Source organism: Streptomyces sp. AC627_RSS907 (genome assembly GCF_019049165.1).
In genome coordinates this window covers 1-57,671 of record NZ_JAGMUE010000013.1, presented here as the reverse complement: position 1 = coordinate 57,671, position 57,671 = coordinate 1, and the positions used below count along the sequence as shown (strand labels likewise).

The window sequence follows — 57,671 nt, the reverse complement described above, 5'->3', positions numbered from 1 at the left end:
CCGCGGGCACTCCCGTTCAGCTGGAGCTCACCGGCATCTCCGCCGGCAGCACCGTGGTCCATGCCCGTCCCGTGGCTGCTGTCCCCCCTTCGGGGCCTCCGGCGATGGAAGCTCCCGTCACCTCCGCCACGAGCACGGGCATGCGTACGCTCACCCACCTGCTCGCCGCGCTGGAGGCAGAAGGGGATGTCCGCGAGTGGTCGCGCCTCTTCGACGCGGTGGACACCCTGGCCCGGGCACTGGGCAAGTACGAGCTCGACCTGGGAGTGACCTGGTACGGCGCCGACGGGGACATGCGCAGGGCCCGTCTCACCGAGCGTGGCAGGCGCTATGTGGAACGGCTTCGCGTACCGTCACGGCCCCGTGACCAGGAGATGGTCATCTCCGGTCGCATCACGGAACTCCGCGAAAGCGGCTGGGTGAAGGTCAAGACGGGCACCTCCAGGAACGCGCCGGCCTACGACGTCCACTTCGAGGAGCCCGAGGCACTGCTCCGCATGCGCCCCGGCCTCGGGGACAACATCCACTTCCGGGTCCGCTTCCGCCAGTGCCTGGACTCGGTGGGGATCGCCCGGTCCACGGAGTACACGTACCTGGGACCGGCGGCGGAACAGCCCTCGCTTCCGCTCGGGTCCTGACCGGTACATCCGCCCTACTCCGGCCGCACCACGAACGCCGACACCCCCCGCATCCGCACGCCCGTCCCCCGCGGCTCCAGGTCTCCCGTCACCGTCACCTCCCACCCGTGGCGCCAGGCGTCCGTGGCCCGGTCGATGTCCTCGGCGCGCAGCTCCACCCGGACGCGCCGCTGCCGCTGGGTGTCCTCCTGCGGGAGGGAACCGAAGATCGTCGCCTCGCGCGGAGTCACGTCCCGGTGGAGCTTGGTCACCACACCGTGCAGAACCGCGCCCTCCTCACGTCCCAGCCGCTCGCGCAGGTCCTGCGCCACGGCCTCCAGCGCCACCGTGTGACGCCGGCTGATCGAGACCGGCGGTGAGGGCTGCTCCATCGGCGTCTCGGACGACCACGCGAAGGAGAGCGAGAAATCGCGGTGCTCCTCACCGGCGATCTTCACCAGGGCCTCGCACAGGTTCGCCGACAGGCCGGCGTCCGCCATGTGCTCGACCTGGGGAACGGAGTCCTCGCCGAGGGTCATCTCCGCCGCCGCGTGGGCGCAGGCCACACCCGCGTACAGCATCCGCGAGACCCTCCGGGCGAAGGGCTCGGTCCGCTGCGCGGCCAGCGCGCTGTGCCGGGACAGCTCGGTCTCGTCGAAGAGGGAACCCTGCCCCCTCCGGTCATGGCCTCCGTAGGGGCCCTCCGGCAGGGGTACGTGGGCGGCCACGACGTAACTGCCGACGCGTGTCTGGTCCAGCCGTACCGCCGCCACATGGTCCTTCACGCGCTGCGGCTTCTGCGCGGGCTGCACGGGCCGGGGACCGAGCGCCGAGGACGCCGCCGCCGTGTGCAACTCCTTCAGCCCGGTCAGCGCCGAAACCAGGTCGAGGAGGGGAGCCGTGCCCGACGGGCCGGGTGGAACGAGGCGGAGGAACTGCCAGTCCACCGGCGGCAACCGCATCTCCCGCAGGATGTCGCCCGCGGGCCTCGCCTCGACCACGGCCAGCGTCTCCAGGATGTCGGCGACCCGGCCGGAGTAGTCGCGACGGCGCCGCACCGGCACCAGGAGCTCGTACGGCGGCCCCGGCTCCTCCCGCGGCTTCCACTCCCACAGCTCGGCACCGGACAGATCCCGTTCCGCGCTCCACCCCTTGGTGCTCAGATACCGTCGTACGACCTCGGGGGCGAGGGTCGCGGCCTCCTCGAACTCCGCGTCGGTGATCACCGTCATGACGCTCCCACCAGCTCCCGGTAGTCCTCGGCGAACAGGTCGTGCAAGGAGTCGACGGTCAGCAGGTTGGCACGCGGGACGTAGACCGTACGCGTACCCGAACCCGATCTGCCGTCCAGGTCGACGGGGTCCTGATCGTGCAGGCACAGCCAGTACGCGGCGTGGCTCAGGCGCAGGCGTTCCTCGGTGGCGTGCGACCACGCGAAAGGGTCTGCGGGGGCCAGGACGAGAAACAGGAAACGGGGCATCTCGTAGTCCGGACCGGCCAGCTGGTTGTAGTTCTTCACCTTGAGCGGGTAACGGATGTGGTCCTCGTGGATGTCCGGGGACGACGTGCACTTGACCTGCGCCTCAATGGCCGGAAATCTGCGGGTCCCCCGTCGGCCCGTGTACCCCAGCTGCCAGTCGACGCCGACCCGGTCACGCTCTTTACGGGTCACGTCGAGGTTGGCCGCCGTGGCCAGCATGCGGATGAACTCCTCGCCGAACGCGCCGCGGTGGCCGTTGTCGCCGAACCCCGACGATCCCTGCGCCCAGCCCGGTGCAGGCTGAGGGCAGCTCGCTGCGACACCCTGGGGACTGAACAGACGTTTCAGAAGCTCGTCCGACGGCTGGTGCGGGATGCCACCGGTTGCACTGTCTGTCATCTGCCCCCGCTCACCCTGAAACCCGTGCGCGCAGCGCGCCCGCGGTCCTTGTGCGCGTGCGTTACCCCATGTGCGACGCACGGTAACGAAGGTCACACCCTTGGCCAACATCCATGATCGAAATCCGGCCGCACGCGGTCCCTCTCGGACCACGTGGAGCAGCGGACCGCTGATGTGGGTGATCGGGTTCCGTATGGAAGCCCGTTCACGATGTCAGTGCGCACGCCTAATCTGACCCCGTGACCCAGCAGCCTCTCGCCAGCCCAGATCCCGAGCCGGCCCCCGCCCCCGGCGGAGCGGTGCTGTCCGCACCCACCGCGCAGCAACTCCGCGACAAACTCGCCGAGCTGGTCGTACACGACCTCCTGGGACCCACCGGAGACGAGCCGGAGGAGCTGCAGGAGGGCAACCCCCTCGATCACTACATCATCGGACGGCTGGCCCCCGGCGGCGTACGGGACGAGGACGGTGCCGACCTGCGGACCGTCGGCAAGGTGGTCGAGCCCGAGACGCTCGAAGAGCCGGGCATGGCACCCGAGCAGGAACCGGAGGCCGGGGACCCCGACCCCTCCGCGCCCTCCATGCCGAGCCTCCACCCGTCCACGCTGGGGCTGACCCTGCGGGTCGAGCGCGAGACGCAGGAACTGAAGGTCGACTGCGCCTGGGCGCGGTACGAGCGCGGGGAATCGGAGATCGAGGGCAACCAGAGGCGGGTGTGGCGTCGGGTGCCCTGCTCGGGCACGGTCACCGTGAAACTGGTGGAGGGGAGACTGACCGCCCAGCCGGTGCACTCCCGGGACTTCCCGCACATCGTGGTGCGCGGCCGGGCCCGTCTGCACGAGGGTTCCTGGCTGGTCTCCCTGTTCCTCGTCAACGGCCAGGAGAACAAGTCGGGTTGCACCCACTGGATGTTCCAGGCGTCGATGACCGTGGCGGGCGCCCCCGGCACGGCTCCCTTCCTGCCACGCCGGACCGTGGAACTGCCCGGCGACGACCACGACGAGCGGCGCTCGCTCGCCATGACCTACCGCTTCCACCCCGAGTTCGCCGTGGGCCACGGCACCGGGGTGCACGCCGAGGCCGACCCGGCCGCCCCCCGGCGGGCCGTGCGCCTGTCCACGACGGCCACACCGTCCTACGAGGTTCCGCACACCGACGTCCCCGACCCCCGCCGTGACCGGCGCGACGAGGACCTGCCGGAACTCAGGGACCTCGTGCTCGACATGAGCGAGCTGAGCCGCCTGGAGGCCGCCCCCCTCCGAGCCGCCCTGCTGCCGCTCGTCGACGGGTACCGCGCCTGGATCGACCGTCAGCGGCAGTCGATCGACGACCCGGCCGTCGGCCTCGACGCCTACCGGGCCGAAGCCCGGGAGAACATGCGGCTCGCCGACGTGGCGGCCGACCGCATCCAGGCGGGCATCGACGTGCTCCGGGACGACCCCGACGCCCTCGACGCCTTCCGGTTCGCCAACCGCGCCATGTGGCACCAGCGCGTGCACACCATCGCCGCGAGCAGCAGGCGCCGTACTCCCACGCTGTCGCTGGAGGAAGCGGTCCAGGCCGCCGACCTGCCGGAGAACCGCAGCTGGCGTCCCTTCCAGCTGGCCTTCCTGCTGCTCAATCTCCCGTCGCTCGCGGACCCCGCCCATCCCGAGCGTGCCGACGACCGCGGTGCGCTGGCCGACCTGCTGTGGTTCCCCACCGGTGGTGGCAAGACGGAGGCCTACCTCGGTCTGACCGCGTTCACCCTCGCCATCCGCCGGCGCAAGCCGCACCTCGGCGGCCTCGACGCCGAGCACGGCGTCGCCGTGATCATGCGGTACACACTGCGTCTGCTCACCATCCAGCAGTTCCAACGGGCCGCCGCGCTGATCTGCGCCTGCGAGGTGATCCGACGCGAGGAGCCCGCCCGCTGGGGGGACAATCCGTTCCGCATCGGGCTGTGGGTGGGCGGCCGGGTCACCCCCAACACCACGGAGCAGGCGGCCGAGTGGGTCAAGGAGCGCAAGAAGGACAAGGGATACAGCAGCTTCGGCCGCATGGGCTCGCCCCATCAGCTCACCAGCTGCCCCTGGTGCGGCGCCAAGATGGAGGCGGGCCGCGACATCACCGTCGAGTCCACCCTGCGCCGGACCCTCATCTCCTGCCCTGACGCCTACGAGTGCCCCTTCGGCGCCGCCGCCTTCGGGCTGCCCGCCGAGGAGCGGGGACTGCCGATCCTCGTCGTCGACGAGGAGATCTACCGGCTGCCACCCAGCCTGGTCATCGCCACCGTCGACAAGTTCGCACAACTGCCCTGGCGAGGCGAGACCCAGGCGCTGTTCGGCCAGGTTTCCCGCCGGTGCACGCGGCACGGGTACGTCACACCGTCCGCCGTCGACGCCGAATGGGAGTCCGCGAGCCACCCCCCGAGCAACGGTCACTCGGCCGCCTCCACGGTCGACGCGACACGCGTGCGCCCGCCGGACCTGATCGTCCAGGACGAGCTGCATCTCATCTCCGGCCCTCTCGGTTCCCTCACCGGGCTGTACGAGACCGCGGTGGACCGGCTCTCCACCTGGGAACCCGAGCCGGGACACACCGTGCGGCCCAAGGTCATCGCCTCCACGGCCACCGTGCGCCGCGCGGACCGGCAGATCCACGACCTCTTCGCCCGCCGGACAGCCGTCTTCCCACCGTCCGGGCTGAACGCCGACGACACGTTCTTCGCGCGACGACGGAACCCCGAGGAGACGCCCGGACGCCGGTACGTGGGCATCTGCGCGCAGGGCGTGCGCACCAAGTCCGTGGCGATCAGGGTGTTCGTCGCCCAGCTCGCCGCCGCCCAGCACCTCTACGAGACGTACGGGCCGAGCGAGCTGACCGACCCGTACATGACGCTCGTCGGATACTTCAACAGCCTGCGCGACCTCGGCGGTATGCGACGGCTCGTCGAGGACGACGTGTCCGCGAGGCTGCTCAGGGCGGACCGCCGCGGGCTCGCCGCCCGCCGCATCGGCGAACCGGCCGAGCTCACCAGCCGGATGGCTTCGGACGCCATCCCGGACATCCTGGAGAAGCTCGACCTCTCCTTCGGCCGACGGCCCAAGGGATCACCCCGGCCCATCGATGTCCTGCTCGCCACCAACATGATCGCCGTCGGCGTGGACGTCGCCCGGCTCGGCGTCATGGTCGTCAACAACCAGCCCAAGTCGACCGCCGAGTACATCCAGGCCACGAGCCGCGTCGGCCGCCGGGCGCCGGGCCTCGTCTTCACCGTTCTCAACTGGGCCAGGCCCCGCGACCTCTCTCACTACGAGACCTTCGAGTCGTTCCACGCCACCATCTACCAGCACGTCGAAGCCCTGTCCGTCACGCCGTTCGCGGACCGGGCCGTGGACCGGGGGCTGACGGGTGTCCTCGCCTCCCTCGTCCGCAACCTCAAGGCCGACTACAACCCCAACCGGGGCGCCCAGTGGGTGGACCGCCGGGGCGAAGTCGTCAGCCACGCCGTGCGTTCCCTGGAGCTGCGCGCCCAGGATGTCCTGGCCGACCAGCACGTCGTCAACGAGGTGCGCACCCGGCTCGACGCCCGCCTCGACTACTGGGAACAGAAGCGCCGCGCGCCCGGTGCCGTTCTCGGTTACCGCGCGGCCAGGCGCCAGGGTGACGTCGCCCCGCTGCTGCTGGAACCGGACAGCGGCCCGTGGCGGCTCATGACCTGTCCGACGTCGCTGCGCGAGGTCGAGCCGCCGATCCGGCTGATCTTCACCGGTGCGGCGGGACCGGAGGCCGATGAGGAACCGCCCTACGTGCCACGCCGACAGGAAGACGACGGCACCCCGGCCGACGCCGACGAAGACCCCTGGGAGAGGACATGAGCAGCCCCACCACCCAAGCCCTCCGCGTGGGCGAACTGCGGCCCAGCCAGCTCCTGCACACCTACGGCATCGGTGCCGTCACCGACCTTCCCAACCTCTCGACCATGGTGATGGGGCTGGACGACTGGGACCCGGTGCGTGCCCGCGTCCTGACCGAGGACCGTCTCCTGGCCGCCGTACGTCGCCGCCTCGGCGGTTCGGTCACCGCCCTGCGCACCCCGCCCCACCTGCCGGAAAATCCCGCCGACCCGTACGGCGACTGGACCAGGACGGGCGTACCGGTCGGCCTGTTCCCCCGGTGGTTGCGCTGCTCACGCGAGCGGTGCAACCAGCTGGCCCCCGCGTCGAGCGGCCTCTTCCAGCTCCGGCCCAACCTGTACCGGCCGGAGAAGACCAAGTACGTCCACACCAACTGCGGTGGCCAGGGCAAGGGCCAGCCGACGGCTCTGCCCGCCCGGTTCCTGGTCGCCTGCAAGGCCGGACACATGGACGACTTTCCCTGGGTCTACTTCGTGCACGGTGGTGGCGCACCGTGTGAGAACCCCACCTTGAGCCTCACCGAGTCGGGCACCACGGGTGAAGCCGCCAACGTCTTCGTGCGGTGCACGTGCGGGGCGGTCCGCTCCATGGCGGACGCCATCGGCCAGGCCGGGGAGCGCAACCTGCCGGCCTGCCGCGGGCACCACCCGCACCTCGGCACCTTCGCCCCGGGTGGTTGCCCGGAGTACGCGCGGACCATGGTGCTGGGTGCCACCAACAGCTGGTTCGCCTCCCAGCTGAAGGTGTTCAGCATCCCGCGCGCCGACGAACCGCTCACCCAGGCGGTCAAGGAGCACTGGAGCCTGCTCTCCCCACTGGCCGCCGTCCCCGCGGACGCCGCGAAGATGCTGCTGCCCACGCAGGCCTGCTGGCCCGAACTGGAGCAGTACGGCGCGGACGCGGTATGGGGGGCCATCACCCGGCAGGCACAAGCCGTCGCGGGTGAACCGGAGGACGAGGACGAGGAGTTCGACCTCATCACCCCCGAGTGGCGGGCCTTCACACACTCCCGCGATCACACGTTGCCGGACTTCACCACGGTGCGGGAGCGGCAGGTGCCCGACGGGACGGCCGACTGGCTGGACAGCGTGGTCCTCGTCCACCGGCTGCGTGAGGTGTCGGCGCTCACCGGTTTCACCCGGATAGAGGCTCCCGAATGGCTGCCCGACGAGGAGGTGCGCACCCTCCCCGGGGCCCCTCTCAGCCGCAGTGACCCAACGTGGGTTCCCTGCGCCGAGCTGCGGGGTGAGGGTGTGTTCCTCGCCCTCAGGGAGCGGCCACTCGCCGAATGGGAACAACGAGAAGCAGTCCGTGCCCGGGAGAAGATGCTCAAGGACGCCCACCGGGACTGGTGCCTGGCCCGCGGCGTGGAGCCGCGCTGGCCGGGAATCAGGTACGTGCTCCTGCACACGCTGGCCCATGTGCTGATCCGCCAGTTCGCCCTGGACTGCGGCTACGGTGCCTCGGGCATAGCGGAACGGATCTATGCCCGCTCCGGCCCCGACCCCATGTCCGGGATCCTGCTCTACACCGCCGCCCCAGACAGCGAGGGAACCCTGGGCGGACTGGTCTCGCTCGGACGCCGTGACCGCCTCGGGCCGGCCATCGCCCAGGCTCTCGAAGAAGCGAAACTGTGCAGCTCCGACCCGATGTGCGCCGAGCATGATCCGCGCATCCATGCCCGGCTGCACGGGGCGGCCTGTCACGCGTGCCTGTTCGCGGCCGAGACGTCCTGCGAGCGGGGCAACCACTACCTGGACCGGGCACTTCTGGTGGAGACACTGGCGGACGACACCTGCGCGTTCAGGCCGTGAGCCGCCCGGGCCCGGTACCCCGCCGGGAAGAGCCGAGCGGACCGTCACAGCGGAAGGCGGGCGTGCCGACAGCGCGGAGCGGCACGTCCGCCCACCGCCTGCCCGCGCTTCTCGCCGCCCTCTGCGACCGCCTGCCCGACGACAGCTGCGCCGCCCTGGAACGCGTCCTCCAAGGGGCCACCGGGCCGGACGACGCCCGGATCGGCCGCTTCATCGCGGAACAGTCCGCCGCCGGCCTGGCGCACCAGCTCATGGACATCACCCGTGCCTGGCGTGCCGAGGCACCCGGTCTGACCGGGGCCGGACTGGCTCTGGCCCTTGCCACGGCCCGGTCACGGCCCCGCACCGAACCGGCCCAGGTCGTGGTCAGCGGACCGCTCAGTGCGTCCGTACCGGCACGGATGACGAGCGGTGTCGCCATGGAGGTGATCCGCTCGGCCACCACATCGCTGCTGATCGCCAGCTTCGCCGCGCACGGCGCTCGCGACATCGTGAGGGAGATAGCGCGAGCGGTCGACCGAGGTGTTTACGTGGACCTCCTGCTCGAAGAATCAACACAGGCAGCGGAGGCCTTTGCCGCGCTGCCCAGCGGTGTGCACGTCTGGCACCGCGTGGGGGCGGCGGGAGTACTGCACGCCAAGCTGATCGCCGCCGACCGGCACACGGCCTTCCTGGGCAGCGCCAACCTGACCGACCGGGCGTTGTCCGACAACATCGAACTCGGTGTGGTACTCCGTGATCCACGGCTCGTCGAAGACCTGATCGACCATTTTCGCTGGCTGCTGACGCCGGAGAACAACATCATGCGGCGTGCGTGACCGGCCTCGACGCCGGACCGGGCAACGGCGAAGGGCCCGCCGGCGGAGTTCGTTCCGCCGGCAGGCCCTTCCCCGCCCTGCCTACTTCGGCTGCGGCTTGCGCACCGTCAGGTGCAGCTCCCGCAGCCGCGCCTCGTCCAGCTCGGTCGGCGCCCCCATCATCAGGTCCTGGGCGTTGCCGTTGAGCGGGAAGGCGATGGTCTCGCGGATGTTGGGCTCGTCGGCCAGCAGCATCACGATGCGGTCGACGCCGGGGGCGATGCCGCCGTGCGGCGGGGCGCCGAAGCGGAAGGCGCGCAGCATGCCGGCGAACTCGCGCTCGACGGTCTCGGCGTCGTAGCCCGCGATCTCGAAGGCCTTGAGCATGATGTCCGGCTCGTGGTTCCGGATCGCGCCCGAGGACAGCTCGACGCCGTTGCAGACGATGTCGTACTGCCAGGCCAGGATGTCCAGCGGGTCCTGGTTCTCCAGGGCCTCCATGCCACCCTGCGGCATCGAGAAGGGGTTGTGGGAGAAGTCGATCTTCCCCGTGTCCTCGTCCTTCTCGTACATCGGGAAGTCGACGATCCAGCAGAACCGGAAGACGTTCTCCTCGAAGTGACCGGCGCGCCGAGCGGCCTCGACCCGGACCGCGCCCATGATCTTCGAGACCTCGTCGAACTCGCCCGCGCCGAAGAAGACCGCGTGGCCGGGGGCCAGCGAGAGGCGCTTGGTCAGCTCCGCGACGTTCTCCTCGGTGAGGAACTTCGCGATCGGACCGGTCAGCGAGCCGTCCTCGCCGACGCGGACCCAGGCCAGGCCCTTGGCGCCCTGCGAGACGGCGTAGTCACCCAGCTGGTCGAAGAACTTGCGGGGCTGGGACGAGACGTCCGGGACGGGCAGCGCGCGCACGTGCTTGCCGGCGAAGGCCTTGAACTCCGAGCCCTCGAAGATGTCGGTGATGTCGACGAGCTCCAGCTTGGCCCGCAGGTCCGGCTTGTCGGAGCCGTACTTCAGCATCGCCTCGCGGAACGGGATGCGCGGGAAGGGCGAGGTCACGTGGCGGCCGTTGCCGAACTCCTCGAACAGCTCGGTCATCAGCTGCTCGATCGGGCGGAAGACGTCCTCCTGCTCGACGAAGCTCATCTCGACGTCGAGCTGGTAGAACTCGCCCGGCGAGCGGTCGGCACGGGCGTCCTCGTCGCGGAAGCAGGGCGCGATCTGGAAGTACCGGTCGAAGCCGGAGATCATCAGCAGCTGCTTGAACTGCTGCGGCGCCTGCGGGAGGGCGTAGAACCGGCCCGCGTGCAGACGGGAGGGCACGACGAAGTCGCGGGCCCCCTCGGGGGAGGTGGCGGTGAGGATGGGCGTCGCCATCTCGTTGAAGCCGAGGGCCACCATCTTGCTGCGGATCGAGGAGATGACCGCCGTGCGCAGCATGATGTTGCGGTGCATGCGCTCGCGGCGCAGGTCCAGGAAGCGGTACTCCAGGCGCCGCTCCTCGTTGACCCCGTCCTCGGTGTTGATGGTGAAGGGCAGCGGCTGGGCGGCGCCGAGCAGCTCGACCTCACCGACCTCGACCTCGACCTCACCGGTGGGCAGGTCGGGGTTGATGTTCTCGGCGCCCCGGGAGACGACCCGGCCGTCGACCCGGACGGTCGACTCCTTGGTCAGCTTGTCCAGCGCCTCGTACGCCTCGGTGCCCGGGCGGGCGACGAGCTGCGTGATGCCGTAGTGGTCGCGCAGATCGATGAAGAGGATGCCGCCCAGGTCGCGCCGATTGTGCAGCCAGCCACTCAGCCGGACGTCGGTGCCGACGTCAGAGGAGCGGAGCTCGCCGCAGGTGTGGGACCTGTACCGATGCATCGTCGTTCATCCAGCCTTCGCGGATCGGGGGGTGTTTCACGTGAAACACCCCCAGCGTACCGGGCACCCACTGCTGCGTTCCTCCCCGTGGACGGCGGGGCGAGGCGGGGACGACCGGTGGCAGCGTGCGATCCCCTCTTCCTACAGTGGAGAAATGCGCACCGATGAGCCCCTGCCGGAGGTGGGGGACGTCCTCGCCGTTCTCGCGACCGGCGTGTGGCGCTGGGACACCGCCGCGGGAGAGGTCGTGGTCGACGCGGAGGCCGCCCGCCTGCTCGGGCTGCCCGCACACCGCACGAACCTGACCGAGGCACGGGTACGGGCCCGGCTGCACCCGGTGGACTGGAACGAGATCACCGGCGTGGTCCGGCTCGCCGCCGCCGAGGGCACGCTCGCCGAGGTACGGGTCCGGGTCATGGACGAGCGGGGCCACGTCGTCCGGGTCGTACGCAGCCGCTCCAGGCCGTCGTTCGACCCGGTACGCAAGACGTACCAGCTCGTCGGCACCCTCCAGGAGGTCACCGACCCGATGCCGGGCACGCCGGCCGGGCGCAGCACGGTCACCGGCGACTGGCGCCGCTCGCGGGAGGCGTTCCTGCTGGACGCGGGCCGGGCACTGGCCGAGGCGCGGTCCACCGAGGAGGTCATGCGGGTCGCGGCCGGGTTGTCGATGCCGGGGTTCTCCCCGGCCGCCCTCGCGGTGTTCGGGGTCTCGGGCGATCGTCTGACGGTCCTCGGCCATCACGGGCAGCCGCAGAACGAGGCGGGCCCGTTCGTGGACATGTCCCTGGACGCGGACTATCCGGCCACCGAGGTGATCCGCACCGGCCGGGCCGTCTATCTCTCCTCCCCCGAGGAGTACCGGTCCCGCTTCCCCTCGACCTGGCCCCTCGCCGAGCGCTTCAATCGCCGTTCCTGGGCTTTCCTGCCGCTGATCGCGGGCGGTCGCACCATGGGCGCCTGGCTCGCGGCCTTCACCCATCCGGTGGCGTTCACGCCGGACGAGCGGTCCGTGCTGACCACCGTGGCGCGGATGCTGGCCCAGGCCCTGTCCCGCGCGGGCGCCGCCGAGACCCAGCGGGAGCTGACCGACGGGCTCCAGCGCTCCATGCTGCCCGTGCTCGGCCCGGAGATCCCCGGCATGGGCGTCGCCGCGCGCTACGTTCCCACCGGCGGCGGCCTGCAGGTGGGCGGTGACTGGTACGACATGATCCCGCTGCCCGGAGGCCGCTTCGCCCTGGTCATCGGCGACGTCCAGGGACACGACGTACGGGCGGCCGGACTGATGGGCCAGGTGCGCATCGCCCTGCGCGCGTACGCGTCGGAGGGCCACCGCCCCGACGCGGTGCTCGCCCGCGCCTCCCACTTCTTCCACGGTCTCAGCCAGTCCGACGACGACCCCGGCGACCTACGCTTCGCGACCTGCTACTACGCCGAGGTCGACCCCGCGACCGGCACCGTGGAGAGTGCCCGCGCCGGGCATCTGGACCCGGTCGTGCGCATGGCGGACGGGACGGCGCTGATCCTCGCCACGGCGGGCGGGCTGCCCCTCGGCATCGACCCGGAGTCCGACTACCCGACCACGCGGTTCGCCCTGGAGCCCGGGGACACCCTGATGCTGTGCACGGACGGCCTGGTCGAGACCGGCGGCCACGACCTGCAGACCGGGTGGCACCGCCTGCGCGTGGTCATGGAGGAGCACGAGGGCGGCCTGGAGGAGCTGGCCGACGCGCTGGTCCAGGCCGTGTACGGGCCGTCCTCGCACCACACCACCGGCCCGCTGGCCGACCGGCGGGAGGACGACATCGCGCTGTTGCTGCTGTGCCGGCAGAGCGAGGAGTGCGGCTGCGGCGAGAGCACGGTGGCCCGGCCCGCGGTGCGCCGCACGATGCTGACGGTCGCACAGACCGAGCCCGCGCGGATCGCCTACGCCCGCTGGCATCTGCGCGACCTGCTGCACGACTGGCCCGACGAGGAGCAGCGGGACGCGGCGGTGCTCCTGCTCTCCGAGATGCTGACGAACGTCCTGGTGCACACCGACACCGACGCCCTGCTGGTCGCCGAGGTCAGCGGGGAGCCGGGCGAGCGACGGATCCGGGTCGAGGTCACCGACAACGGCGACGACCTGCCGCACCGGCGTCGGCCGGGGGAGATGGCGTCCTCCGGACGCGGCCTGATGCTGATCGAGCTGCTGGCGGACGCGTGGGGCGTCGCCCCGCGCGGCGAAGGCAAGAGCATCTGGTTCGAGGTCTACGAGTCCCCCGCCCCGGAGGACGGCCCGGCAGGCGGCCCTGGGAGCGGCTCCGCGGCCGCGTAGCGCCCCTGGAGCTCCTGGACGATCCCGAACGCGGCCGCGGTGAACGGAATGGCGAGCAGCAGTCCCAGGAAGCCCGCCACCGCCGTGCCCGCGGTGAGCGCCAGCAGCACGATCGCCGGATGCATCTGAACGGTCCGGCTCTGGACGATCGGCTGGAGCACGTTCCCCTCCAGCACCTGCACGGCCAGGACCACCCCGAGGACCCACAGCGCGGTGCCGAACCCCCGGTCGGCGAGCGCGACCAGCACGGCCACGCCTCCGGAAATGAAGGCGCCGAGGTAGGGGATGTACGCGCCGACGAAGACGAGCGCGCCGAGCCCGATCGCGCCGGGGACGCGGAGGACGAGCAGCCCGACGGTGATGCAGACCGCGTCGATGAGGGCGATGAGGGTGGTACCCCGCATGAATCCCTCGACGGCCTCGTAGGACCGCCGAGCCATCGCCTCCACCAGGTCGGCCACGCTGCGGGGGACGAGCGCGCGCACCGTGCCGACGGCCCGGTCGGAGTCGCGCAGGAAGAAGTAGACGAGCAGCAGGGCGAGGAAGGCCATGACCAGCATCTGGCCGACCACGCTCACCCCGGTGATCACCCCGGAGGCGGCCGTACCGCCGAACTTGCCCAGCAGTTCGCGCGCGTTGGACGCGATGTCGTCCAGCGAGGTACCGGCCGCCCCGAAGTGCTCGGCGACCCCCTTCGCCGCGTCCCGGAGCGAGGCGATGATCTGGTCGCCGGTGTCGGCGAGCGCGGCGACCACGATGTACACGGCCCCGCCCACCACGGCCACGACGGCCACACAGGTGAGCCCGGCGGCCAGTGACCGGTTCACATGGGCCTTCACCAGGCGCCGGTGCAGCGGTGCGAGCAGCGCGGTGCCGAGCAGGGCGAACAACGCCGGCGTCACCGCGGTGCGCAGCTCGACGCAGAGCCGGATCGCGACATAGACGACACCGCTGGCGAGCAGGATGACGACACACCAGGCGGCGAAGCGGCGGACCGGACCGGGAAGCAGCTGCACGGCCCCAGCCGATCACGTACCGGGTGGGCTGTCCTGCCGGACGGCCCACCCGGGTGACGCCCCGTCAGCGCGACGTGAGCGACGGCCTGCGCCGCCACCGGCGTGACGCCACGACGGTCTGTTCCGCCGTCAGGCGTCCGGCCCCGCCGCCGACATGCCGTGCACGGCCGGGACGGTGCCGAGCCGGCCCTTCTGGAAGTCCTCGAAGGCCTGCATCAGCTCGTCCTTGGTGTTCATCACGAACGGGCCGTAGTGGGCCATCGGCTCACGGATGGGCCGCCCGCCGAGGAGGACGACCTCCAGGTCGGGCGTGTGCGAGTCCTGCTTCTCGTCCGCCCGCACGGTCAGGGAGCCGCCCGCGCCGAAGACCGCCGTCTGGCCGAGGTGGACCGGGCGGCGCTCGGCCCCGACCGAGCCCTTGCCCGCCATCACGTACGCCAGCCCGTTGAAGTCCTCCCGCCAGGGCAGGGTGACCTCCGCGCCCGGCGCGAGCGTCGCATGGACCATCGTGATCGGCGTGTGCGTGATGCCGGGACCCTCGTGGCCGTCCAACTCACCGGCGATGACGCGCAGCAGCGCGCCGCCGTCGGGGGAGGTGAGCAGCTGCACGGACCCGCTGCGGATGTCCTGGTACCTGGGGGCCATCATCTTGTCCTTGGCCGGCAGGTTGACCCACAGCTGGAGCCCGTGGAACAGCCCGCCGGACATCACCAGCTGCTCCGGCGGCGCCTCGATGTGCAGCAGGCCGGAGCCCGCCGTCATCCACTGGGTGTCGCCGTTGGTGATGGTGCCGCCACCACCGTTGGAGTCCTGGTGGTCGAAGATCCCGTCGATGATGTAGGTGACGGTCTCGAAGCCGCGGTGGGGGTGCCAGGGCGTGCCCTTGGGCTCTCCGGGCGCGTACTCCACCTCGCCCATCTGGTCCATCATGATGAACGGGTCGAGATGGCGGTAGTTGATCCCGGCGAACGCGCGGCGCACCGGGAAGCCCTCGCCCTCGAAACCGCTGGGCGCGGTCGTGACGGTGAGCACGGGACGTGCGACGGCGTCGGCGGGTGCGGATACGCGGGGCAGCGTCAACGGGTTCTCGACGGTCACTGCAGGCATGTCGGTACCTCCTCGGGTACGCCCACTTTAGTTGAGCGTTGAACTTCTTGCCACCTCAAACCGAAAGAGCCCGGAGGGCATTCCCTCCGGGCTCTCAGCGACGACGACCGGTCGGCCGTCCGTGTGACAAGGCCGTCCAGCCGCACACAAGGCCGTCTAGCCGTACATGCGACGCATGGCGAAATCGACCATCTGTTCGACGGCTTTCGCGTCGAACACCATCCGGTGGTCGCCCTCCATGTCCAGCACGAAGCCGTAGCCGGTCGGCAGGAGGTCGATCACCTCCGCCCCCGTGATCACGAAGTACTTGGACTCCTTGCCCGCGTACCGGCGCAGCTCCTTGAGGGAGGTGAACATCGGGATCACCGGCTGCTGGGTGTTGTGCAGGGCGAGGAAGCCGGGGTTGTCACCCCGGGGGCAGTAGACCTTCGACGTCGCGAAGATCTGCTGGAAGTCCTCGGCGGACATCTGCCCGGACGTGAAGGCGCGCACCGCGTCCGCGAGCGAGGGCGGGGACGGCTCGGGGTACAGCGGCGGCTGCTGCTGCCCGTAGCCGCCCTGCATCTGCTGCTGCGGCGGGACGTAGCCCTGCTGTGCCCCTACGTTCTGGTCGTAGCCGTACATGCCCCAAAGACTACTGACCTCCCACGAGGGGTGAGTCACAGATGTCCTGATCGGGGTTGCTTCTTATTACCGACGGGTAGCATCATCGTAGCTACTTGTTGGTACGTGAACTGGTGCGAGGAGTCAGTGCCTCGCCGATCTCTCTCTACGGAGCCGTCGCCATGGGGCACTACAAGCCGAATCTCCGGGACATCGAGTTCAACCTCTTCGAGGTGCTCGGCCGCGACAAGGTCTACGGCAGCGGCCCGTTCGCGGAGATGGACACCGACACCGCCAAGAGCGTCCTGGAGGAGCTGACCCGCCTCTCCGAGAACGAGCTGGCCGAGTCCTTCGCCGACGCCGACCGCAACCCGCCGGTCTTCGACCCGGAGACCAACACCGCGCCGGTGCCCGCGTCCTTCAAGAAGAGCTACCAGGCCTTCATGGACTCCGAGTACTGGCGCCTGGGCCTGCCCGAGGAGATCGGCGGCACCACCTCGCCCCGCTCCCTGATCTGGGCCTACGCGGAGCTGATCCTCGGCGCCAACCCGGCCGTGTGGATGTACTCCTCCGGCCCGGCGTTCGCGGGCATCCTCTTCGAGGAGGGCAACGAGGTCCAGAAGCACATCGCCAAGATCGCCGTCGAGAAGCAGTGGGGCTCCACCATGGTGCTCACCGAGCCGGACGCCGGCTCGGACGTGGGCGCCGGCCGCACCAAGGCCGTGCAGCAGGAGGACGGCTCCTGGCACATCGAGGGCGTGAAGCGCTTCATCACCTCCGGTGAGCACGACATGTCGGAGAACATCCTCCACTACGTCCTCGCCCGCCCCGAGGGCGCCGGCCCCGGCACCAAGGGCCTGTCCCTCTTCCTCGTCCCGAAGTACGAGTTCGACTTCGAGACCGGCGAGCTGGGCGAGCGCAACGGCGTCTACGCCACCAACGTCGAGCACAAGATGGGCCTGAAGGCCTCCAACACCTGCGAGATGACCTTCGGCGACCGCCACCCCGCCAAGGGCTGGCTGATCGGCGACAAGCACGACGGCATCCGCCAGATGTTCCGCATCATCGAGTTCGCCCGCATGATGGTCGGCACGAAGGCGATCTCCACCCTCTCCACGGGCTACCTCAACGCCCTGGAGTACGCCAAGGAGCGCGTCCAGGGCCCCGACCTGGCCAACTTCATGGACAAGACGGCCCCCAAGGTCACCATCACGCACCACCCGGACGTCCGCCGCTCCCTCATGACGCAGAAGGCGTACGCCGAGGGCATGCGCGCGCTCGTGATGTACACCGCCTCGGTCCAGGACGAGATCCAGCTCAAGGAGGCGAACGGCGAGGACGCCACCGCCGAGCACGCCCTCAACGACCTCCTCCTGCCGGTCGTCAAGGGCTACGGCTCGGAGAAGGCCTACGAGCAGCTCGCGCAGTCGCTCCAGACCTTCGGCGGCTCCGGGTTCCTCCAGGAGTACCCGATCGAGCAGTACATCCGCGACGCCAAGATCGACACCCTCTACGAGGGCACCACGGCGATCCAGGGCCAGGACTACTTCTTCCGGAAGATCGTCCGCAACCAGGGCGCCGCGCTGAACTCGCTGGCCGAGGACATCAAGAAGTTCCTCGCCCTCGGCACCGGCGGCGAGGAGCTGGCCGGCGCCCGCGAGCACCTCGCCAAGGCCGCCGTCGAGCTGGAGGCCATCGTCGGCCTGATGCTCACCGACCTCGCGGCCACCGAGCAGGACGTCAAGAACATCTACAAGGTGGGTCTCAACACCACCCGCCTCCTCCTGGCCTCCGGTGACGTGATCGTCGGCTACCTGCTCCTCAAGGGCGCCGCGATCGCCGCCGAGAAGCTGCCGACCGCGTCCGCCAAGGACAAGGCGTTCTACACCGGCAAGATCGCGGCGGCGAAGTTCTTCGCGGCCAACGTCCTGCCCGGCCTCACGCTGGCCCGCAAGGTGGCCCAGGGCGTCGAGCTGGACCTGATGGAGCTGGACGAGGCGGCGTTCTAGTCGCCACCCGGTCCGGGAGGCCGGGGCCCGGGACCCGGAAAGCCCGGTCTCCACACTCCCCACACACCCTCACGAGGGCCCGCCCCCGGCAGACGGGGAGCGGGCCCTCGCACGTCGTTAAGGTGAAACCATGAGCGCACCCTCCCGCTTCGACCGCGGCCACACCGACGACCTGATGACCTTCCTGGCGGCGAGCCCGACGCCGTACCACGCCGTGGCCAACGCCGCCGAGCGGCTGGAGAAGGCGGGCTTCCGGCAGGTCGCGGAGACGGACGCCTGGGAGGGGACGACGGGCGGCACGTACGTGCTGCGCGGTGGCGCGATCGTGGCCTGGTACGTCCCCGAGGGCGCCGCGCCGCACACCCCTTTCCGCATCGTCGGCGCGCACACCGACTCCCCCAACCTGCGCGTCAAGCCGCGGCCCGACAGCGGTGCGCACGGCTGGCGCCAGATCGCCGTGGAGATCTACGGCGGGCCGCTGATGAACTCCTGGCTCGACCGCGACCTGGGGCTGGCCGGGCGTCTCACCCTGCGCGACGGCTCGACCCGGCTGGTCGACGTCGACCGTCCGCTGCTCCGCGTCCCCCAGCTCGCCATCCACATGGACCGCAACGTGTCCACGGAGGGCCTCAAGCTCGACAAGCAGCGCCACCTCCAGCCCGTCTGGGGGCTCGGCGACACCGTGCGCGACGGCGAACTCATCGCCTTCCTGGAGGAGGAGGCCGGCCTGGAGCCCGGCACGGTCACCGGCTGGGACCTGATGACCCACTCCGTCGAGCCGCCCGCCTACCTGGGCCGCGACCGGGAGCTGGTGGCCGGTCCCCGCATGGACAACCTGCTGTCCGTGCACGCCGGGACCGCCGCCCTGGCCGCCGTCGCGGCCTCGGGCACCGGCCTCCCGTACATCCCCGTGCTCGCCGCCTTCGACCACGAGGAGAACGGCTCCCAGTCGGACACCGGCGCGGACGGCCCGCTGCTCGGCGGCGTGCTGGAGCGCTCGGTGTTCGCGCGCGGCGGCTCGTACGAGGACCGGGCGCGGGCCTTCGCGGGCACGGTCTGCCTGTCCTCCGACACCGGTCACGCCGTCCACCCCAACTACGCGGAACGGCACGACCCGACGCACCACCCGCGCGTCAACGGCGGCCCCATCCTCAAGGTCAACGTCAACAACCGCTACGCCACGGACGGTTCGGGCCGCGCCGTCTTCGCCGCCGCCTGCGAGAAGGCGGGCGTGCCCTTCCAGACCTTCGTCTCCAACAACTCCATGCCCTGCGGCACGACGATCGGCCCGATCACCGCGGCCCGGCACGGCATCCGCACCGTCGACATCGGCGCGGCCATCCTGTCGATGCACAGCGTCCGGGAGTTGTGCGGCGCCGACGACCCGTACCTGCTGGCGAACGCGCTGGTGGCGTTCCTGGAGGGCTGAGCCCGCGCCGCGCTCCCGGCCGGAACGCCCTTGCGCCGCATGGCCGTTCCGGCCGGGGGTACCCGAACGGAACCGGATCGACCGGAAAAACCCGGAACCGACCGGCTCTACAGGGAGGCAACACTCATGGGCCTCGGCGGGTGCATCATCCTCATCGCCGTGGGAGCCATCCTCACGTTCGCGACCGACTGGGACATGCAGGGCGTCAACCTCGACCTGGTCGGTGTCATCTTCATGATCGTCGGCTTGATCGGTGTCGCGACGTTCAGCAGCATCGCCCGGCGCCGGCGCGTCGTGATGCCACCGACGACCCCGGTCGTCGAGGAACGGCCCCACCACCACACCCGGGACGGGTACAGCGACGGCTACGGCGCCTGAGCGCCGCCGCGGGACGGGGGCGACATCCTCACCGCCGCGGGCAGCGCGGCGGCGCTCGGCCTCGGGCTGCACATCTGGCGCAAGGACCACGGCGCCGAGATCGCCAACGCCGTCTCCCGGCGGCTGGTGTTCGCCGCGCACCGGGAGGGCGGACAGCGGCAGTTCGTGGAGCGGCCGGTGCCCCACGTGCCCGACGAGTCGCTCGCGCCCCTGCTGGAGTGGGCACAGGAGCGGCTGGACGAGCCACTGACCGTGACGGACCTGGCGGAGCGCGCGGCGGTGTCACCGGCGACCCTGCACCGGCGGTTCCGGGCACAGCTGGGGACGACGCCGCTCGCCTGGCTGACGGCCGAGCGCGTGACCCTCGCGCGACGGCTGATGGAGCGCGGGGAGGAGCGGCTGGACGTGGTGGCGGCGCGCAGCGGGCTGGGGACCGCGGCGAACCTCCGGGCGCGCCTGCGGCGCGAGACCGGGCTCAGCCCGTCGGCCTACCGGCGGCGTTTCGGTCCGGGCGCGGGGGAAGCGATCACGTCATGAGATTCCTCGTGTACGACCGGCTCCTCGGCTTCGGCGACGACTACTGGATCGAGGACGAGCACGGCGACAAGGTCTTTCTCGTCGACGGCAAGGCGCTGCGGCTGCGGGACACCTGGGAGCTGAAGGACGCCCGGGGGCGCGTGCTCATCACCATCCGGCAGAAGATGCTCGCCCTGCGGGACACGATGGTCATCGAGCGGGGCGACGAGCCGTTGGCACGGATCAGGCGCAAGCGGCTGTCCCTGCTGCGCCACCACTACCGGGTGTCCCTGGCCGACGCCGACGGCACCGAGCTGGACGTCAGCGGGAAGATCCTGGACCGGGAGTTCGTCGTCGAGTACGAGGGTGAGCCGCTGGCCGTCGTCTCCCGGCGGTGGCTGACCCCGCGGGACACCTACGGCGTGGACGTCGTCCGGGACGACGCGGACCCGGCGCTGCTGATCGCACTGACGGTGTGCGTGCTCCACCTGGCGGAGAAGGAGCGGGAGAAGGGGGCTGGGGACGGCTGGGGACGGCCTGAGGACCGCTGGGGACGGCCTGAGGACGGCTGAGGACCCGCTCTGACCCGGCGCCCTCAGCGCCGCGGCGTCTCGAGCCCCAGCACCCGGTCCTTCAGGGCCGGGAACTGCTCGCGGGTCCGCGCCACCTGCCCCGGGTCGAACTCCACCGTGAGGACCTCCTCGTCCGCGCCTGCCTCCGCCAGCACCTCGCCCCAGGGATCGACCACGATCGAGTGACCGGCCTGCGGAACCCCGGCGTGCGTCCCGGCCGTTCCACACGCGAGGACGAACGCCTGGTTCTCCACCGCCCGTGCCCGCGCCAGGAGCGTCCAGTGGGCCCGGCGGCGCTCCGGCCAGCCCGCCGGGACGACGAGGGTCTCGGCGCCGGCGTCGACGAGGGAGCGGAAGAGCTCGGGGAAACGGAGGTCGTAGCAGGTCGCCACACCCAGGGTCGTCGCGGGCAGACGGACCGTCACCAGCTCGCCGCCCGCGCCCATCAGCACGGCCTCGCCCCGGTCGAAACCGAAGCGGTGGATCTTGCGGTAGGCGGCGGCCAGACCACCGGAGGGAGAGAAGAGGAGGGAGGTGTTGTAGAGCGTCCCGTCCGGGTCCCGTTCCGGGATCGAGCCCGCGTGCAGCCACACGCCCGCGTCGCCCGCCGCCTTCGCCATCGCCTCGTACGTCGGGCCTTCCAGCGGCTCGGCCTCGTCGCCGAACGCCTCGAAGGCGAAGGCACCCGTGGTCCACAGCTCCGGCAGCACGACGAGGTCGGCGCCCGCCTGGGCCCGGACCAGTGACGCCGCTCGCAGGCGGCGCGCTTCGGTCGTTTCGCCCTCATCCACGGCGATTTGGAGCAAAGAGGCGCGCACAGTACCACCGTCCTGCCATTCGGGCCGTCCCCAAGGGTGTCCACACGGCCTACGATCGTCACACGAAAGCACTGCCGGGGTGCCGCACAGCAGCGTAACTTAGCGTCTCGACAAGCCCACTGACCGCCGCCACCTCCCGCAGGCACCGCCGCCGAAACAACCGCCCGTGTACCGACCGCCGAGGGGTCCCGTTCCGTGAGTCTGCATCCCACCCTCCAGCCCTACGCCGACGCCTGGACTCACTCCATCGAGGCGATATCCGAGCTGGTCCAGCCGCTTGTGGAGGCAGAGTGGAACCGCCGCACCCCCTGCCCGGGCTGGTCGGTGCGCGACGTCGTCTCCCACGTTCTGGGCCTGGACTCCGAGATGCTCGGCGACCCGCGCCCCATCCACACGCTCCCGCGCGACCTCTTCCACGTCACCAACGACCACCAGCGCTACATGGAGATGCAGGTCGACGTCCGCCGCCACCACACGGCGCCGGAGATGACGTCCGAGCTGGAGTACATGATCATCCGCCGCAACCGCCAGCTGCGGAACGAGTCCCGGGACCCGGGCACGAAGGTGCGCGGCCCGCTCGGCACCGAGCTGACCCTGGAGGAGGCCATGCGCCGGCACGCCTTCGACGTGTGGGCGCACGAGCAGGACCTGCGTACGGCCCTCGGCCGCCCCGGCAACCTCGACTCCCCCGGTGCCCATGTCGCCCGTGACGTGCTCCTCGCCGAGCTGCCGGGTGTCGTCGCCGATCGCGCGGACGCGCCGCGCAGCTCGGCCGTCGTCTTCGACGTCCACGGCCCGGTCGAGTTCCTGCGCACCATCCGCGTCGACATCCAGGGCCGCGGCTCCCTGGAGACGGCGCCCGCCCTCGGCCCCGCCGCCACCCTCACCCTCGACTGGGAGACGTACGTCCGCCTGGCCTGCGGCCGTGTGACCCCGCAGGCGGCGGCGGACCGCGTCAAGACGGAGGGCGACCCGGACCTGGCGGAGGCGATCCTGCGGAACTTCGCGGTCACCAAGTAGCGCCGGGGAGCGCGACCCGCCCGTCCGGCCCCTGCGGACGAGGCCCGTTCCGGCCGAGGCCCGGGCCCGGGTGCGGCAGCCCCCGGCCGGGCCCGCCCCCGCGCCGGGTGCCTACGCGGGCACGTGCACCGTCTCGACCCGGCTCGCGACCAACCGCTCCCGCTCCCGCCGGGCCGCCCGCTTGCGCAACCGGAGGATCTGCGTCACCCCGAGCACCTGCAGCACGAACACCGCCGAGAAGGCCACCCCGTAGTCGTCCCCGGTCGCGTCCAGCAGCACACCGATGGCGAACAGCGTGGTCATCGAGGCGACGAAACCACCCATGTTCGTGATCCCGGACGCCGTCCCCTGCCGCTCCGGCGGATTCGCCGGCCGCGCGAAGTCGAAGCCGATCATCGACGCCGGCCCGCACGCGCCGAGCACCGCGCACAGCACGACCAGCAGCCACATCGGCGCCCGGTCGGCGGGGTAGGCGAGCGTCGCCGCCCACAGGGCCGCCGTCGCGCCCACCGTGCCGAGCGCCAGCGGCAGCCGCGCCGCGTGGTGCCGGGCGATGATCTGGCCGTAGACCAGGCCGACCGCCATGTTGGACAGCACGACGAGGGTGAGCAGCCCGCCGGCCGTGCCCCGGGACAGCCCCTGCGCCTCCACCAGGAACGGCAGCCCCCACAGCAGCAGGAACACCATCGCCGGGAACTGGGTGGTGAAGTGCACCCACAGTCCCAGCCGCGTCCCCGGCTCCCGCCAGGAGGTGGCGATCTGCCGCCGTACGTACGCGACTCCCTGGTGCGGCGGCGGCTCCGGCGCGTACCCCTCGGGGTGGTCCTTCAGGAACAGCAGCAGCAGGACCAGGACGACCACACCCGCCAGCGCGCTGCCCGCGAACGCCGCCGTCCAGCCGACGCCGTGCAGCAGCCGGGCCAGGACAAGGGTGGAGACCAGGTTGCCCGCCATGCCGACCAGCCCGGCGAGCTGGGCGACCATCGGCCCGCGCCGGGCCGGGAACCAGCGGGTGCCGAGCCGCAGCACGCTGATGAACGTCATCGCGTCACCGCAGCCGAGCAGCGCCCGCGAGGCGAGCGCCATGCCGTACGACGGCGAGAAGGCGAAGCCGAGCTGCCCCACCGTGAACAGGACGACACCGATCCCCAGCACCTTCTTCGTGCCGAGCCGGTCGACCAGCAGGCCGACGGGTATCTGCATGCCGGCGTAGACCAGCAGCTGGAGGATGGAGAAGGTGGACAGGGCCGAGGCACCCACGTGGAAGCGGTCGGCGGCGTCGAGGCCGGCCACCCCCAGGGACGTGCGGAAGATGACGGCGACGAAGTAGACGGCGACGCCGATGCTCCAGACGGCTATCGCGCGCCGGCCGCCCGGAGGATCACCGGGCAGGGCGCTCTTCTCCGGCTCGGCCGGACTCATCGGACCTCCCCCCGGGCCAGGTTCGAGAACCAGCCCACGTGCCGGTGGACCACACCGACGGCCGCCTCCGCGTCCCCGGAGCGCAGTGCGTCCAGGATCTCCTCGTGCTCGGCGAGGGTCTTGGCGATCCGGTCGGGGTGGGAGTGCATCACGGCGACGCCCATGCGCAGTTGGCGGTCGCGGAGCTGGTCGTAGAGGCGGGAGAGGATCTCGTTGCCGCCGCTGCGGACGATCTCGGCGTGGAAGCAGCGGTCGGTGACGGAGGCGGCGACGAAGTCGCCGGCGGCGGCCTGCTCCTTCTGCCGCGCGAGCAGTTCCGCGAGCCGTGTCACGAGGGCGGGCGGGGCGGGTACGGCCTTGCGCGCCGCGTGCTCCTCGACCAGCAGCCGGGTCTCCACCACGTCCGCGATCTCCTGCGCGGAGACGGGCAGGACCAGCGCGCCCTTCTTCGGGTAGAGCCGGATCAGGCCCTCGGCCTCCAGCCGGAGCAGCGCCTCGCGCACCGGCGTGCGCGACACGCCCACCGCTTCGGCGAGTTCGCCCTCCGTGAGCAGCGTCCCGCCCTCGTAACGGCGCTCCAGGACGCCCTGCTTGACGTGGGTGTAGACGCGGTTCGCCGCGGGGGGTTGCTTCACTGCCGTGCTCATGCCCACAGGATAGATACAACAGGGACACAAGACGGGCCTGGTCCATGATGCGGACGCACGGCCACTCGTCAGGGGGATCCGGCACCCCGCCCCGACCGCCGTGCAACCATCCGTGCTATTCACGTGTCGCACACACGCGGCCCACACCGCACGGACCTCAACTGGGCCGCGCCTCAGGGGAACTCTTCACCATCGGGGAATTTGACTTGATAAACAGCATTCAGGGCATCCGCCTTCGCAGAGCCGTCGCCGTCACCCTGACCAGCGGTGCCGTACTCGCGACCGGAGCCCTCGCCACCGCGCCCGCGCAGGCCGCCGCGCCCGCGCGGTCCGCCGCGTCCGCGCAGCCCGCCGCCTCCTTGAAGGCCGTCGCCGCGCCGTCGATCGTCGCCAAGGGCGGCTTCCTGATGAACGACGCGAACGGCGCCTCGCTCTACACCAAGGCCGCGGACACCAGGCGCTCCACCGGCTCCACGACCAAGATCATGACCGCCAAGGTCGTGCTCTCGCAGCCGAAGCTGAACCTGGACGCCAAGGTCACGATCCAGATGGCGTACAGCGACTACATCGTGTCGAAGAACGCCTCGTCCGCCCGTCTGATCGTCGGCGACAAGGTGACGGTCCGGCAGTTGCTGTACGGGCTGATGCTGCCGTCCGGCTGCGACGCCGCGTACGCGCTGGCCGACAAGTTCGGCACCGGCAAGACGCGGGCGGCCCGGGTGCAGTCGTTCATCGGCAAGATGAACTCCACCGCCAAGAGCCTCGGCCTGAAGAACACGCACTTCGACTCGTTCGACGGCATCGGCAGCGGCAAGAACTACTCCACACCGCGCGACCTGACGAAACTCGCCAGCAGCGCGATGAAGAACTCCACCTTCCGCACGATCGTCAAGACCAAGAAGTACACGGCGAAGACGACGACCAAGACGGGCGGCACCCGCACGATGGCGCCCTGGACCAACACCAACACGCTGCTCGGCACGTACAGCGGCGCGATCGGTGTGAAGACCGGGTCGGGTCCGGAGGCCAAGTACTGCCTGGTCTTCGCCGCCACGCGCAAGGGCAAGACCGTCATCGGCACCGTGCTGACCTCCTCGTCGTCGTCCCAGCGCGCCACGGACGCCACGAAGCTCATGAACTACGGCTTCGCCAGGCTGGGCTGACGCCCCGCCGCGAGCGACGGAGCCGCGCGTCCCCGGGGCGGGTCGCGCGGCTCCGTCTCCCGTGACTAGGCCCAGGTGAGCAGGCGCTTGGGCTGCTCCAGAACGGCCGCCACGTCGGCGAGGACCTTGGAGCCCAGTTCCCCGTCGACCAGGCGGTGGTCGAAGCTCAGCGCCAGGGTGGTCACCTGACGCGGTTTCACCTTGCCCTTGTGCACCCAAGGCTGGAGCTTGATCGCCCCGACCGCGAGGATCGCGGACTCGCCCGGGTTGAGGATCGGCGTGCCGGTGTCGACGCCGAAGACGCCGACGTTGGTGATGGTCACCGTGCCGCCCTGCATGGCGGCCGGGGAGGTCCTGCCCTCCCGGGCCGTCGACACCAGCTCGCCCAGGGACCGGGCCAGCTCCGGCAGCGTCTTGGCGTGCGCTTCCTTGATGTTCGGGACGATCAGGCCGCGCGGGGTCGCCGCCGCGATGCCCAGGTTCACGTAGTGCTTGACCACGATCTCCTGGTTCGCCTCGTCCCAGGACGCGTTGATGTCCGGGTTGCGCTTGATCGCGACCAGCAGGGCCTTGGCGATCAGCAGGAGCGGATTCACCCGCAGACCCGTGAACTCCTTGTCCTGCTTGAGCTCCTCGACCAGCTTCATCGTGCGCGTCACGTCGACCGTCACGAACTCGGTGACGTGCGGCGCCGTGAACGCCGAGCCGACCATCGCCGCCGCGGTCGCCTTGCGGACGCCCTTGACGGGGACGCGGGTCTCCCGCGCCGTGTCGTACGACGCCACCGCCGGTGCCGGGACGGGGGCGGCGGGGGCTACCGGGGCCGGGGCCGCCGTCGCCTCCTGGGGTGCCGGGGCCTGCGCGGACGCCACCGCCGCGTGCACGTCCTCGCGCGTGATGACGCCGTCCGGGCCGGTCGGGGTGACCGTGGCCAGGTCGACACCGAGGTCCTTGGCCAGCTTGCGCACCGGGGGCTTGGCCAACGGCCGGTCCCGGAGGGCCGCCGGGCCGGTGCCGTGGCCGTTCATCTCCGCCTGGATCGCGGCCGAGGCGGCCGACGCCTCCGCGGCCGGGCCCTGCGGTGCCGGGCTCTGCGGGCCCTTGCGGGGGCGGCGGCGGGTCGAGGAGGTGGCCACGCCGTAGCCGACCAGGACCGGCTGGCGGCCCTCCGGCTTCGGCTCCTGCGCATCGGCCGAGGCAGGGGCCGGGGCAGGGGCCGCAGCCGCCGTGCCCGACGTGTCCCCGGCGGGCGCCTGCCCGGATCCCCCCGCGGACTCCTCCGCCGCGTCACCGACGGCCACCGCGATGATCGACGTCCCCACGTCGACCGTGGTGCCCTCGGGGAAGTGCAGCTCGCGGACCACTCCGTCGTAGGGGATGGGCAGTTCGACGGCGGCCTTCGCCGTCTCCACCTCGCACACCACCTGGCCGTCGGTCACCGTGTCGCCGGGCTGGACGTACCACTTGAGGATCTCGGCCTCGGTGAGTCCCTCGCCCACGTCGGGCATCTTGAACTCGCGTACGGATCCTTCGGTCATCGTCGTCACGACCCTCTCCTCAGTACGCCAGCGAGCGGTCGACGGCATCCAGCACCCGGTCCAGGTCGGGCAGGTACTCCTCCTCCAGGCGGGCCGGCGGGTACGGGGCGTGATATCCGCCGACCCTCAGCACCGGAGCCTCCAGGTGGTAGAAGCAGCGCTCGGTGATCCGGGCGGCGATCTCCGCGCCCGAGCCCAGGAAGACCGGCGCCTCGTGGACCACGATCAGCCGGCGGGTCTTCTCCACCGAGGCCTGGATCGTGTCGAAGTCGACCGGCGAGATCGAGCGCAGGTCCACGACCTCCAGGGAGCGGCCCTCCTCCGCCGCCGCGTCGGCGACCTCCTGGCAGAGCTTCACCATCGGGCCGTAGGCGGCGAGCGTGAGGTCGGTGCCCTCGCGCACCACGCGCGCGGTGTGCAGCGGGCCCGGGATGGCCTCGCTGTCGACCTCGCCCTTGTCCCAATACCGCCGCTTGGGCTCGAAGTAGATCACCGGGTCGTCGCTCTGGATGGCCTGCTGCATCATCCAGTACGCGTCCGCCGCATTCGACGGGGAGACCACCTTCAGGCCCGCCACGTGCGCGAACAGCGCCTCCGGGGACTCGGAGTGGTGCTCGACCGCGCCGATGCCGCCGCCGTAGGGAATGCGGATGACGACCGGCATCTTGACCTTGCCCAGCGAGCGGGCGTGCATCTTCGCCAGCTGGGTGACGATCTGGTCGTAGGCCGGGAAGACGAAGCCGTCGAACTGGATCTCCACCACCGGGCGGTAGCCACGCAGGGCCAGGCCGATGGCGGTGCCGACGATGCCGGACTCGGCCAGCGGGGTGTCGATGACCCGGTCCTCGCCGAAGTCCTTCTGCAGACCGTCGGTCACCCGGAAGACGCCGCCGAGCTTGCCGACGTCCTCGCCCATGATCAGGACCTTGGGATCCGAGTCCAGCGCGCGGCGCAGCGACTCGTTGATCGCCTTGGCCAACGCCATCTTTTCCGTCGCCATGTCAGACCCCCTCGACCTCTGCGAACGACGCCTGGTAGGCGGCGAACTGGGCGCGCTCCTCGTCGACGAGCGCATGCCCGTCCGCGTACACGTTCTCGAAGATGGCGAACCGGTCCGGGTCCGGCATGGCACGGACCACTTCGCGCACTCGTCTGCCCAACGCCTCGCTCTCCTCCTCCAGTTCCCCGAAGAATCCCTCGTCCGCGTGGTTTGCGGACTCCAGGTAGCGACGAAGACGCAGGATCGGGTCCTTCGCCTCCCAGGCGACGCGCTCGTCGTCGTGCCGGTAGCGGGAAGGGTCGTCGGAGGTGGTGTGGGCGCCCATGCGGTAGGTGTACGCCTCGATCAGCGCCGGTCCCTCACCCCGCCGCGCCCGCTCCAGGGCCCAGCGGGTGACCGCGAGGCAGGCCAGCGCGTCGTTGCCGTCGACGCGGACGCCGGGGAAGCCGAAGCCCTGGGCGCGCTGGTAGAGCGGCACGCGGGTCTGCTTCTCGTTGGACTCGGAGATCGCCCACTGGTTGTTCTGGCAGAAGAACACCACGGGGGCGTTGTACACGGCGGCGAAGTTGAACGCCTCGTTCACGTCGCCCTGGCTGGAGGCGCCGTCACCGAAGTAGGCGATCACGGCGGAGTCCGCGCCGTCCTTGGCGATGCCCATCGCGTACCCCGTGGCGTGCAGCGCCTGGGAGCCGATGACGATGGTGTACAGGTGGAAGTTGTTGCTGTTGGGGTCCCAGCCGCCGTTGTTCACGCCGCGGAACATGCCGAGCAGGTTGGTCGGGTCCACCCCGCGGCACCAGGCGACGCCGTGCTCGCGGTAGGTCGGGAAGACGTAGTCGTCCTCGCGGGTGGCCCGGCCGGAGCCGATCTGGGCGGCCTCCTGGCCCAGCAGTGAGGCCCACAGGCCGAGCTCGCCCTGGCGCTGCAGGGCGGTGGCCTCGGCGTCGAAGCGCCGGGTGAGCACCATGTCGCGGTACAGGCCGCGCAGCTCGTCGGGGGTGATGCCGGCGACGAACTCCGCGTACTCGGCGTACGCGGCGTTCTCGACGCGCTCGCCCTCCGGCGTCAGCAGCTGCACCAGCTCCGTCTCGGAGCCCTTCTTGGCAGCGGCGGTACGGGTGGTGCGCCTCGGGCCGGTGCCGGTACCGCCACCGGTGCTCCCGGCCTTCCTGGTGCCGGTGGTGCCGGCCGCCTTGCTTCCGGCGCTGCGGCGCGGCTTGCGCGCGGCGGTGCTCTCGGTCACGTGTGCTCCTCCGTCGGTCCGGCCCCCGGGTTCGCCGGAAGCCAGTGCGGCTCACCTGCGGCCCGAGGGACGCACAGGGTGGGTGCGCCGCGATCGGGAACAGGCGTGACAGGTGCCCCGGCGAGCGCCCTGCGAACAGCACGTTACCCAGTGCTCCACATTTCTGTGAAACCCCTCCTGACCTGCGTGTTTACTCGGATTTCCAAGTAAATCGGCAAAGTCGGGAACATCTCCTGGTCACAGCCTCGCAGGGGGCCGGAACAACGGCACGTTATCCCGGCCACCCCGGGCACGGGAAGAGCCGGTGTGTGACACTGAGCGCGTGCGCGAAGACGGACATATCCGGGTGTTCCTCCTCGACGACCACGAGGTCGTCCGCCGGGGTGTGCACGATCTGCTGTCGGGCGAGCCCGACATCGAGGTGGTGGGCGAGGCCGGCACGGTGGCCGACGCGCTGGCCCGCATCCCGGCCACCCGTCCGGACGTCGCGGTCCTGGACGTCCGGCTCCCGGACGGCAGCGGTGTGGAGGTGTGCCGCGAGATCCGCTCCCGGGACGAGTCCGTACGGTGCCTGATGCTGACCTCCTTCGCCGACGACGAGGCCCTCTTCGACGCGATCATGGCGGGCGCCTCCGGCTACGTCCTCAAGGACATCCGGGGCGCCGAGCTGCTGAACGCCGTACGGGACGTGGCCGGCGGGCGGTCCCTGCTCGATCCGGCGGCCACCGCGCGCGTGCTGGAGCGGCTGCGCGGCGGCGGGACGGGGGCCGACGACCGGCTCGCCCGGCTCACCGGGCAGGAGCGCCGGATCCTGGAGCTGATCGGCGAGGGGCTGACCAACCGCGCGATCGGCGAACGGCTGCACCTGGCGGAGAAAACGATCAAGAACTACGTGTCGAGCCTGCTGTCCAAACTCGGAATGCAGCGGCGTTCCCAGGCGGCCGCTTACGTGGCCCGCATGCAGGCGGAGAACCGCTGAGCACGCCCTGTCCGGGACCTACGTCCCCACAGGGCGGGGCGGGCGCGGCACCTCGTGGCCGACGGCCGGGTCCTGCTGAGGATGCCCGCGCGCTGCGGGTTCCACCGGGGGTGCGCCGGGAGCGTCGTCGCGTACGGCTCCGACAACCTGGGCTCCGCCGGGCCGGGGGAGAGCCTGTGGACCGTGCAGGTCGTGGGCCGGGTGCGAGGTCCACGCGCCGAGCGCCGCCGAGCTCGAACGGTTCGGCCCCGCGCCGCGCCTGGTGGACGGCGAGCCGTTCGAGCCCGTCTACCTGCGCGTCGAGCCGCGGTTCGGCACCGTGCACGTCACGGACGGCGCCGCCGGCCCCCTGTGACGTCCCCGAACGCCACGCGCGTGGAGCCCGTTCAAACGCCACGCGCGCGTGGAGCCCGTTTCCGGGTCGCACGCGCGCGTGGTGAGGTGTGCGGATCAGCCCGCGGTGCCCGCGTCGGTGCCCGGTTCGCCGGTCTGGCCGCCGTCGGTACCGCCCGTCGGCTCGCCACCCGGGTCGCCGGTCTGGCCGCCGTCGGTACCGCCCGTCGGCTCGCCCGTCGGCTCGCCCGTCGGGTCTCCGGTCGGGTCACCGGTCGGGTCGCCCGTCGGGTCGCCCGTCGGCTGCTCCGTCATGGTCTGCGACGGCGTGTACGACGGCGTGTTCGGCCGCGTCCAGTCCCCGCCGCCCGAGCCTCCACTCCCGCCGTTGTTCTCCTCCGTGCCCGGGTCGGTCGTCTCCTGAGTCGCCTCGTCGCTGGGCGAGGAGCTGGGCGAGGAGCTGGGGGAGGAGCTGCTGGTGCTCTGCGAGGTGGTGGGCGACGGGTTCTTCTCCTTCTCGCCGCCCCCGTCCCTGTTGAGGGCCAGCGCGACACCCGCGGTGATGGCGATCACCGCGAGGACGGCCAGGATCCACAGCTTGCCCCGGCCGCTGCCCCTGTTGCCGCCGCCCTCGAAGCCGCCGTCGTCGCCCCCGCGGTAGCTGTTCGGCAGGATCGGCTGCGGGATCTGCTGGGTGCCGGACGTGCCGTACTCCGACTGCGGCAGCACCGTCGTGCCCGCCATCCCGGCCGCCGGGGTGTGCCGGCCGTCGTGCGCGGCGACCGGGCCGGTGTTCCAGGTGCCGGTGTGGCTGCCCTGCTCGTACAGCATCTGCAGCCCGTACTGCACCAGGCCGCGCATCTCCTCGGCGGTCTGGAAGCGGTCGTCGGGCTCCTTGGCCAGCGAGCGCATGACGAGGCCGTCCAGTTCCGGCGGGACCGCGTCCGAGACCTCGGACGGGGGCGTCGGGATGTCCTGGACGTGCTGGTAGACCACGGACAGCGGGGTCTCGCCGGTGAACGGCGGACGCAGCGCGAGCAGTTCGTAGAGCAGGCAGCCCGTCGCGTACAGGTCGGAGCGGTGGTCGACGGCCTTGCCGAGGGCCTGCTCCGGGGACAGGTACTGCGGGGTGCCCATGACCATGCCGGTCTGCGTCATCGTCGTGGACGCGCCGTGCAGGGCGCGGGCGATGCCGAAGTCCATCACCTTCACCGCGCCGTTGTGCGTGATGATGACGTTGGCCGGTTTGATGTCGCGGTGCACGATGCCGTGCTGGTGCGAGTAGGCGAGCGCCTCCAGGACACCGGAGACGATGATCAGGGCCTGCTCGGGGCCCGGTGCCTCCGCGTTGAGGAGGAGGTCGCGGATGGTGCGGCCCTCGACGATCTCCATCACGATGTACGGCACGGACTGACCGCCGACGAAGTCCTCGCCGGAGTCGTACACGGCCACGATGGCATGGTGGTTGAGGCCGGCCACCGACTGCGCCTCGCGCGTGAAGCGGGCCTTGGAGACCGGGTCCTCGGCGAGATCGGCACGCAGCAGTTTGACCGCCACGGTGCGTCCGAGACGGACGTCCTCGGCGGCGAACACCTCGGCCATGCCGCCCCGTCCGAGCCTGCGGGTCAGGCGGTACCGGCCGTCACCGACCAGCCCGCCGTTCCCCCAGGTCTCCGGCGCGTCAGACATACCGCCGCCAGTCGCCTCGGGTTCGGACGGGCCCTGGGCGCGCTGCTGCTGTGCCATCAGTCCTCGCCGTCGTTTCTGCCCGCGGTGCGCGCGGTGTTGTTACGGTCTCCGTCGGCCACGCTACAGCCTTCGCGGGGGCCTCCGGTCCGAGATGAGCGCCGGGACCGGCAGGGGACGGACCGGTCATGAAACCCTGGTTCCGTACTGTCGTGCAAATTCCGTGTGCCGGTCGTAGGCCCCCTGTAACGCTTCCGCGACGCTTCCTTCGCGTACGGTCACGGAACGGGCACCGCGCTTGACGTGTCAGTGCCCTGGGGCAGACTTGGCCGGGAATAGCACTTTCGATCACGAGCGCGCGTGCCGCTGCCGACCGGCGCCGACGCCGATGGGGGACGCAGAGACATGAGCCAGGACGCCGGACAGGGCCGGTACGCGGGGCGCGCGCTCGCCGGCGGCCGCTACCAGCTGCGCGACTTGCTCGGCGAGGGCGGCATGGCCTCGGTGCACCTGGCGTACGACTCGGTGCTGGACCGACAGGTCGCCATCAAGACACTGCACACCGAGCTGGGCAGGGAACAGGCCTTCCGCGAGCGCTTCCGCCGCGAGGCCCAGGCGGTGGCCAAGCTCACGCACACCAACATCGTCTCGGTCTTCGACACCGGCGAGGACGATCTGGGCGGCGCGACGATGCCGTACATCGTCATGGAGTACGTCGAGGGACGGCCGCTCGGCTCGGTGCTCGACGAGGACGTCCGGCAGCAGGGCGCGATGCCCGCCGACAAGGCGCTGAGGATCACCGCGGACGTACTGGCGGCCCTGGAGATCAGCCACGAGATGGGCCTGGTCCACCGGGACATCAAGCCGGGCAACGTGATGATGACCAAGCGCGGCGTGGTCAAGGTGATGGACTTCGGCATCGCCCGCGCCATGCAGTCCGGCGTGACGTCGATGACGCAGACCGGCATGGTCGTCGGCACCCCCCAGTACCTCTCGCCGGAGCAGGCCCTGGGGCGCGGCGTGGACGCCCGCTCCGACCTGTACTCGGTCGGCATCATGCTCTTCCAGCTGGTCACCGGTCGGCTGCCGTTCGACGCGGACTCGCCGCTGGCCATCGCGTACGCGCACGTGCAGGAGGAGCCGGTCGCCCCGTCGAGCGTCAACCGCTCCCTGCCGCCGGCCGTGGACGCGCTGGTGGCCCGCGCGCTGAAGAAGAACCCGAACGAGCGCTTCCCCAGCGCCGAGGCCATGCGCGACGAGTGCCTGCGCGTGGCGGCCTCCTTCCACGCCGCCCCGCCGAGCATCGTGCCCGGCGCGAGCACGCCGAGCGGCGCGGGCGTCGGCTCCGCGGTGTTCCCGCCGGTCGACCAGACCACCCCGGCGCCCACGGGCCCGGTCCAGACGCCCTACCAGCCGACGCCGGCCCCGAACCCGTACGGCGCCCCCGCGCCCGCCGCGCCCTCCCCCGCGTACGGCTACCCCCACCAGGGCGGCTACCAGACGCCGGCCGGGTACCCCCCGCAGAACCCGTCGACCCCGCCGCCGTACAACCTCGCGCCGACGGCCCCCGCGTCCGGTTCCGCGGGCGGCGGCAGGTCCAACAAGCTGCTGATCATCGGCTCCGTCGTGGTCGCCGTCCTGGTGGTCGGCGGCCTGATCGGCGCGCTGTCGATGAACGACGGCGGTGACGACGAGGCCAAGGGCGGGGACAGCACCGCGTCGGCGTCCAAGGCGGCGGGCTACCGCGGACCGGACACGACGAAGACGATCGAGAAGGACGAGTGCACCGAGCCGCGGGAGGCGTACAACGACCCCGAGAAGATCGAGGTGCCGGACTTCACGTTCAAGTACATCGGCTCGGTCAAGGAGTGCTTCAACGCCGCCGGCTGGACGATGAAGGTCGTCCCCGTCGACGAGAACACCTACGGCGAGGGCTCGGTCCGGGAACAGTTCCCCGCGCCCGGTACGGACGTCGACCCGGCGGACATGCCGCAGATCCAGCTCAAGGTCTCGACGGGCAACCCGCCCTCCTCCTGACCCGCGCGTCGTGACGCCGAGGGCCCGGCAGCCGGTGCTGCCGGGCCCTCGGCGGTGTCGGAGGTGGAGGGGCGTCCCGCCCCACGGGTGAGAGGGTCGTCCCTACAGGTAGGGGCCGCCGGTGCGGGGACCCGCGTGCGGCTCCTCGCCGTCCTGGCCGACGCCCGGAGGCAGGGCTCGGCGCATCTGCTCCAGCTGCGCCCGCGCGGCCATCTGCTGGGCGAACAGCGTGGTCTGGATGCCGTGGAACAGGCCCTCCAGCCAGCCGACCAGCTGGGCCTGGGCGATCCGCAGTTCGGCGTCGGTCGGGGTCACGTCGTCCGTGAAGGGCAGGGAGAGCCGCTCCAGCTCCTCGACCAGCTCCGGGGCCAGTCCGTCCTCCAGCTCCTTCACCGAGCTGGCGTGGATCTCCTTGAGCCGGGCCCGGCTCGCCTCGTCCAGGGGCGCGACGCGCACCTCCTCCAGCAGCTGCTTGATCATGCTGCCGATCCGCATGACCTTGGCAGGCTGCTCCACCTGCTCGGTCACCGGGGTTTCGCGGGAGTCGTCGTCTCCTCCGCCGCCGCTGAGCGCCATTCCGTCCTGGCCGACGACCAGGATCTGGGGGTTCTCCGGCGACCTGTCGTTCCTCGGCATCTCCATGGCGCCCATTCTCTCGCACCGGTGGGTGCCCTCAGGGCGGTGCCCCCGGAGAAGGACGTCACCACCACCCCCAGGGGAGTCCGAAATGCCGGACTCGCTGGTGGGTGTGAGGATTGTTCCGTCGATTGCGGCGATTGATCATCACCGGGAGGGGGGTCACGGACGTGACTCCATGGCTGCGCACACTGCGAGTGACGGGACTGGTGGCAGTGGTGGGCGCGGGGGCGCTGGTGACACCGTGCGCGGTGGGGCCGGCGCACGGTGCGGGGTTCTCGTCGGGTGGGGCCGTGGTGTCCCCCCCGTCTCCGGGACCGGCCGCGACGTCGGGCCGGGGAAAGGCCACCGACCCGGGAGGCCCCGCGGGGCCCGACGGCCACGACGGGCCCGATGACCACGATCGGCCCCCGACGCACGACGGCCACGACAGTCACAGCGGTCACGTGGGCCCGGACGCCGTCCCCACCGCCCGGCCCACGGCGGACGCCGGTCCGGCCCGGCGGCCGACGTCCGCACCGGCGCGCGGCTCCGCGGCGCCCACGCCGCCCGCCCCCTCGTCGCCCGTCCCTTCGTCACCGCCCCCCTCGGTGACCGGGCCCAGCGCGGCGGGCCCGGGGCACTTCCGGCCGGGGAGCAGGCCGGGCGGGCGGTGGCAGTGGCCCGGACGCCCCGCGGCCCGCGAGCGGCACGGGCACGGCCCGGCCGAGCTCACCGGCGAGGCGGTGATCGGTGGCGGCGGCGCGCACCTCCTGGACGGAGGCGCGCACCTCCTGGGCGGAACGGACGCCGCCGTACCCCTCGAGGAGCCCGCCCCGGTGACCTCCGCGCCCCCGCCCGGGAACCGGCCACAGGTCGGCACCCGCGCCGGGGAGTCCACCGAGCCACTGCTGCGGGTGCTGCCGCTCGGCGGCGGACTGGTCCTCATCGGTCTCGGACTGGCCCTGGCCTTCGTCGGTCTCCGACTGCGGCGGGTCTAGAGACACCTACGCCGAGGTGACCAGCAGCACCTTCCCGATGTGGCCGCTCTCCTCCACGATCCGGTGCGCGGCGGGGGCCTCGCTCATCGGCAGTTCGCGGTCGACGACCGGGCGGACGTGGCCCCCGGCGAGCAGCGGCCAGACGTGTTCGCGTACGGCCGCCACGATCGCCGCCTTCTCCGCCGGCGGGCGGGCGCGCAGCGAGGTCGCGCTGACCGCGGCGCGCTTGGCGAGGAGCGTGCCGATGTTCAGCTCGCCCTTCCGGCCGCCCTGCATGCCGATGATCGCCAGTCGGCCGTTGACGGCGAGTGCCTGGACGTTGCGGTCCAGGTAGGCGGCGCCCATGTTGTCGAGGATGACGTCGGCGCCCGCGCCGTCCGTCGCCTCCTGCACCTCGGCGACGAAGTCCTGCTCCCGGTAGTTGATCAGGATGTCGGCGCCCAGCTCGGCACAGCGCTCCAGCTTCTCCCTGGTGCCCGCCGTCACGGCGACCTTGGCGCCGACGGCCTTGGCGAGCTGGATCGCCATGGTGCCGATCCCGCTGGAACCGCCGTGCACGAGCAGCGTCTCGCCGGGGCGCAGATGGGCGACCATGAAGACGTTGGACCAGACCGTGCAGACCACTTCGGGCAAGGCGGCCGCCTGCTTCAGGTCGACGCCCTCGGGCACCGGCAGCAGCTGTCCGGCCGGTACGGCGACCTTGTCGGCGTAGCCGCCACCCGCGAGCAGCGCGCACACCTCGTCCCCGACGGACCAGCCGGACACGCCCGCGCCGAGCGCGGCCACGCGTCCGGAGCACTCCAGGCCGGGGTAGGGGGAGGCGCCGGGCGGGGGGTCGTAGAAGCCCTGGCGCTGCATGATGTCGGCGCGGTTGACGGCGCTGGCCGTCACCTCGACCAGGACCTCGCCGTCGCCGGGCACGGGGTCGGGGACCTCGGCCCGCACCAGCGCCTCGGGGCCTCCGGGTTCGGGAATCGTGATCGCATGCATGAAGGCGACGCTACTCCTCGGTTCCCGGCCGGGCCTCCCGGCCTGGGCCCCGGTCGGAGGACCCTGCGACATCGGGACCGTCCACCGGGAAAACCCTGTGCGCGACCGATGAGTCCGAGCGATGGTGAAGGTCTTCCCCTGCGTACCCCACGAACGCGGAAGGACCCAGTATGAGCACGCACACGTCCGGGCTCGCGATCGAGACCGCGGGGCTGGTGAAGACGTTCGGCGAGACCCGGGCCGTGGACGGCGTGGACCTCGCGGTGCCCGCCGGCACGGTCTACGGCGTCCTCGGCCCGAACGGCGCCGGAAAGACCACCACGGTGAAGATGCTCGCCACCCTGCTGCGGCCGGACGGCGGTCAGGCCCACGTCTTCGGCCACGACGTCGTGCGCGAGGCCGACGAGGTGCGCGGCAGGGTGAGCCTCACCGGACAGTACGCCTCCGTGGACGAGGACCTCACCGGCACCGAGAACCTGGTCCTGCTGGGCCGGCTCCTCGGGCACGGCAAGGCGGCCGCGCGGGAGCGGGCCGCCCAGCTGCTGGCGGCCTTCGGACTGACGGACGCGGCAGCGAAGCAGGTCAAGCACTACTCGGGCGGCATGCGCCGGCGCATCGACATCGCCGCGTCCATCCTCAACACCCCCGACCTGCTCTTCCTCGACGAGCCGACCACCGGCCTCGACCCGCGCAGCCGCAACCAGGTCTGGGACATCGTGCGCGCGGTCGTCGCCCAGGGCACGACCGTGCTGCTGACCACGCAGTACCTGGACGAGGCCGACCAGCTGGCGTCCCGGATCGCCGTCATCGACCGGGGCAAGGTGATCGCCGAGGGCACGAAGGGCGAGCTGAAGGCGTCCGTCGGGGCCGGCACCGTCCACCTGCGGCTGCGGGACGCCGGCCAGCGGCCGGAGGCCGAGCGGGTGCTCCGGGACGTGCTCCTCGCCGAGGTGCAGCTGGACCCCGACCCGGTGGCCCTGACCGCCCGCCTCGGCGTGGCGGCGAGCGACACGGCCGCCGAGCAGGCCGCCAAGGCGCTCGGGGAGCTGGCCCGGGCCGGCATCACCGTCGACAACTTCTCCCTCGGACAGCCCAGCCTCGACGAGGTCTTCCTGGCGCTGACCGGGCACGACACCAGCCAGGGCACCGGCACCGGCACCGGCACTGACACGAAGGACGAGGTGGCGGCATGAGCACGGCCACGAGCACCGAGAACAAGGAACTCTCCGCGGTCAGCACCGAGTCGCTGGCGGCCCTGCTGGTCGCCAGGGAGCGTCCGCCGCGGCCCGGCTCCCTGTCCACGTCGCTGACGTTCGGATGGCGCGCGATCCTCAAGATCAAGCACGTGCCCGAGCAGCTCTTCGACGTCACCGCGTTCCCGATCATGAACCTGCTGATGTTCACGTACCTCTTCGGTGGTGCGCTGGCCGGTTCACCCGGTGACTACATCCAGTTCGTGCTGCCGGGCATCCTCGTGATGTCGGTCGTGATGATCACGATGTACACCGGGGTCTCGGTGAACATCGACATCGAGAAGGGCGTCTTCGACCGCTTCCGCTCGCTGCCGATCTGGCGGCCGTCGGCGATGGTCGGCTATCTGCTCGGTGACGCGCTGCGCTACACGATCGCCTCGGTCGTGATGCTCGCCGTGGGTCTGCTGCTCGGATACCGGCCCGCCGGCGGGTTCGGCGGTGTGATCGCCGGGATCGTGCTGCTCCTGGTGTTCTCGTTCGCCTTCTCGTGGATCTGGACGATGTTCGGGCTGATGCTGCGCACCGAGAAGTCGGTGATGAGCGTCAGCATGATGGTGATCTTCCCGCTCACCTTCCTGTCCAACGTCTTCGTCGACCCGAAGACCATGCCGGGCTGGCTGCAGGCCTTCGTCAACAACAGCCCGATCACGCATCTGGCGTCCGCGGTGCGCGGACTGATGGCGGGCGACTGGCCCGGCGTCGAGATCGCCTGGACGCTGGGCTGGGCGGGCCTGTTCCTGCTTGTCTTCGGCCCGGTCACGATGCGGCTGTACAACCGCAAGTAGCCGCACGGCCCGGAACCGGCGGCACCGTCAGTCGCGCGGCAGCGGGCGGGCGTCGGGCGCCACGTGCGTGGTCGGCGTCGCCCGCACGATCGTGATCAGGCGGTCCGTCAGCTCCAGCCCGCCGACAGCCGGATCGTCGTAGCCGAGCACCCGGTGCCCGCGGACCACGCTCACCACCAGGTCGTCCGTCTCGCGCGGCGTCTTGCCCACCTCGGCCTTTATGACCGGACGCTCGACGAGGTCGAGACCGCTGCCCTGGCTGATGAGGTCCTCCATGACCATGCCGGCGGCCGGGCTGAGCACGGAGAGGCCGAGCAGACGGCCCGCGGCACTGGCGCTGGTGATCACGGCGTCGGCGCCGGACTGCTTCAGCAGCGGCGCGTTCTCCTCCTCGCGGACCGCGACCACGATGTTCGCGCCACGGTTGAGCTGCCGGGCCGTCAGCGTCACCAGTACGGCCGTGTCGTCGCGCTGGGTGGCGACGATGATCTGCTTCGCCCGGTACACCTCGGCCCGGTTCAGCACGTCACTGCGCGTCGCGTCCCCCACCACCCCCGCGTAACCGTGGGCCGTCGCGGCCTCGATGGCCTTGCCACTCGGGTCGACGACGACGACCTGTTCCTTCCGCAGCCCGGTCGCACAGACGGTCTGGATCGCCGAGCGCCCTTTCGTGCCGAAGCCGACGACGACGGTGTGATCGCGCAAGGCGGACCTCCAACGGGTCAGGCGCCACTCCTCCCGAGTGCGTTCGGTGAGGGCTTCCAGCGTGGTGCCGACGAGGATGATCAGGAACAGCACGCGCAGGGGCGTGATGACGAAGATGTTGGTCAGCCGGGCGGCGTCACTGACGGGCGTGATGTCGCCGTACCCGGTGGTGGAGAGGGTGACGGTGGCGTAGTAGAAGGCGTCGAGGAGGTCGACGGAGCCGTCGGAGTTGTCGTTGTAGCCGTCGTGGTCGGCGTAGACGATGAAGGCGGTCGCGACGAGGACCACCAGAGCCACCGAGAGCCGCTTGCCGACCTGGCGGATCGGGTGTTCCACCAGCTTCCTCGGGAGTCTCACCGGATGGGTCACGAGGTGTTCGTCCGCCTGGCGGGCGATCGCGTCCTGGCCCGGAAGTTTCACGTGAAACACACTCCGATTCCGCCGGTTGCCCAGGGCAGGTCGAGCAGTTCGGTTTCCTGGTCCGGTCCTGCTCCGCCCGGTGGTACGACGGCCAGGGCGTCGGCCGCCGCGACGCCGCGCAGCATGGCCGGACCGTTGTAACGCAGCGGCACGGCGGCCTCGCCGCGCAGGACCACGGGGACGAGCCGGGTGTCGTACGGGTGCCCGTGCACCGCGTCCCGCAGCGGCATGGTGTACGGCTCCGGCGCCGGGCGGGCGGCGAGGGTGCGCAGCAACGGCTCGGCGAGCGTGAGGAGGCCGGAGACGGCGGCGAGGGGATTGCCGGGCAGGCCGACGAGGTGCTGGTCGTCCTTGAGGCGGGCCAGCAGCATGGGGTGACCGGGGCGTACCTCGACGCCGTCCACGAGGAGTTCGGCCCCGGTGCGGTGCAGGGTCGGGTGGACGTGGTCGACGGGGCCCGCCGCGGTGCCCCCGGTCGTCACGATCAGGTCGGCGTCGGAGGAGGTGACGGCGCGGTGCAGGGCCTCGGCGTCGTCACCGATCCGGCGGACCGCCCGGACCTCGGCTCCCAGGGCCCGCAGCCAGGGCGGCAGCATCGGGCCGAGGGCGTCCCGGACGAGGCCGTCGTGCGGAAGGCCCTCGGTGAGCAGTTCGTCGCCGAGGACGAGGACGTCGACGCGGGGGCGGGGGATCACCGTGAGCGTGTCGTACCCCGCGGCTGCCGCGAGGCCCAGGACGGCCGGGGTGACGAGAGTGCCGACGGGCAGCAACTGGTCGCCGCTGCGGCACTCCTGGCCGCGCGGGCGGATGTCCTGGCCGTGGACGACCCCCCGGGTGGCGTGCAGACGGTCCTTGCCGTCGGTACGGCCGTGCTCCGTGCGCAGGACGGCGGTGGTGTCCAGGGGGATGCGGGCGCCGGTGGCGATACGGGCGGCCTCGCCGTCGGTGAGGCGCGCGGGCTCCGCGTGTCCGGCCAGCACGCCCTCGTCGCGCACGGTCCAGGGGCCCGGTCCGGCGACGGCCCAGCCGTCCATCGCGGAAGTGTCGAAGGAGGGCAGGTCGGTGAGGGCGGGGAGCGGCACGGCCAGGGTGAGGCCGAGGGCTGCCTCCAGGGGCACCGAGAGGGGGGTGCGGCGGGCGCCACGGACGGCGGCGCGGGCGGCGCGCCCGGCGGTCTCCCGTGCCTGCGGCCAGGGGGTCGAGCGGTGGCGGGGCTCCGCCGGCCGGGGCGGAGCGCCGCGGTGACCGTGGGGCGTGGTGGACGGAGGCGTCGGCGCGTGGTCGTGGCGGCCCTGCGGCGGGCCGGGGTACTCGTTCACGAGGGCGAGCGCCTCCTCGACGTCGAGGTCTTCCGCTTCCTCGCCGGCCCGGATGCCGGGGGTGGTCATCGGGCGTCCGGCCGGGTGTCGGGAGTGGCGTCGGGAGCCGTGTCGGGTGTGCCCACGGTGGAAGCGGTTCCGGCGCCGGCGGCCTCTTCCGCCCAGCGCCGGGCGAGGGCGGCGGCCTTGCCGGCCGCCTCGGCGACGGCCTCGGGGTCTCCTCCGGCCCGTCCGGCCGCGTAACCGACGAGGAAGGTGGTCAGGGGGGCCGCGGGCCTGGCCACTCCGTGGGCGGCGTCACGGGCGAGGTCGAGCAGCAGGCGGGTGTCGACGTCGAGGTCGATGCCCAGCTCGTCCTTGGCTGCGGAAATCCATTCGTCCAACACGTGCCCATGCTCCCTGATGCGTGCCCTTGCGGTGGCGATGTCTTCCCAGGTGTCGCAGTCGAAGGACGCGACGGCGTCGGTGGTGCGGGTGAGCCGGAGGGCGCCGGTCAGGCGGCGCAGGGGCAGCCCGGTGAGGTCGGCGCGGTCCCGGGTGAGCGCCGCGAGCTCGCGGCGGAGCGCGGAGGCACGGTAGGCGGCGACGAGGGGCTGGTCGCGGCCGTCGGCGTCGGTGAGCAGCACGCCGTCGGCGCCGCTCCCGGCGAGGGCCGACAACAGGGTGCCGACGGTCCGCCCGGTGAGGAACGGCAGGTCGGCCGAGACCACGACGACGTGCTCCGCCGTGGTGTGCCGCAGTCCGGCGGCGAGGGCGGCGAGCGGTCCGCCGCCGGGCGGGTCCTCCCGCGCCCAGGTCACCGGGCGCGTGGTGGGCCGGGGGTCGGCGACGACGACGGTGTTCCGCGCTCCGGCGCAGGCGGCGAGCACCCGGTCCAGCAGCGCGCGCCCGCCCACGCGGATCGCGGGCTTGTCCGTGCCGCCGAGCCGCCGGGCGGCCCCGCCGGCGAGCACGACGGCGTCGTACACGGCGGGGCCCGCACCCGGCGGGGGCACGGTCTCGGCGCCGGGGACGCCGAAGGGCTCGTACGCGGTCACCCCCTGAGTATGCGTCCCTGCGCGATCACGGGGAACGCGGGGGAGCCCCGCGATCGGAGTGCGTCCGCGAACACACTCGTCACAGGGTGCGCAGCAGCACCGCCGGCTGTTCCACACAGTCCGCCACGTACCGGAGGAAACCACCCGCCGTGCCGCCGTCGCACACCCGGTGGTCGAAGGTGAGCGACAGCTGGACGACCTGCCGCACCGCCAACTCGCCGTCGTGCACCCAGGGCTTGGGAACGATGCGGCCGACGCCGAGCATGGCCGCCTCGGGGTGGTTGATGATCGGCGTGGAGCCGTCGACGCCGAACACGCCGTAGTTGTTCAACGTGAAGGTGCCGCCGGTCAGTTCGCCGGGGGTCAGCCGGCCCGCCCGGGCCGCCTCGGTCAGCCGGGTGAACTCGGCGGTGAGCCCCTCGGCGTCCCGCGTGTGCGCGTCCCGGACGACCGGCACGACCAGTCCCCGGTCCGTCTGGGCGGCGAAACCGAGGTGGACCTGGTCGAGCCGGACGACCTCCCGGGCCTCGGTGTCGACCGTGGAGTTCAGCTCCGGGAACCGGGCCAGCGCGGCGGTGCAGATGCGGGCCAGCAGGGCGAGCAGTGAGATCTTGGGCCCGCCCGCGGCGTTCATGGCGGTGCGGGCCCGCATCAGCTCGGTCGCGTCGGCGTCCACCCAGCAGGTCGCGTCCGGGATCTCGCGCCGGCTGCGGGAGAGCTTGTCCGCGACGGCGCCGCGGACACCCTTGAGAGGGGTGCGGACGCCGCCGGCCGCCCGTCCCGCAGGGGCGGCCGGTGCCTCGACCGCGTGCGGTTCCGGCGCGGGGACCGCCGTACGGCCGCCCTGCGCGGCCGTGGCACGCAGCGCGTACTCCACGTCCGCCCGCAGGATCAGCCCGTCGGGGCCGGAGCCGGTCAGCTCGCGCAGATCCAGGCCGTTCTGCCGGGCCAGCCTGCGCACCAGCGGGGAGATGACGGGGACGGGCCCGTCCGACGGGTCGGCGTCGCGCACCCGGCCGTTCGCCCGCCCGGACTCCGCGGCGGCGGGCGCCGGCCGCACCCTGCGCCGCCGCGCCGGCGCCTCGGAGGTGCCGTATCCGACCAGGACGTTGCCCGAACCCGCGGCCTTCGTCGCCTCGGACCGCGCCGCCTCGGACCGCGCGCTTCCAGCCTGGGCGGTCCCGGCTTGGGCGGTCCCGGCCCGAGCCCTTCCGGCCGAGGCGCTCCCGGCTGGTGCACTCCCGGCCAGGGGACTCCCGGTCGCCTCGCCGCCGTCCTGTGCCGTCCCGGCCTGTGCCGTCCCGGGCTGTGTGCCCCCCGCCCGGGTGCTTCCGGCCTGAGTGCCCCCGGCCTGTGTGCCCCCGGCCGCCTCGCCGCCGGTGCCCGAGTCCCGTGCGGAGCCGCCGGCCACGGTCTCGTCCACCGCCACCGTCAGCAGCGGGGCCCCGACGGGCAGTTCGGCGCCCTCCTCGCCGAAGCGCGCGGTGACCACGCCGCCGTAGGGGCAGGGCACCTCGACCATCGCCTTGGCCGTCTCGACCTCGACGACCGGCTGGTCGACGGCGACCACGTCACCGACCTCGACCATCCAGCGCACGATCTCCGCCTCGGTGAGCCCCTCACCGAGGTCGGGGAGCCTGAACTCCAGCACCTGTGCCATCAGCTTTCGGCCTCCCACTGCAGGCGCCCCACGGCGTCCAGGATCCGGTCCACACCGGGCAGGTGGTGGCGCTCCAGCATCGGCGGCGGATACGGGACGTCGAACCCGGCCACACGCAGCACCGGCGCCTCCAGGTGGTGGAAGCAGCGCTCCGTGACCCGGGCCGCGATCTCCCCGCCCGGGCCCCCGAAGGAACCCGACTCGTGGACGACGACCGCGCGTCCCGTCCGCCGCACCGAGGCACACACCGTCTCGTCGTCGAACGGCACCAGGGAGCGCAGGTCGACGACTTCGAGGTCCCAGCCCTCGGCCCGGGCCGCCTCGGCCGCCTCCATGCAGACGACCACCGACGGCCCGTACGTGATGAGCGTGGCGCTCCGCCCCGAGCGCCGCACCACCGCGCGGCCTATCGGCTCAACGGGCGTCGGCTCCTCAGGGTTCCAGGCGTCCTTCGACCAGTACAGCCGCTTGGGCTCCAGGAAGACCACGGGGTCGTCGGAGGTGATGGCGGCACGCAGCAGTCCGTAGGCGTCGGCGACGGTCGCGGGCGTGACGACATGGAGCCCCGGAGTCGCCATGTAGTACGCCTCGGACGAATCGCTGTGGTGCTCGACGCCGCCGATGCCGCCGCCGTAGGGGACGCGGATCGTCAGGGGCAGGGGCATCTTCCCGCGCGTGCGGTTGCGCATCTTGGCGACATGGCTGACGACCTGCTCGAACGCCGGGTAGGCGAAGGCGTCGAACTGCATCTCCACCACCGGGCGCAGTCCGTACATCGCCATGCCGACGGCCGTGCCGAGGATGCCGGCCTCGGCGAGCGGGGTGTCCGTGCAGCGGTCCTCACCGAACTCCCTGGCGAGCCCGTCGGTGACCCGGAAGACGCCGCCGAGGGTGCCCACGTCCTCGCCCATGACGTGCACGCCCGGGTCGGCGGCCATGGCGTCGCGCAGCGCGCGCGTGAGGGCCTGCGCCATGGTGGCCGGCTTGACGGCGACCGTGGTCATCGGCGCGCCCCTTCCCGCCCGTCCCCGGCCACGGCCTCCGCATCCAGCTCCGCGCGCAGCTGGGCCCGCTGTTCGCGCAGGTGCGGGGTGGGCTCGGCGTAGATGTGGGCGAACAGGTCCATGGGGTCGAGCTCCGGGTCCTGGTTCATGCGCGCGCGCAGGTCGGCGGCCATGGTCTCGGCGTCCTCGCGGGCGGCCCGGACGACGTCCTCGTCGAGCAGGCCGCGCTCGGACAGCTCCCGCTCCAGCAGGTCGATCGGATCGTGCCGGCGCCAGGTCTCGACCTCGGCGTCACCCCGGTAGCGGGTCGCGTCGTCGGCGTTGGTGTGGGCCTCGACGCGGTACGTCACCGCCTCCACCAGCGTGGGGCCGCCGCCCGCGCGCGCGTGCCGTACGGCGTCGGTCAGGACCTCGTGCACGGCGGCGGCGTCGTTGCCGTCGACCAGGCGGCCGGGCATCCCGTAGCCGACGGCCTTGTGGGCCAGCGACGGGGCGGCGGTCTGCTTGGCGAGCGGGACGGAGATCGCGAAGCCGTTGTTCTGGACGAGGAAGACGACCGGTGCCTGCCAGACGGCGGCGAAGTTCAGCGCCTCGTGGAAGTCGCCCTCGCTGGTGCCGCCGTCGCCGACCATGGCCAGCGCGACCACGTCGTCGCCCTTGAGCCGGGCGGCGTGCGCGAGGCCGACGGCGTGCGGCAACTGGGTGGCGAGCGGTGTGGACAACGGGGCGACCCGGTGCTCGTAGGGGTCGTAACCGGTGTGCCAGTCGCCGCGCAGCAGGGTGAGGGCCTGGACGGGGTCGACCCCGCGGGCGACGACGGCGAGCGTGTCGCGGTAGCTGGGGAAGAGCCAGTCCCGCTCCTGGAGGGCCAGCGCGGCGGCGATCTCGCACGCCTCCTGGCCGGTGCTGGAGGGGTAGACGGCCAGCCGGCCCTGCTTGGTCAGCGCCGTGGCCTGCGCGTTGTAGCGCCTGCCGTGCACCATGCGGGTGTACAGCGTGCGCAGCAACTCGGGGTCGGCCTGCCCGGCCGCCTCGGTGCCGAGGACGCGGTACGGCTCCGCGTCGGGCAGCAGCGGCGCGGGGTCGGTACGGGGCTGCCAGGCGGGCGGCGGTGTGGGCCGGTACGCGCCCCGCTGCTCCATGACCGTCATGACGGCACCTCCTCGTGGGAGCGGCTTCGGGCTCGCCACGGGTGTGACGGGCCTCACCTACCGATTGTTCGGTCGTCGGCACATTTTGGCTACAGGCGGCCCCAGGCTGTGGACAAACGGTTCTCCACAGCCTGTGATGGACGCACTGCGTCCATGGCGGGAAGGCGGGGGGACATGGCAGCTGAACAAATGGCCGAACGCCCGGAGGAGACCGGTGGTCCGCAGGACGTCGTGCCCCCGCCGCCCCCGCGCCCGCTGGACGCCATCGACCAGGACATCCTGCGCATGCTCCAGGCGGACGGCCGCGCCTCGATACGCTCCGTCGCCGACCGGGTGCACGTTTCGCGCGCGAACGCCTACGCGCGCATCAACCGGCTCGTCGAGGACGGTGTCATCCGGGGCTTCGGCGCCCGCGTCGACCACGAGCGCGCAGGGCACGGCACGTCGGCGTACATCACCCTGAAGATCGTCCAGAACTCCTGGCGGACGGTCCGCGCACAGCTCCGCCGGCTCCCCGGCGCCTCCCACATCGCCCTGGTGGGCGGCGACTTCGACGTCCTGCTCCTCGTACACACCCCCGACAACCGGGCCCTGCGCGAACTGGTGCTCACGCGCCTCCAGGCCATCCCGGAGGTGCTCAGCACGCGCACCCTGCTGGTGTTCGAGACCGAGGACCTCGAACCGCAGAGCTGACCGGCCGGTCCGGCCACCCGGCCGCCCGGGGGCTCGGGGGCTCGGGGGCTCGGGAACCGCCGGGCGCCGACCGGTCACCGGCGGCTCAGGAAGCCTGGCGCAGCCCTCCGAACACCAGCCGCGCCACCGCGTCGACCACTTCGCGCTCGCCCGCGCCGCCCCGGCCGTCGGGACCGTCGGGGCGGTACCACTCGACGATCGAGTTGATCATGCCGAAGACCAGCCGGGTCGCGAGCCGCACCTCCACGTCCGCGCGCACGTCCCCCTCGGCCGCCGCGGCCTTCAGCAGCCCGGCGACCCGGTGGTCGAACTCGCGCCGCCGCTCCAGGGCCCACCGCTCGGTGCCGGTGTTGCCGCGCACCCGCAACAGCAGCGTCACGTAGGGCAGTTCGGCCATGAGCACCTCGACCATGCGCCGCACGACGTACTCCAGCCGTTCGGCGGCGGGCCCCACGCGCGCGTGCTCCTCGTCGAGGATCCCGAAGAGCTCGTCCAGGGCCCGGCTCACGGCCCTGCGCAGCAGTTCCTCCTTGCCGCTGACGTGGTGGTATATGGACGACTTGGAGATCCCGGCCGCCTTGGAGAGGTGCTCCATGGAGGTGCCGTCGTAGCCGCGCTCGATGAACACCTGCACGGCGACGGACAGCAGCGTCTCCGGGGTGTACGTGTCGCGCCTGGCGGTGGTCATGAGGGGGTGCCCTCCCCTGCGTCGGAGACGTGCACGTGGTGGCGGAGCGCGGGCGACGGGGCGTACCGACCCGTGGGTTCACGCCGGTGCAGCTCGCCCAGCAGGTCGTACACCCGGCCGAGCCCCCATGCCCGGCTCCATGCGAAGGGGCCGAGCGGGTAGTTCACCCCGAGGCGCATCGCGGTGTCGATGTCGTCCTTCGAGGCCACGCCCCTGGCAGCCGCGTCGTACGCCAGGTCGATGATCCGCGCGACCGTCCGCGCCACGATCATGCCGGGTACGTCGCCGACGACGCTGACCTTCTTGCCGAGCGCCTGGAAGAGGCCGGTGGCCTCGGCGAGGGTGCGGGGCGAGGTGCGCCCGGAGGGGGCCAGGGCGATGCGGGCGGCCCGCCGGTAATCGAGAGCGAGGTCGAAGTGGACGACGTCGCCGGTCCCGGCCGAGGTCTGCCCGCCGGTGAGGAGGAGCGCGCCGCCGCCGGGCAGCGCGAGCGCCCCGTGGCCGCCGTCCTCCTCACGGACCTCGACGCCCGCCTCACGGATCAGACCGACCAGCTCACGGGCCGGGCCCAGGTCACCCTTGACGACGACGTACGCGGGCCGGCCGGCCGGTTCGGCGGTGTGCGGCTCGGGCCGCCCGGCCCCGTCCCGGTAGTCGTACCAGCCCTGTCCGCTCTTGCGGCCGAGGCGGCCGGACTCGACCAGGCGGCGCTGGGCGAGCGACGGCGTGAAGCGCACGTCCTGGAAGAATGCCTGCCACACGGAGTGCGTGACGGCCTCGTTGACGTCCTGGCCGATGAGGTCGGTCAGCTCGAAGGCGCCCATCCGGAAGCCGCCCGACTCGCGCAGCACGGCGTCGATGGTGGCCGGGTCGGCGCCCCGCGCCTCGTACACCGCGAACGCCTCCGCGTAGAAGGGGCGGGCGACCCGGTTGACGACGAAGCCCGGGGTGTCGGCGCAGGCGACCGGGGTCTTGCCCCAGGCGCGGGCCGTCTCGTGCGCGCGCCTGGCCGACGCCGGGTCGGTCGCGAACCCGGAGACCACCTCCACCAGCGGCAGCAGCGGCGCGGGGTTGAAGAAGTGCAGGCCGACGAAGCGGCCGGGGGCGCGCAGCGCGCCGCCGACGGCGGTGACGGACAGGGAGGAGGTGTTCGTGGCGAGCAGGCAGTCGTCGCCGACCACGTCCTCCAGGGCGCGGAACAGCTCCTGTTTGACCTCCAGCCGCTCCAGGACCGCCTCGACGACCAGCGCGCAGTCGGCGAGCTCGGCGAGGCTGTCGGCGGGCCGCAGCCGGGCCCGGGCCGCGTCCCGCTCGTCGCCGGTGAGCCGTTCCTTCTCGACGAGCCGGTCGAGCCGGGCGCCGATCGCGTCGGCCGCTTCCCGGGCCCGCCCGGGGACGGCGTCGTACAGCCGTACGGGATGGCCCGCGACCAGCGCCACCTGGGCGATGCCCTGCCCCATGGTGCCGGTGCCGACGACGGCCACGGTGCTGCTGAGGTCGAGTGCTGTCATGTGCGCGATCCTCCCGCACGGGGTTTTCCACAGATGCGGCGGTCCCCCTTGTCCCGACCGATCGTTCGGTTACTCTAGCCGTATCCACCCACCCGCCGCCCACCACGGCCCCGAACGAGGCGCTACACACCGCACCTACCGCATTACTGCCCAGGTTTCCCCAGGTCACGACTCGACGGAGAGTCCGTGAGACGAGGAGTTGGTCCCCATGGCCGCCGAACTCACCGCGCACCAGCTGATCGCCCAGCACCGGCCGACCCTGGACCTGGCGCTCGAAACGATCCGCACGCGCGCGTACTGGTCCCCCCACCCCGAGCACCCCAAGGCCTACGGGGAGAACGGCAGCCTGGACATGGCGGCGGGCAAGGCCGCCTTCGACGCCCTGCTCGGCACCCGCCTCGACCTCGGCCAGCCCGGCACCGACGACTGGGTCGGCGGCGAGGTCTCCCCGTACGGCGTCGAGCTGGGCGTGACCTACCCGCACGCGGACGTCGACGTGCTGCTGCCCGCCATGAAGGCCGGGCAGAAGGCGTGGCGGGACGCCGGCGCGGAGCTGCGCGCGATGGTCTGCCTGGAGATCCTGAAGCGGATCGCCGACCGCACCATGGAGTTCGCCCAGGCGGTCATGCACACCTCCGGGCAGGCCTTCATGATGGCCTTCCAGGCGGGTGGCCCGCACGCCCAGGACCGCGGCCTGGAGGCGGTGGCGTACGCCTACGCGGAGCAGTCCCGCACCCCCGGCACGGCGGAGTGGACCAAGCCCCAGGGCAAGCGCGACCCGCTGGCGCTGACCAAGCGGTTCACGCCGGTCCCGCGCGGCATCGGCCTCGTCATCGGCTGCAACACCTTCCCCACCTGGAACGGCTACCCGGGCCTGTTCGCCTCCCTCGCCACCGGCAACGCGGTCCTGGTCAAGCCCCACCCCCGCGCGGTGCTGCCGCTCGCGCTCACCGTGCGGGTCGCGCGCGACGTCCTCGCCGACGCCGGCTTCGACCCGAACCTGGTCGCACTGGCCGCCGAGCGCCCCGGCGAGGGCATCGCCAAGACCCTGGCGACCCGCCCCGAGATCCGGATCATCGACTACACCGGCTCCACCTCCTTCGGCGACTGGCTGGAGGCCAACGCCCGCCAGGCACAGGTCTTCACCGAGAAGGCCGGCGTCAACACGGTGATCGTGGAGTCGACCGACGACTACCAGGGGATGCTCGCCAACCTGGCGTTCTCGCTGTCCCTCTACAGCGGCCAGATGTGCACCACCCCGCAGAACCTGCTGATCCCCCGTGACGGCATCCGCACCGACCGGGGCACCAAGTCCTACGACGAGGTGACCGCCGACCTGGCGCGGGCCGTCGACGGCCTCCTCGGCGACGACGCGCGCGCCAACGCCCTGCTCGGCGCCATCGTCAACCCGGACGTCAAGGCCCGCCTGGAAGCCGCCGCGGGGCTCGGCGAGGTCGCCCTGGCATCCCGCGAGGTGACCCACCCGGACTTCCCGGACGCGGTCGTGCGCACACCGGTGATCGTGAAGCTGGACGGCGCCAAGCCCGACGACGAGGCCGCCTACACCAGCGAGTGCTTCGGCCCCGTCTCCTTCGCGGTCGCCGTCGACTCCGCCACGCACGCGGTGGACCTGCTGCGCCGCAGCATCCGGGAGAAGGGCGCGATGACCGTCGGCGCGTACACGACCGACGCGGAGGTCGAACAGGCCGTGCAGGAGGCCTGCCTGGAGGAGGCCGCCCAGCTCTCCCTCAACCTCACCGGCGGTGTGTACGTCAACCAGACGGCCGCCTTCTCCGACTTCCACGGCTCCGGCGGCAACCCGGCGGCCAACGCGGCCCTGTGCGACGGGGCGTTCGTCGCCAACCGCTTCCGGGTGGTGGAGGTGCGCCGGCAGGCCTAGGGCCTGCCGTGGCCGGCGTCCCCGGTGGCGCTCCAGTGGTACAGCGTCATGGCCACACTGGTCGCGAGGTTGTAGCTGGAGACCTGGGGGCGCATCGGCAGCGCCACCAGATGGTCGGCACGCGCGCGCAGCTCGCGCGACAGCCCGCTGCGCTCGGAGCCGAACGCGAGCAGTGCGTCGTCCGGCAGCTTCAGACCGCGGATGTCCTCGCCCTCCGGGTCCAGGGCGAACACCGGGCCCGGAGGCAGCTCCCCGACGTCCAGCCGCTCCACGGCGGTCGCGAAGTGCAGCCCCGCCCCACCGCGCACCACCGTGGGGTGCCACGGGTCCAGCGTGCCCGTGGTGACCACACCGGTCGCCCCGAAGCCGGCGGCCAGCCGGATCACCGCCCCCGCGTTGCCGAGGTTGCGCGGCTGGTCCAGGACCACGACGGGCGTGCGCCGGGGCGTTCGGGCCAGCGCACGCAGGTTGGCGGTCCGCGAGGGCCGTACCGCCAGGGCGGCCACCGCGGTGGGGTGCGGCCGGGCGACGAGGGACGCGTACGTCTCGTGCGGCACCTGGGCCAGCAGGCCGTCCAGGGCGTCGCGTACGTCCGGCGCCAGTTCGTCGGCGAGGGCCAGGGACCCCGCGCGGTCGCTGGTGACGGCCACCGGGACCTCGGCGCCGAAACGCAGCGCGTGCTTGAGGGCGTGGAAGCCGTCAAGCAGCACGCACGGACCGGCGTGCGCACGCCAGGCCGCCAGGGCGGCGGCCGCGTCCGGTTCCCCCGGGCCGGAGCCGCCGGTGCCGGGTTCGTCGGGGCCGCGGTCGGGGTCGGTCATGCCCTGAAGCCTACGTGCGTACGCGCGGGGTCCTGCTCGCCCTGCTCGCCGTCCGCACGGACGCTGCCCGCCTCGCCCTCGGGGGCGCGGGGGCCGGGCACCGTCGCCGTCGCGCCGTCCACGCGTCCGGGCCGCAGACGGCCCGGCAGCCCTGCCGCCAGCCGGCCACGCGCACGTGCCGTCCAGTTCCCCAGACGGCGCAGGAACGAGGTCGGCAGGAAGACCGCGTCGGCGGCGATCATCGCCAGCGAGAAGAACGGCAGCCCGAGCACCACGGCGATCACCGCGTGCTCGGTCATCATGGCCGCCAGCAGCACGTTCTTGACGCGCCGGTTGAACAGCGTGAACGGGAACGCGACCTGCACGACGACCGTGCCGTACGTGATGAACATGATCATCGTGCCGTTGGCGGCCAACGCCTCGGACAGGGCGGGCCAGGGCGAGAAGTACTCCAGATGCAGCGGGTAGTAGACCGCGGTGCCGTCCTGCCAGCGCGATCCCTGGACCTTGTACCAGCCGGCGGTCGCGTAGATCAGACAGGCCTCGGCCATGATCACGACCAGCGCGCCGTTGTGCACGATGTCGGTGACCACGTCGAGCAGCCGGCGCGGCTCGCCGCTCCCGGTTCCCCGTCCCACGACCCACCACAGACCCTGCGCGACCCACACCGCCCACAGCAGCGCCGGGACGAGGCGGTCGCCGTCCAGCCCGCCCGCCAGCGTCACCGTGACCAGCGCGAAGCCCAGCACGCACCACAGCGCCGGCCCGGCCCGGTCCACGACACGCTCACCACGCGCGCGTGCCTCGTCCGCGCGCCGCGCCCGGCGCGCGTCCAGCGACCAGACCTGGCCGCACCGCGTGAGCACCAGGTAGATGCTCATCAGGTGCAGGACGTTGTCGCCGCCGTCCCCCATGAAGACACTGCGGTTCTGCAGCGAGAGCACGCCGACCATGAAGAGCACGGACATGGTCCGGGTGCGCCACCCCAGCAGGAGCAGCACACTGCTCAGGACGGCCAGCGCGTAGACGATCTCGAACCACGTCCGCCCGTCCGACCACATCAGCACCGTGAAGGCGCCGTTGTCGGCGATCAGCTGCTCGGCGAGGTCGTGGCTCCAGGGCCCGTCGGGGCCGTACAGCTCGAGCCGGTGGGGCAGCTCACGCAGCAGGAAGAGCAGCCAGGTGGCGCTGAACCCGATGCGGATCACGGCGGTCTGGTACGGGCCGAGCGCGGCGCCGGTGACGCGGGCGATGCCGCGGGAGACCGAGCGGGCGATGCCGTTCACGCGGCGCCCCCTTCCGACTCACGGGCGGACACCGACCACCAGGGCAGTTCGCGGTAGGTCGGCCGGTCGGAGACCTTCTCGCCGCTCCAGGGGGGCGGCTTCACGTTGGTGGTGCGGGACCGGTACTGGACGCGTTCGACGACGTCCCCCGGTCCGGCGGCCTCGTTCCGGTCCAGCCGCAGGACGGCTATACGCCGCAGGTAGGTCTCGGACAGCGTGCCCCGCAGGCCCACCGGGCGGTCTTCGGAGTCGTGGGTGGCGACGAAGAAGTCCCAGGCCCGGCGGAGTTCGTTCTGCTGGGTGTGGCTCGGCAGCGGGTTGCCGTCGATGGCCCGGCCGTCCTCGGCGGACAGGTCGTACCAGCCGGTCGTCCGTATCCCGCCCTCCGCCGTACTCACCTCGGCGCGGACCTGGACGGAGATGTTCTGCTGGAGCGGGTTGGGCGCGAAGAGCTTCCAGTTCTGTTCGAACTCCGGGTAGACCCAGTCGCCCACCGCGTCGCCGTGCTGCTTGGTGAGGGTGTTGGCCGGGGCCACGTGCAGGAACACCAGGCCTATGTGGGCGCAGACGGCGACCGCGACGACCACGAGGGCGGCCACGGCCCCGACCTGGTAGCGCGTCGACAGCGCGGCGAGTCCGGTACGGGGCTCGGCGGACGCCTCAGCGGCTCCGGCGGGGGGCTCGACGGGCACGTCAGCGGTTCCCGCAGGGGCCTCGGCAGACGCCGTACGGACCCCGGCAGGCGCCTCGGCGGACGCCGTACGGACCCGGGCGGGGGCCTCAGCGGACGCCGCACGGACCCCGGCGGGGGCCTCAGCAGGCGCCTCGGCGGACGCCGTACGGCTGTCGGCGCCGTCGTCCGGGATCTCCGCCCCGACGGGTGCGCCGGCCCTCTCCGGGCCCTCCGCCCCGGCGGTGCCCTCCGGCCGGGACGGCTCTCCAGGCCCAACCGGACCAACCGGCCCAACCGGTCCGCCCCGTTTCTCCGCCCGAGACGGCTCACCAGGCCCACCAGGCCCAACCGGTCCGCCCGGCTTCCCCCTCCGACCCGGCCCACCGGACCGGCCCGGACCGCCCGAGCCCTCCCGCTCGTCCGGCCCCTTCCAGGCGTCCGAGCCTGTGTCGTACGCGTCCATTCCGCCCCGTTCCGGTCCCGATCCGCCGTTCCGTCCGCCCCTCCCCGGGACGCGTGCGCGCCAGTCGTGCGGCGGCCCGGCAGCGCTCGCACGCGAACGGTACTCAGGACCGTCCGCCCGCACAGCCCCGGTGGACCGATCGCGGCGCGGCCGTCACCCACATCCGCCCCCGCACCCCGGGCACCCACGGTGGCCGGAGACGGACCGGACGGCCTGGGGAACGCCTCAGAGAACGTGTCCCGGCTGGCCCTTCCCGTCCACCACGGGACGGCCGGCCGCGGCCCACACCTGCATGCCGCCGTCGACGTTCACGGCGTCCAGGCCCTGCTGGACCAGGTACATGGTGACCTGGGCCGAGCGCCCGCCGGAGCGGCAGATCACATGGACCCGGCCGTCCTGCGGCGCGGCCTCGGTCAGCTCACCGTACCGGGCCACGAACTCGCTGAGGGGAATGTGCAGCGCCCCCGCGGCGTGACCCGCCTGCCACTCGTCGTCCTCACGGACGTCCAGCAGGAAGTCGTCGTCCTTGAGGTCCTGGACCCCGACCGTGGGCACACCAGCTGCGAAACTCATGCCCCAGACGCTACCCGAGCCACCGGCAGGCTCAACTCCGGCCGAGCTCCGCCAGCTCCGCCTCCCGCTCGCGCACCTGGGTCGCCAGCTGATCGGCGATCTCCTCCAGGAGACGGTCGGGGTCGTCCGGGGCCAGCCGGAGCATGGCACCGATCGCGCTCTCCTCCAGCTCCTTGGCGAGCAGCGTGAGCATCTCCTTGCGCCGGTCGAGCCATTCGAGGCGGGCGTATAGCTCCTCGCCACGGCTCGGACGCCGCTCGGGCGCCGGACCGGCGGCCCACTCCTCGGCCAGCTTCCGCAGCTCCCCCTCGTCGCCGCGGGCGTAGGCGGCGTTGACCCGGGTGATGAACTCCTCACGCCGGACCCGCTCGCCCTCCTCCTGCGCCAGGTCGGGATGGGCCTTGCGGGCCAGCTCGCGGTAGAGCCGGCGGGCCTCCTCGCCGGGCCGCACCCGCTGCGGGGGCCGCACCGCCTGTTCCGTGAGCATCGCCGTGGCCTCGGGGAACAGCCCGTCCCCGTCCATCCACCCGTTCAGCAGTTCCTCGACGCCGGGGATCGGCATCAGCCGCGCCCGCGCCTCGTCGGCCCGGCGCAGGTCCTCGGGGTCGCCGGTGCGGGCCGCCCTGGCCTCCAGGATCTGCGCCTCCAGCTCCTCGAGCCGCGCGTACACCGGTCCCAGCCGCTGTTCGTGCAGCCGCGAGAAGTTCTCGACCTCCACGCGGAAGGTCTCCAGCGCGATCTCGTACTCGATGAGTGCCTGCTCGGCGGCCCGTACGGCCTGCTCCAGCCGCTCCTCGGGCCGCGGCGCACCACCCTGCTCGGGCTCAGCTTCCGGCGTCGTCACCCGACCAGCCTAGGCCACGACCGGCCCGCCCCTCCGACCCGCCGGGCGGACCGCGGGGCCCTCACACGCCCAGCTCCGCCGCGACCCGCCCCGCCCGCACCGCGGCGACCAGCTCGGCGTGGTCGGCCTCCGTACGGTCGGCGTAGGCCACGGCGAATGCGGCCACCGCCCCGTCCAGTTCGTCGTTCTTGCCGCAGTAGCCGGCGATGAGGCGCGGGTCGGCGCTGTGCGCGTGGGCACGGGCCAGCAGGGCGCCGGTCATCCGGCCGTAGTCGTCCATCTGGTCGGCGGCCAGGGCGGCGGGGTCGACGCTGCCCTTGCGGTTGCGGAACTGCCGCACCTGGAACGGCCGCCCGTCGACCGAGGTCCAGCCCAGCAGGATGTCGCTGACCACCTGCATCCGCTTCTGCCCCATGACCACCCGGCGGCCCTCGTGCCCGGCCTCGGGGACGCCGAACCCGGCGGTCGCCAGGTGGGGCAGCAGCGCGGAGGGGCGGGCCTCCTTCACCTGGAGCACGAGCGGTTCGCCGCGGTGGTCCAGGAGCAGCACGACGTACGACCGCGTGCCCACGCTGCCGGTGCCCACGACGCGGAAGGCGACGTCGTGCACCGCGTACCGGGCCAGCAGCGGCAGCCGGTCCTCGGAGAGCGTGGCCGGGTAGTGCTCGAGGGAGGCCGCGACCCGCGCCGCCTCCCCGTCCGGGACGCGCCGCAGCACCGGCGGGGCGTCGACGAAGCGCCGCCCGCCGTCCTCGGTGGCCTCGGTCGACCTCGCCGCGAAGCGCCCACTGGTGTTGGCCCGCGCCTTCTCACCCACTCGCTCCAGCGTGCCGAGCAGGTCGTGGGCGTCGGTGTGGGAGACGAGCTCCTCGTCCGCGATGGCGTTCCAGGCGTCCAGCGCGGGGAGCCTCGCCAGCAGCCGCATGGTGCGCCGGTAGGCGCCCACCGCGTCGTGGGCGGCCTCGCGGCAGGTGTCCTCGTCGGCGCCGGCCTCCCGGCCCGCGAGGACGAGCGAGGCGGCGAGCCGCTTGAGGTCCCACTCCCAGGGGCCGTGCACCGTCTCGTCGAAGTCGTTGAGGTCGATGACCAGGCCGCCCCGGGCGTCGCCGTAGAGCCCGAAGTTGGCGGCGTGCGCGTCACCGCAGATCTGGGCGCCGATCCCCGTCGTCGGCGTGCGCGCCAGGTCGTACGCCATCAGGCCCGCCGACCCGCGCAGGAAGGCGAACGGCGTGGCCGCCATCCGCCCGGCCCGTATCGGGGTGAGCTCCGGTATCCGGCCCCGGTTGGACTCCTCGACCGCGCTGACCGCGTCCGGCCGGGAGCCGTCCAGGTCGAGGGCGGCGTGCGCGGACCTCGGCACGCGCCCGCGCAGCGCCTTGCCCTCCGCCTTGGGGGACCCGCCGACGGGCCACCGCGCGAACCCGGGCACGGCCGGCACCCGCACACCCCCCTCCGCGCCCGCCGTCGGACCCGCCCCCCTGTCCTCCGCCGCACGCGTCTTCACGCCCGTGCCCGCACCCGCACGCGTCTTCACGCCCGTGCCCGCACCCGCACCCGTCTTCACGCCCGTGCCC

The 57,671-nt window shown here is 72.2% G+C and carries 47 protein-coding genes and 2 pseudogenes (1 of these 49 running past the window's edge); 20 read left to right on the top strand and 29 right to left on the bottom strand.

Going from position 1 to position 57,671, the window contains the following annotated elements:
- Positions 1–638 carry the 3' portion of a hypothetical protein gene (locus KUM32_RS04395; protein ID WP_217140440.1) on the top strand. Its footprint begins 298 nt before the window's first position, so only the last 638 of its 936 coding nucleotides appear in the window; its start codon lies off the left edge, out of view; it ends in the stop codon at positions 636–638.
- Positions 639–652: 14 nt separating this feature from the next.
- Here KUM32_RS04395 and KUM32_RS04390 read toward each other — a convergent pair whose 3' ends face one another.
- Complete coding sequence (locus KUM32_RS04390; RefSeq protein WP_217140439.1) at positions 653–1,849, bottom strand: hypothetical protein; 1,197 nt, start codon at positions 1,847–1,849, stop codon at positions 653–655.
- On the bottom strand, positions 1,846–2,496 hold the full coding sequence (locus KUM32_RS04385; RefSeq protein WP_217140438.1) for a DUF4365 domain-containing protein: 651 nt from the start codon (positions 2,494–2,496) through the stop codon (positions 1,846–1,848). Before KUM32_RS04385 ends, KUM32_RS04390 begins: the two co-directional genes overlap by 4 nt.
- Before the next feature lie 239 nt (positions 2,497–2,735).
- On the opposite strand from KUM32_RS04385, the gene drmA reads away from it, so the two are divergent.
- From drmA to drmC, 3 genes are all read left to right on the top strand, one after another.
- Entirely contained in the window at positions 2,736–6,356 is a 3,621-nt protein-coding gene (gene drmA, locus KUM32_RS04380; protein WP_217140437.1) for a DISARM system helicase DrmA, read from the top strand.
- On the top strand, positions 6,353–8,209 hold the full coding sequence (drmB, locus tag KUM32_RS04375) for a DUF1998 domain-containing protein (RefSeq protein WP_217140436.1): 1,857 nt from the start codon (positions 6,353–6,355) through the stop codon (positions 8,207–8,209). The genes drmA and drmB overlap by 4 nt, the downstream gene beginning before the upstream one ends.
- Positions 8,210–8,271: 62 nt before the next feature.
- Entirely contained in the window at positions 8,272–9,027 is a 756-nt protein-coding gene (gene drmC / locus KUM32_RS04370; protein ID WP_217140435.1) for a DISARM system phospholipase D-like protein DrmC, read from the top strand.
- A gap of 81 nt (positions 9,028–9,108) precedes the next feature.
- Here the strand turns inward: drmC and aspS are convergent, their stop codons facing one another.
- Positions 9,109–10,872: an aspartate--tRNA ligase gene (aspS, locus tag KUM32_RS04365; protein WP_217140434.1), complete on the bottom strand. Its 1,764-nt coding sequence runs from the start codon at positions 10,870–10,872 to the stop codon at positions 9,109–9,111.
- A gap of 154 nt (positions 10,873–11,026) precedes the next feature.
- Between aspS and KUM32_RS04360 the strand changes: the two genes are divergently transcribed.
- Positions 11,027–13,189 carry a SpoIIE family protein phosphatase gene (locus KUM32_RS04360; protein ID WP_217140433.1) on the top strand — a complete coding sequence of 721 codons (2,163 nt, stop codon included), beginning with the start codon at positions 11,027–11,029 and terminating at the stop codon, positions 13,187–13,189.
- Here KUM32_RS04360 and KUM32_RS04355 read toward each other — a convergent pair.
- The 3 genes from KUM32_RS04355 to KUM32_RS04345 form a co-directional block, all read right to left on the bottom strand.
- Positions 13,123–14,205, bottom strand: coding sequence for an AI-2E family transporter (locus KUM32_RS04355; RefSeq protein ID WP_217140432.1), 1,083 nt, complete (start codon positions 14,203–14,205; stop codon positions 13,123–13,125). The genes KUM32_RS04360 and KUM32_RS04355 overlap by 67 nt on opposite strands.
- A gap of 129 nt (positions 14,206–14,334) precedes the next feature.
- Positions 14,335–15,312, bottom strand: a complete 978-nt coding sequence (locus tag KUM32_RS04350; RefSeq protein ID WP_217140431.1) for a pirin family protein — start codon at positions 15,310–15,312, stop codon at positions 14,335–14,337.
- 156 nt (positions 15,313–15,468) lie between these two features.
- Positions 15,469–15,936 (bottom strand): SseB family protein, encoded by a 468-nt coding sequence (locus KUM32_RS04345; RefSeq protein ID WP_217140430.1) that lies wholly within the window; start codon positions 15,934–15,936, stop codon positions 15,469–15,471.
- 161 nt (positions 15,937–16,097) lie between these two features.
- Here KUM32_RS04345 and KUM32_RS04340 point away from each other — a divergent pair, with 161 nt between their 5' ends.
- The 5 genes and pseudogenes from KUM32_RS04340 to KUM32_RS04320 all read left to right on the top strand — a co-directional run bounded on the left by KUM32_RS04340 (position 16,098) and on the right by KUM32_RS04320 (position 20,819).
- Positions 16,098–17,924 carry an acyl-CoA dehydrogenase gene (locus KUM32_RS04340; RefSeq protein WP_217140429.1) on the top strand — a complete coding sequence of 609 codons (1,827 nt, stop codon included), beginning with the start codon at positions 16,098–16,100 and terminating at the stop codon, positions 17,922–17,924.
- Positions 17,925–18,054: 130 nt separating this feature from the next.
- A complete protein-coding gene (locus KUM32_RS04335) occupies positions 18,055–19,353 on the top strand; it encodes a M18 family aminopeptidase (RefSeq protein WP_217140428.1) in 1,299 nt (432 codons plus the stop codon).
- Positions 19,354–19,479: 126 nt separating this feature from the next.
- The gene (locus KUM32_RS04330; protein WP_217140427.1) at positions 19,480–19,731 is read left to right on the top strand and encodes a DUF6458 family protein; all 252 of its coding nucleotides are present in this window, start codon (positions 19,480–19,482) and stop codon (positions 19,729–19,731) included.
- Between the two features lie 12 nt (positions 19,732–19,743).
- A pseudogene (locus KUM32_RS04325) lies at positions 19,744–20,268 on the top strand (helix-turn-helix domain-containing protein); the annotation flags it as partial.
- A complete protein-coding gene (locus KUM32_RS04320; protein ID WP_217140426.1) occupies positions 20,265–20,819 on the top strand; it encodes an LURP-one-related/scramblase family protein in 555 nt (184 codons plus the stop codon). The pseudogene KUM32_RS04325 and the gene KUM32_RS04320, both read left to right, overlap by 4 nt.
- A 23-nt stretch (positions 20,820–20,842) precedes the next feature.
- Here the strand turns inward: KUM32_RS04320 and KUM32_RS04315 are convergent, their stop codons facing one another.
- The gene (locus KUM32_RS04315) at positions 20,843–21,637 is read right to left on the bottom strand and encodes a carbon-nitrogen family hydrolase (RefSeq protein WP_217140425.1); all 795 of its coding nucleotides are present in this window, start codon (positions 21,635–21,637) and stop codon (positions 20,843–20,845) included.
- Positions 21,638–21,832: 195 nt separating this feature from the next.
- Between KUM32_RS04315 and KUM32_RS04310 the strand changes: the two genes are divergently transcribed.
- Positions 21,833–22,657: a maleylpyruvate isomerase family mycothiol-dependent enzyme gene (locus KUM32_RS04310; protein WP_217140424.1), complete on the top strand. Its 825-nt coding sequence runs from the start codon at positions 21,833–21,835 to the stop codon at positions 22,655–22,657.
- 111 nt (positions 22,658–22,768) lie between these two features.
- Here KUM32_RS04310 and KUM32_RS04305 read toward each other — a convergent pair whose 3' ends face one another.
- Together KUM32_RS04305 and KUM32_RS04300 are read right to left on the bottom strand one after the other, a co-directional pair.
- Positions 22,769–24,079: a nitrate/nitrite transporter gene (locus KUM32_RS04305; RefSeq protein WP_217140423.1), complete on the bottom strand. Its 1,311-nt coding sequence runs from the start codon at positions 24,077–24,079 to the stop codon at positions 22,769–22,771.
- On the bottom strand, positions 24,076–24,726 hold the full coding sequence (locus KUM32_RS04300) for a GntR family transcriptional regulator (protein WP_217140422.1): 651 nt from the start codon (positions 24,724–24,726) through the stop codon (positions 24,076–24,078). Before KUM32_RS04300 ends, KUM32_RS04305 begins: the two co-directional genes overlap by 4 nt.
- A gap of 206 nt (positions 24,727–24,932) precedes the next feature.
- On the opposite strand from KUM32_RS04300, the gene KUM32_RS04295 reads away from it, so the two are divergent.
- On the top strand, positions 24,933–25,889 hold the full coding sequence (locus tag KUM32_RS04295; RefSeq protein WP_217140421.1) for a D-alanyl-D-alanine carboxypeptidase family protein: 957 nt from the start codon (positions 24,933–24,935) through the stop codon (positions 25,887–25,889).
- Positions 25,890–25,954: 65 nt separating this feature from the next.
- On the opposite strand, the gene KUM32_RS04290 is transcribed toward KUM32_RS04295, so the two are convergent.
- The 3 genes from KUM32_RS04290 to pdhA (KUM32_RS04280) are packed head-to-tail and all read right to left on the bottom strand — an operon-like array spanning position 25,955 to position 29,670.
- Complete coding sequence (locus tag KUM32_RS04290) at positions 25,955–27,436, bottom strand: dihydrolipoamide acetyltransferase family protein (RefSeq protein ID WP_217140420.1); 1,482 nt, start codon at positions 27,434–27,436, stop codon at positions 25,955–25,957.
- Between the two features lie 10 nt (positions 27,437–27,446).
- Positions 27,447–28,412, bottom strand: a complete 966-nt coding sequence (locus tag KUM32_RS04285) for an alpha-ketoacid dehydrogenase subunit beta (protein WP_217140455.1) — start codon at positions 28,410–28,412, stop codon at positions 27,447–27,449.
- Between the two features lie 16 nt (positions 28,413–28,428).
- The gene (gene pdhA / locus KUM32_RS04280) at positions 28,429–29,670 is read right to left on the bottom strand and encodes a pyruvate dehydrogenase (acetyl-transferring) E1 component subunit alpha (RefSeq protein WP_217140419.1); all 1,242 of its coding nucleotides are present in this window, start codon (positions 29,668–29,670) and stop codon (positions 28,429–28,431) included.
- 322 nt (positions 29,671–29,992) lie between these two features.
- Between pdhA (KUM32_RS04280) and KUM32_RS04275 the strand changes: the two genes are divergently transcribed.
- A complete protein-coding gene (locus tag KUM32_RS04275) occupies positions 29,993–30,649 on the top strand; it encodes a response regulator transcription factor (RefSeq protein WP_217140418.1) in 657 nt (218 codons plus the stop codon).
- A gap of 42 nt (positions 30,650–30,691) precedes the next feature.
- A pseudogene (locus tag KUM32_RS04270) lies at positions 30,692–31,004 on the top strand (pyridoxamine 5'-phosphate oxidase family protein); the annotation flags it as partial.
- A 95-nt stretch (positions 31,005–31,099) separates the two neighbouring features.
- Here KUM32_RS04270 and KUM32_RS04265 read toward each other — a convergent pair.
- Positions 31,100–32,728, bottom strand: coding sequence for a protein kinase (locus KUM32_RS04265; protein WP_217140417.1), 1,629 nt, complete (start codon positions 32,726–32,728; stop codon positions 31,100–31,102).
- 345 nt (positions 32,729–33,073) lie between these two features.
- Between KUM32_RS04265 and KUM32_RS04260 the strand changes: the two genes are divergently transcribed.
- Positions 33,074–34,705 (top strand): Stk1 family PASTA domain-containing Ser/Thr kinase, encoded by a 1,632-nt coding sequence (locus KUM32_RS04260; protein ID WP_217140416.1) that lies wholly within the window; start codon positions 33,074–33,076, stop codon positions 34,703–34,705.
- A 102-nt stretch (positions 34,706–34,807) separates the two neighbouring features.
- Here the strand turns inward: KUM32_RS04260 and KUM32_RS04255 are convergent, their stop codons facing one another.
- Positions 34,808–35,347, bottom strand: a complete 540-nt coding sequence (locus KUM32_RS04255; protein WP_217140415.1) for a bacterial proteasome activator family protein — start codon at positions 35,345–35,347, stop codon at positions 34,808–34,810.
- A gap of 584 nt (positions 35,348–35,931) precedes the next feature.
- On the opposite strand from KUM32_RS04255, the gene KUM32_RS04250 reads away from it, so the two are divergent.
- On the top strand, positions 35,932–36,321 hold the full coding sequence (locus KUM32_RS04250; protein ID WP_217140414.1) for a hypothetical protein: 390 nt from the start codon (positions 35,932–35,934) through the stop codon (positions 36,319–36,321).
- Positions 36,322–36,327: 6 nt separating this feature from the next.
- Here the strand turns inward: KUM32_RS04250 and KUM32_RS04245 are convergent, their stop codons facing one another.
- Positions 36,328–37,311, bottom strand: a complete 984-nt coding sequence (locus KUM32_RS04245) for an NAD(P)H-quinone oxidoreductase (RefSeq protein WP_217140413.1) — start codon at positions 37,309–37,311, stop codon at positions 36,328–36,330.
- Positions 37,312–37,481: 170 nt separating this feature from the next.
- Between KUM32_RS04245 and KUM32_RS04240 the strand changes: the two genes are divergently transcribed.
- A complete protein-coding gene (locus KUM32_RS04240) occupies positions 37,482–38,504 on the top strand; it encodes an ATP-binding cassette domain-containing protein (RefSeq protein WP_217140412.1) in 1,023 nt (340 codons plus the stop codon).
- On the top strand, positions 38,501–39,349 hold the full coding sequence (locus tag KUM32_RS04235) for an ABC transporter permease (RefSeq protein WP_217140411.1): 849 nt from the start codon (positions 38,501–38,503) through the stop codon (positions 39,347–39,349). The genes KUM32_RS04240 and KUM32_RS04235 overlap by 4 nt, the downstream gene beginning before the upstream one ends.
- Positions 39,350–39,376: 27 nt before the next feature.
- On the opposite strand, the gene KUM32_RS04230 is transcribed toward KUM32_RS04235, so the two are convergent.
- The 6 genes from KUM32_RS04230 to pdhA (KUM32_RS04205) all read right to left on the bottom strand — a co-directional run bounded on the left by KUM32_RS04230 (position 39,377) and on the right by pdhA (KUM32_RS04205) (position 46,645).
- Complete coding sequence (locus KUM32_RS04230) at positions 39,377–40,474, bottom strand: TrkA family potassium uptake protein (RefSeq protein WP_217140410.1); 1,098 nt, start codon at positions 40,472–40,474, stop codon at positions 39,377–39,379.
- Positions 40,471–41,862 carry a molybdopterin molybdotransferase MoeA gene (locus KUM32_RS04225; protein WP_217140409.1) on the bottom strand — a complete coding sequence of 464 codons (1,392 nt, stop codon included), beginning with the start codon at positions 41,860–41,862 and terminating at the stop codon, positions 40,471–40,473. The genes KUM32_RS04230 and KUM32_RS04225 overlap by 4 nt, the downstream gene beginning before the upstream one ends.
- The gene (locus tag KUM32_RS04220) at positions 41,859–42,830 is read right to left on the bottom strand and encodes an NTP transferase domain-containing protein (protein ID WP_217140408.1); all 972 of its coding nucleotides are present in this window, start codon (positions 42,828–42,830) and stop codon (positions 41,859–41,861) included. The genes KUM32_RS04225 and KUM32_RS04220 overlap by 4 nt, the downstream gene beginning before the upstream one ends.
- A 79-nt stretch (positions 42,831–42,909) precedes the next feature.
- Positions 42,910–44,490, bottom strand: a complete 1,581-nt coding sequence (locus tag KUM32_RS04215; protein ID WP_217140407.1) for a dihydrolipoamide acetyltransferase family protein — start codon at positions 44,488–44,490, stop codon at positions 42,910–42,912.
- Positions 44,490–45,494 (bottom strand): alpha-ketoacid dehydrogenase subunit beta, encoded by a 1,005-nt coding sequence (locus tag KUM32_RS04210; protein ID WP_217140406.1) that lies wholly within the window; start codon positions 45,492–45,494, stop codon positions 44,490–44,492. The genes KUM32_RS04215 and KUM32_RS04210 overlap by 1 nt, the downstream gene beginning before the upstream one ends.
- Positions 45,491–46,645, bottom strand: a complete 1,155-nt coding sequence (gene pdhA, locus KUM32_RS04205; protein ID WP_217140405.1) for a pyruvate dehydrogenase (acetyl-transferring) E1 component subunit alpha — start codon at positions 46,643–46,645, stop codon at positions 45,491–45,493. Before pdhA (KUM32_RS04205) ends, KUM32_RS04210 begins: the two co-directional genes overlap by 4 nt.
- 174 nt (positions 46,646–46,819) lie before the next feature.
- On the opposite strand from pdhA (KUM32_RS04205), the gene KUM32_RS04200 reads away from it, so the two are divergent.
- Positions 46,820–47,338 carry an Lrp/AsnC family transcriptional regulator gene (locus KUM32_RS04200; RefSeq protein WP_374227481.1) on the top strand — a complete coding sequence of 173 codons (519 nt, stop codon included), beginning with the start codon at positions 46,820–46,822 and terminating at the stop codon, positions 47,336–47,338.
- Between the two features lie 85 nt (positions 47,339–47,423).
- Here the strand turns inward: KUM32_RS04200 and KUM32_RS04195 are convergent, their stop codons facing one another.
- Both KUM32_RS04195 and KUM32_RS04190 read right to left on the bottom strand, forming a co-directional pair.
- Positions 47,424–48,026, bottom strand: coding sequence for a TetR/AcrR family transcriptional regulator (locus KUM32_RS04195; RefSeq protein ID WP_217140404.1), 603 nt, complete (start codon positions 48,024–48,026; stop codon positions 47,424–47,426).
- Positions 48,023–49,537 (bottom strand): 3-hydroxyacyl-CoA dehydrogenase, encoded by a 1,515-nt coding sequence (locus tag KUM32_RS04190; RefSeq protein ID WP_217140403.1) that lies wholly within the window; start codon positions 49,535–49,537, stop codon positions 48,023–48,025. The genes KUM32_RS04195 and KUM32_RS04190 overlap by 4 nt, the downstream gene beginning before the upstream one ends.
- 208 nt (positions 49,538–49,745) lie before the next feature.
- On the opposite strand from KUM32_RS04190, the gene paaN reads away from it, so the two are divergent.
- Positions 49,746–51,437, top strand: a complete 1,692-nt coding sequence (gene paaN, locus KUM32_RS04185; protein WP_217140402.1) for a phenylacetic acid degradation protein PaaN — start codon at positions 49,746–49,748, stop codon at positions 51,435–51,437.
- On the opposite strand, the gene KUM32_RS04180 is transcribed toward paaN, so the two are convergent.
- The 6 genes from KUM32_RS04180 to KUM32_RS04155 all read right to left on the bottom strand — a co-directional run bounded on the left by KUM32_RS04180 (position 51,434) and on the right by KUM32_RS04155 (position 57,601).
- Positions 51,434–52,258, bottom strand: coding sequence for an RNA methyltransferase (locus tag KUM32_RS04180; protein WP_217140401.1), 825 nt, complete (start codon positions 52,256–52,258; stop codon positions 51,434–51,436). The genes paaN and KUM32_RS04180 overlap by 4 nt on opposite strands.
- Positions 52,255–53,544 (bottom strand): HTTM domain-containing protein, encoded by a 1,290-nt coding sequence (locus KUM32_RS04175; protein WP_217140400.1) that lies wholly within the window; start codon positions 53,542–53,544, stop codon positions 52,255–52,257. Before KUM32_RS04175 ends, KUM32_RS04180 begins: the two co-directional genes overlap by 4 nt.
- Entirely contained in the window at positions 53,541–54,236 is a 696-nt protein-coding gene (locus KUM32_RS45195; RefSeq protein ID WP_374227480.1) for a DUF5819 family protein, read from the bottom strand. Before KUM32_RS45195 ends, KUM32_RS04175 begins: the two co-directional genes overlap by 4 nt.
- Before the next feature lie 669 nt (positions 54,237–54,905).
- Positions 54,906–55,235: a rhodanese-like domain-containing protein gene (locus tag KUM32_RS04165; protein ID WP_217140453.1), complete on the bottom strand. Its 330-nt coding sequence runs from the start codon at positions 55,233–55,235 to the stop codon at positions 54,906–54,908.
- Between the two features lie 49 nt (positions 55,236–55,284).
- Complete coding sequence (locus KUM32_RS04160) at positions 55,285–56,097, bottom strand: hypothetical protein (RefSeq protein WP_217140398.1); 813 nt, start codon at positions 56,095–56,097, stop codon at positions 55,285–55,287.
- A gap of 61 nt (positions 56,098–56,158) precedes the next feature.
- Complete coding sequence (locus KUM32_RS04155; RefSeq protein WP_374227482.1) at positions 56,159–57,601, bottom strand: DUF2252 domain-containing protein; 1,443 nt, start codon at positions 57,599–57,601, stop codon at positions 56,159–56,161.
- Positions 57,602–57,671 lie beyond the last annotated feature (70 nt).

Excerpts from the sequence above, each read along its gene's own strand:
- KUM32_RS04390 (WP_217140439.1), bottom strand. The coding sequence starts at position 1,849 with ATGACGGTGATCACCGACGCGGAGTTCGAGGAGGCCGCGACCCTCGCC.
- KUM32_RS04385 (WP_217140438.1), bottom strand. The coding sequence starts at position 2,496 with ATGACAGACAGTGCAACCGGTGGCATCCCGCACCAGCCGTCGGACGAG.
- drmB (WP_217140436.1), top strand. The coding sequence starts at position 6,353 with ATGAGCAGCCCCACCACCCAAGCCCTCCGCGTGGGCGAACTGCGGCCC.
- aspS (WP_217140434.1), bottom strand. The coding sequence starts at position 10,872 with ATGCATCGGTACAGGTCCCACACCTGCGGCGAGCTCCGCTCCTCTGAC.
- KUM32_RS04360 (WP_217140433.1), top strand. The coding sequence starts at position 11,027 with ATGCGCACCGATGAGCCCCTGCCGGAGGTGGGGGACGTCCTCGCCGTT.
- KUM32_RS04350 (WP_217140431.1), bottom strand. The coding sequence starts at position 15,312 with ATGCCTGCAGTGACCGTCGAGAACCCGTTGACGCTGCCCCGCGTATCC.
- KUM32_RS04345 (WP_217140430.1), bottom strand. The coding sequence starts at position 15,936 with ATGTACGGCTACGACCAGAACGTAGGGGCACAGCAGGGCTACGTCCCG.
- KUM32_RS04340 (WP_217140429.1), top strand. The coding sequence starts at position 16,098 with ATGGGGCACTACAAGCCGAATCTCCGGGACATCGAGTTCAACCTCTTC.
- KUM32_RS04335 (WP_217140428.1), top strand. The coding sequence starts at position 18,055 with ATGAGCGCACCCTCCCGCTTCGACCGCGGCCACACCGACGACCTGATG.
- KUM32_RS04330 (WP_217140427.1), top strand. The coding sequence starts at position 19,480 with ATGGGCCTCGGCGGGTGCATCATCCTCATCGCCGTGGGAGCCATCCTC.
- KUM32_RS04320 (WP_217140426.1), top strand. The coding sequence starts at position 20,265 with ATGAGATTCCTCGTGTACGACCGGCTCCTCGGCTTCGGCGACGACTAC.
- KUM32_RS04305 (WP_217140423.1), bottom strand. The coding sequence starts at position 24,079 with ATGAGTCCGGCCGAGCCGGAGAAGAGCGCCCTGCCCGGTGATCCTCCG.
- KUM32_RS04300 (WP_217140422.1), bottom strand. The coding sequence starts at position 24,726 with ATGAGCACGGCAGTGAAGCAACCCCCCGCGGCGAACCGCGTCTACACC.
- KUM32_RS04285 (WP_217140455.1), bottom strand. The coding sequence starts at position 28,412 with ATGGCGTTGGCCAAGGCGATCAACGAGTCGCTGCGCCGCGCGCTGGAC.
- KUM32_RS04265 (WP_217140417.1), bottom strand. The coding sequence starts at position 32,728 with ATGGCACAGCAGCAGCGCGCCCAGGGCCCGTCCGAACCCGAGGCGACT.
- KUM32_RS04260 (WP_217140416.1), top strand. The coding sequence starts at position 33,074 with ATGAGCCAGGACGCCGGACAGGGCCGGTACGCGGGGCGCGCGCTCGCC.
- KUM32_RS04255 (WP_217140415.1), bottom strand. The coding sequence starts at position 35,347 with ATGGAGATGCCGAGGAACGACAGGTCGCCGGAGAACCCCCAGATCCTG.
- KUM32_RS04245 (WP_217140413.1), bottom strand. The coding sequence starts at position 37,311 with ATGCATGCGATCACGATTCCCGAACCCGGAGGCCCCGAGGCGCTGGTG.
- KUM32_RS04240 (WP_217140412.1), top strand. The coding sequence starts at position 37,482 with ATGAGCACGCACACGTCCGGGCTCGCGATCGAGACCGCGGGGCTGGTG.
- KUM32_RS04235 (WP_217140411.1), top strand. The coding sequence starts at position 38,501 with ATGAGCACGGCCACGAGCACCGAGAACAAGGAACTCTCCGCGGTCAGC.
- KUM32_RS04225 (WP_217140409.1), bottom strand. The coding sequence starts at position 41,862 with ATGACCACCCCCGGCATCCGGGCCGGCGAGGAAGCGGAAGACCTCGAC.
- KUM32_RS04215 (WP_217140407.1), bottom strand. The coding sequence starts at position 44,490 with ATGGCACAGGTGCTGGAGTTCAGGCTCCCCGACCTCGGTGAGGGGCTC.
- KUM32_RS04210 (WP_217140406.1), bottom strand. The coding sequence starts at position 45,494 with ATGACCACGGTCGCCGTCAAGCCGGCCACCATGGCGCAGGCCCTCACG.
- pdhA (WP_217140405.1), bottom strand. The coding sequence starts at position 46,645 with ATGACGGTCATGGAGCAGCGGGGCGCGTACCGGCCCACACCGCCGCCC.
- KUM32_RS04200 (WP_374227481.1), top strand. The coding sequence starts at position 46,820 with ATGGCAGCTGAACAAATGGCCGAACGCCCGGAGGAGACCGGTGGTCCG.
- KUM32_RS04195 (WP_217140404.1), bottom strand. The coding sequence starts at position 48,026 with ATGACCACCGCCAGGCGCGACACGTACACCCCGGAGACGCTGCTGTCC.
- KUM32_RS04190 (WP_217140403.1), bottom strand. The coding sequence starts at position 49,537 with ATGACAGCACTCGACCTCAGCAGCACCGTGGCCGTCGTCGGCACCGGC.
- paaN (WP_217140402.1), top strand. The coding sequence starts at position 49,746 with ATGGCCGCCGAACTCACCGCGCACCAGCTGATCGCCCAGCACCGGCCG.
- KUM32_RS04180 (WP_217140401.1), bottom strand. The coding sequence starts at position 52,258 with ATGACCGACCCCGACCGCGGCCCCGACGAACCCGGCACCGGCGGCTCC.